Annotated in this window: 51 protein-coding genes and 1 pseudogene (1 of these 52 cut by a window edge); 31 read left to right on the top strand and 21 right to left on the bottom strand. The window is 73.7% G+C overall.

What is annotated here, in order from left to right:
- Together ACWEPX_RS28770 and ACWEPX_RS28765 are read left to right on the top strand one after the other, a co-directional pair.
- Positions 1-1,155 carry the 3' portion of a cystathionine beta-synthase gene (locus ACWEPX_RS28770; protein ID WP_451900384.1) on the top strand. Its footprint begins 219 nt before the window's first position, so only the last 1,155 of its 1,374 coding nucleotides appear in the window; the start codon falls outside the window, past its left edge; it ends in the stop codon at positions 1,153-1,155.
- A gap of 88 nt (positions 1,156-1,243) precedes the next feature.
- Positions 1,244-2,371, top strand: a complete 1,128-nt coding sequence (locus ACWEPX_RS28765) for a hypothetical protein (protein ID WP_451900383.1) — start codon at positions 1,244-1,246, stop codon at positions 2,369-2,371.
- A 60-nt stretch (positions 2,372-2,431) separates the two neighbouring features.
- On the opposite strand, the gene ACWEPX_RS28760 is transcribed toward ACWEPX_RS28765, so the two are convergent.
- Positions 2,432-3,586, bottom strand: coding sequence for a cystathionine gamma-synthase (locus ACWEPX_RS28760; RefSeq protein WP_451900382.1), 1,155 nt, complete (start codon positions 3,584-3,586; stop codon positions 2,432-2,434).
- Positions 3,587-3,671: 85 nt separating this feature from the next.
- Complete coding sequence (locus tag ACWEPX_RS28755; protein ID WP_451900381.1) at positions 3,672-4,481, bottom strand: Bax inhibitor-1/YccA family protein; 810 nt, start codon at positions 4,479-4,481, stop codon at positions 3,672-3,674.
- A 250-nt stretch (positions 4,482-4,731) separates the two neighbouring features.
- Here ACWEPX_RS28755 and ACWEPX_RS28750 point away from each other — a divergent pair, with 250 nt between their 5' ends.
- From ACWEPX_RS28750 to ACWEPX_RS28730, 5 genes are all read left to right on the top strand, one after another.
- Positions 4,732-6,192: an MSCRAMM family protein gene (locus tag ACWEPX_RS28750; protein WP_451900380.1), complete on the top strand. Its 1,461-nt coding sequence runs from the start codon at positions 4,732-4,734 to the stop codon at positions 6,190-6,192.
- A 5-nt stretch (positions 6,193-6,197) separates the two neighbouring features.
- The gene (locus ACWEPX_RS28745) at positions 6,198-6,890 is read left to right on the top strand and encodes a class F sortase (protein WP_451900379.1); all 693 of its coding nucleotides are present in this window, start codon (positions 6,198-6,200) and stop codon (positions 6,888-6,890) included.
- A gap of 143 nt (positions 6,891-7,033) precedes the next feature.
- Positions 7,034-8,167: a polysaccharide deacetylase gene (locus ACWEPX_RS28740; RefSeq protein WP_451900378.1), complete on the top strand. Its 1,134-nt coding sequence runs from the start codon at positions 7,034-7,036 to the stop codon at positions 8,165-8,167.
- Between the two features lie 82 nt (positions 8,168-8,249).
- Positions 8,250-9,206 (top strand): ATP-binding protein, encoded by a 957-nt coding sequence (locus ACWEPX_RS28735; protein ID WP_451900377.1) that lies wholly within the window; start codon positions 8,250-8,252, stop codon positions 9,204-9,206.
- 219 nt (positions 9,207-9,425) lie between these two features.
- The gene (locus ACWEPX_RS28730) at positions 9,426-10,253 is read left to right on the top strand and encodes a hypothetical protein (RefSeq protein WP_451900376.1); all 828 of its coding nucleotides are present in this window, start codon (positions 9,426-9,428) and stop codon (positions 10,251-10,253) included.
- A gap of 488 nt (positions 10,254-10,741) precedes the next feature.
- On the opposite strand, the gene ACWEPX_RS28725 is transcribed toward ACWEPX_RS28730, so the two are convergent.
- Both ACWEPX_RS28725 and hppD read right to left on the bottom strand, forming a co-directional pair.
- On the bottom strand, positions 10,742-11,002 hold the full coding sequence (locus ACWEPX_RS28725; RefSeq protein WP_451900375.1) for a hypothetical protein: 261 nt from the start codon (positions 11,000-11,002) through the stop codon (positions 10,742-10,744).
- An 88-nt stretch (positions 11,003-11,090) separates the two neighbouring features.
- On the bottom strand, positions 11,091-12,284 hold the full coding sequence (gene hppD / locus ACWEPX_RS28720) for a 4-hydroxyphenylpyruvate dioxygenase (RefSeq protein ID WP_451900374.1): 1,194 nt from the start codon (positions 12,282-12,284) through the stop codon (positions 11,091-11,093).
- 154 nt (positions 12,285-12,438) lie between these two features.
- Between hppD and ACWEPX_RS28715 the strand changes: the two genes are divergently transcribed.
- Complete coding sequence (locus tag ACWEPX_RS28715; protein WP_451900373.1) at positions 12,439-12,903, top strand: Lrp/AsnC family transcriptional regulator; 465 nt, start codon at positions 12,439-12,441, stop codon at positions 12,901-12,903.
- 61 nt (positions 12,904-12,964) lie between these two features.
- Here ACWEPX_RS28715 and greA read toward each other — a convergent pair whose 3' ends face one another.
- Entirely contained in the window at positions 12,965-13,462 is a 498-nt protein-coding gene (gene greA / locus ACWEPX_RS28710; RefSeq protein ID WP_451900372.1) for a transcription elongation factor GreA, read from the bottom strand.
- 177 nt (positions 13,463-13,639) lie between these two features.
- Positions 13,640-14,068: a DUF4307 domain-containing protein gene (locus ACWEPX_RS28705; protein WP_451900371.1), complete on the bottom strand. Its 429-nt coding sequence runs from the start codon at positions 14,066-14,068 to the stop codon at positions 13,640-13,642.
- A 128-nt stretch (positions 14,069-14,196) separates the two neighbouring features.
- On the opposite strand from ACWEPX_RS28705, the gene mca reads away from it, so the two are divergent.
- Entirely contained in the window at positions 14,197-15,078 is an 882-nt protein-coding gene (gene mca, locus ACWEPX_RS28700; protein ID WP_451900370.1) for a mycothiol conjugate amidase Mca, read from the top strand.
- Between the two features lie 19 nt (positions 15,079-15,097).
- Positions 15,098-15,367, top strand: coding sequence for a hypothetical protein (locus ACWEPX_RS28695; protein WP_451900394.1), 270 nt, complete (start codon positions 15,098-15,100; stop codon positions 15,365-15,367).
- A gap of 4 nt (positions 15,368-15,371) precedes the next feature.
- Here ACWEPX_RS28695 and ACWEPX_RS28690 read toward each other — a convergent pair whose 3' ends face one another.
- Together ACWEPX_RS28690 and ACWEPX_RS28685 are read right to left on the bottom strand one after the other, a co-directional pair.
- On the bottom strand, positions 15,372-17,840 hold the full coding sequence (locus ACWEPX_RS28690; protein ID WP_451900369.1) for a polynucleotide kinase-phosphatase: 2,469 nt from the start codon (positions 17,838-17,840) through the stop codon (positions 15,372-15,374).
- Complete coding sequence (locus tag ACWEPX_RS28685) at positions 17,840-19,186, bottom strand: 3' terminal RNA ribose 2'-O-methyltransferase Hen1 (RefSeq protein WP_451900393.1); 1,347 nt, start codon at positions 19,184-19,186, stop codon at positions 17,840-17,842. Before ACWEPX_RS28685 ends, ACWEPX_RS28690 begins: the two co-directional genes overlap by 1 nt.
- Positions 19,187-19,243: 57 nt before the next feature.
- Between ACWEPX_RS28685 and ACWEPX_RS28680 the strand changes: the two genes are divergently transcribed.
- From ACWEPX_RS28680 to ACWEPX_RS28660, 5 genes and pseudogenes are all read left to right on the top strand, one after another.
- Positions 19,244-21,220, top strand: coding sequence for a thioredoxin domain-containing protein (locus tag ACWEPX_RS28680; RefSeq protein WP_451900368.1), 1,977 nt, complete (start codon positions 19,244-19,246; stop codon positions 21,218-21,220).
- Between the two features lie 74 nt (positions 21,221-21,294).
- Positions 21,295-21,828 carry a hypothetical protein gene (locus ACWEPX_RS28675; RefSeq protein WP_451900367.1) on the top strand — a complete coding sequence of 178 codons (534 nt, stop codon included), beginning with the start codon at positions 21,295-21,297 and terminating at the stop codon, positions 21,826-21,828.
- A 45-nt stretch (positions 21,829-21,873) separates the two neighbouring features.
- A complete protein-coding gene (locus tag ACWEPX_RS28670; protein ID WP_451900392.1) occupies positions 21,874-22,368 on the top strand; it encodes a GNAT family N-acetyltransferase in 495 nt (164 codons plus the stop codon).
- A gap of 52 nt (positions 22,369-22,420) precedes the next feature.
- Positions 22,421-22,717 (top strand): annotated as a pseudogene (locus tag ACWEPX_RS28665) (methyltransferase domain-containing protein); the annotation flags it as partial.
- Positions 22,718-22,885: 168 nt separating this feature from the next.
- The gene (locus tag ACWEPX_RS28660; RefSeq protein WP_451900366.1) at positions 22,886-23,104 is read left to right on the top strand and encodes a hypothetical protein; all 219 of its coding nucleotides are present in this window, start codon (positions 22,886-22,888) and stop codon (positions 23,102-23,104) included.
- Between the two features lie 7 nt (positions 23,105-23,111).
- Here the strand turns inward: ACWEPX_RS28660 and trhA are convergent, their stop codons facing one another.
- Together trhA and ACWEPX_RS28650 are read right to left on the bottom strand one after the other, a co-directional pair.
- Positions 23,112-23,780 (bottom strand): PAQR family membrane homeostasis protein TrhA, encoded by a 669-nt coding sequence (gene trhA / locus ACWEPX_RS28655; protein WP_451900365.1) that lies wholly within the window; start codon positions 23,778-23,780, stop codon positions 23,112-23,114.
- Positions 23,781-23,826: 46 nt separating this feature from the next.
- Positions 23,827-24,240, bottom strand: coding sequence for a CoA-binding protein (locus ACWEPX_RS28650; protein WP_451900364.1), 414 nt, complete (start codon positions 24,238-24,240; stop codon positions 23,827-23,829).
- 40 nt (positions 24,241-24,280) lie between these two features.
- On the opposite strand from ACWEPX_RS28650, the gene ACWEPX_RS28645 reads away from it, so the two are divergent.
- Both ACWEPX_RS28645 and ACWEPX_RS28640 read left to right on the top strand, forming a co-directional pair.
- A complete protein-coding gene (locus ACWEPX_RS28645) occupies positions 24,281-25,063 on the top strand; it encodes an isoprenyl transferase (RefSeq protein ID WP_451900363.1) in 783 nt (260 codons plus the stop codon).
- A 397-nt stretch (positions 25,064-25,460) separates the two neighbouring features.
- On the top strand, positions 25,461-26,741 hold the full coding sequence (locus tag ACWEPX_RS28640; protein ID WP_451900391.1) for a PhoH family protein: 1,281 nt from the start codon (positions 25,461-25,463) through the stop codon (positions 26,739-26,741).
- An 18-nt stretch (positions 26,742-26,759) separates the two neighbouring features.
- Here ACWEPX_RS28640 and guaB1 read toward each other — a convergent pair whose 3' ends face one another.
- The 4 genes from guaB1 to ACWEPX_RS28620 all read right to left on the bottom strand — a co-directional run bounded on the left by guaB1 (position 26,760) and on the right by ACWEPX_RS28620 (position 33,481).
- Entirely contained in the window at positions 26,760-28,193 is a 1,434-nt protein-coding gene (gene guaB1, locus ACWEPX_RS28635; RefSeq protein ID WP_451900362.1) for a GMP reductase, read from the bottom strand.
- A 16-nt stretch (positions 28,194-28,209) separates the two neighbouring features.
- Complete coding sequence (locus ACWEPX_RS28630) at positions 28,210-29,118, bottom strand: hypothetical protein (RefSeq protein ID WP_451900361.1); 909 nt, start codon at positions 29,116-29,118, stop codon at positions 28,210-28,212.
- A gap of 302 nt (positions 29,119-29,420) precedes the next feature.
- Positions 29,421-32,336, bottom strand: coding sequence for an AAA family ATPase (locus ACWEPX_RS28625; RefSeq protein WP_451900360.1), 2,916 nt, complete (start codon positions 32,334-32,336; stop codon positions 29,421-29,423).
- Positions 32,333-33,481 (bottom strand): exonuclease SbcCD subunit D, encoded by a 1,149-nt coding sequence (locus tag ACWEPX_RS28620; protein ID WP_451900359.1) that lies wholly within the window; start codon positions 33,479-33,481, stop codon positions 32,333-32,335. The genes ACWEPX_RS28625 and ACWEPX_RS28620 overlap by 4 nt, the downstream gene beginning before the upstream one ends.
- A 90-nt stretch (positions 33,482-33,571) precedes the next feature.
- Between ACWEPX_RS28620 and ACWEPX_RS28615 the strand changes: the two genes are divergently transcribed.
- A complete protein-coding gene (locus ACWEPX_RS28615; protein ID WP_451900358.1) occupies positions 33,572-34,537 on the top strand; it encodes a DNA recombination protein RmuC in 966 nt (321 codons plus the stop codon).
- A gap of 86 nt (positions 34,538-34,623) precedes the next feature.
- Positions 34,624-35,379 (top strand): DUF6542 domain-containing protein, encoded by a 756-nt coding sequence (locus ACWEPX_RS28610; RefSeq protein ID WP_451900357.1) that lies wholly within the window; start codon positions 34,624-34,626, stop codon positions 35,377-35,379.
- Here the strand turns inward: ACWEPX_RS28610 and ACWEPX_RS28605 are convergent, their stop codons facing one another.
- The gene (locus ACWEPX_RS28605; protein ID WP_451900356.1) at positions 35,380-36,348 is read right to left on the bottom strand and encodes a 4-hydroxy-3-methylbut-2-enyl diphosphate reductase; all 969 of its coding nucleotides are present in this window, start codon (positions 36,346-36,348) and stop codon (positions 35,380-35,382) included. It lies immediately after the preceding gene.
- A gap of 64 nt (positions 36,349-36,412) precedes the next feature.
- Between ACWEPX_RS28605 and ACWEPX_RS28600 the strand changes: the two genes are divergently transcribed.
- From ACWEPX_RS28600 to ACWEPX_RS28585, 4 genes are read left to right on the top strand one after another with little or no spacing between them, the layout of a single operon-like run.
- Complete coding sequence (locus ACWEPX_RS28600; protein WP_451900355.1) at positions 36,413-36,928, top strand: lipid droplet-associated protein; 516 nt, start codon at positions 36,413-36,415, stop codon at positions 36,926-36,928.
- Entirely contained in the window at positions 36,925-38,169 is a 1,245-nt protein-coding gene (gene xseA / locus ACWEPX_RS28595; RefSeq protein WP_451900354.1) for an exodeoxyribonuclease VII large subunit, read from the top strand. Before ACWEPX_RS28600 ends, xseA begins: the two co-directional genes overlap by 4 nt.
- A 5-nt stretch (positions 38,170-38,174) precedes the next feature.
- Positions 38,175-38,579, top strand: coding sequence for a sugar ABC transporter substrate-binding protein (locus tag ACWEPX_RS28590; RefSeq protein ID WP_451900353.1), 405 nt, complete (start codon positions 38,175-38,177; stop codon positions 38,577-38,579).
- Positions 38,576-38,779: an exodeoxyribonuclease VII small subunit gene (locus ACWEPX_RS28585; protein WP_451900352.1), complete on the top strand. Its 204-nt coding sequence runs from the start codon at positions 38,576-38,578 to the stop codon at positions 38,777-38,779. Before ACWEPX_RS28590 ends, ACWEPX_RS28585 begins: the two co-directional genes overlap by 4 nt.
- Positions 38,780-38,836: 57 nt before the next feature.
- Here the strand turns inward: ACWEPX_RS28585 and ACWEPX_RS28580 are convergent, their stop codons facing one another.
- Positions 38,837-39,919 (bottom strand): DUF4245 family protein, encoded by a 1,083-nt coding sequence (locus tag ACWEPX_RS28580; protein ID WP_451900351.1) that lies wholly within the window; start codon positions 39,917-39,919, stop codon positions 38,837-38,839.
- A gap of 169 nt (positions 39,920-40,088) precedes the next feature.
- On the opposite strand from ACWEPX_RS28580, the gene glpX reads away from it, so the two are divergent.
- Together glpX and ACWEPX_RS28570 are read left to right on the top strand one after the other, a co-directional pair.
- The gene (glpX, locus tag ACWEPX_RS28575) at positions 40,089-41,138 is read left to right on the top strand and encodes a class II fructose-bisphosphatase (protein ID WP_451900350.1); all 1,050 of its coding nucleotides are present in this window, start codon (positions 40,089-40,091) and stop codon (positions 41,136-41,138) included.
- A gap of 83 nt (positions 41,139-41,221) precedes the next feature.
- Positions 41,222-41,857 (top strand): L,D-transpeptidase, encoded by a 636-nt coding sequence (locus ACWEPX_RS28570; protein ID WP_451900349.1) that lies wholly within the window; start codon positions 41,222-41,224, stop codon positions 41,855-41,857.
- Position 41,858: 1 nt separating this feature from the next.
- Here ACWEPX_RS28570 and ACWEPX_RS28565 read toward each other — a convergent pair whose 3' ends face one another.
- Positions 41,859-42,836: an NAD(P)/FAD-dependent oxidoreductase gene (locus ACWEPX_RS28565; RefSeq protein ID WP_451900348.1), complete on the bottom strand. Its 978-nt coding sequence runs from the start codon at positions 42,834-42,836 to the stop codon at positions 41,859-41,861.
- Positions 42,837-42,931: 95 nt separating this feature from the next.
- Between ACWEPX_RS28565 and ACWEPX_RS28560 the strand changes: the two genes are divergently transcribed.
- Positions 42,932-44,323: a class II fumarate hydratase gene (locus ACWEPX_RS28560; protein WP_451900347.1), complete on the top strand. Its 1,392-nt coding sequence runs from the start codon at positions 42,932-42,934 to the stop codon at positions 44,321-44,323.
- Here ACWEPX_RS28560 and ACWEPX_RS28555 read toward each other — a convergent pair.
- Positions 44,262-45,164, bottom strand: a complete 903-nt coding sequence (locus tag ACWEPX_RS28555) for a DMT family transporter (protein WP_451900346.1) — start codon at positions 45,162-45,164, stop codon at positions 44,262-44,264. The two genes, ACWEPX_RS28560 and ACWEPX_RS28555, sit on opposite strands and share 62 nt — an antisense overlap.
- A 47-nt stretch (positions 45,165-45,211) precedes the next feature.
- Between ACWEPX_RS28555 and pdxR the strand changes: the two genes are divergently transcribed.
- Positions 45,212-46,573 carry a MocR-like pyridoxine biosynthesis transcription factor PdxR gene (gene pdxR, locus ACWEPX_RS28550; RefSeq protein WP_451900345.1) on the top strand — a complete coding sequence of 454 codons (1,362 nt, stop codon included), beginning with the start codon at positions 45,212-45,214 and terminating at the stop codon, positions 46,571-46,573.
- A 459-nt stretch (positions 46,574-47,032) separates the two neighbouring features.
- On the top strand, positions 47,033-48,538 hold the full coding sequence (locus ACWEPX_RS28545; RefSeq protein ID WP_451900344.1) for an ATP-dependent DNA ligase: 1,506 nt from the start codon (positions 47,033-47,035) through the stop codon (positions 48,536-48,538).
- Here the strand turns inward: ACWEPX_RS28545 and ACWEPX_RS28540 are convergent.
- Both ACWEPX_RS28540 and ACWEPX_RS28535 read right to left on the bottom strand, forming a co-directional pair.
- Entirely contained in the window at positions 48,521-49,984 is a 1,464-nt protein-coding gene (locus ACWEPX_RS28540) for an AlkA N-terminal domain-containing protein (RefSeq protein ID WP_451900343.1), read from the bottom strand. The genes ACWEPX_RS28545 and ACWEPX_RS28540 overlap by 18 nt on opposite strands.
- Positions 49,985-50,084: 100 nt before the next feature.
- The gene (locus ACWEPX_RS28535; RefSeq protein WP_451900342.1) at positions 50,085-53,216 is read right to left on the bottom strand and encodes a S8 family serine peptidase; all 3,132 of its coding nucleotides are present in this window, start codon (positions 53,214-53,216) and stop codon (positions 50,085-50,087) included.
- A 488-nt stretch (positions 53,217-53,704) separates the two neighbouring features.
- Between ACWEPX_RS28535 and ychF the strand changes: the two genes are divergently transcribed.
- From ychF to ACWEPX_RS28520, 3 genes are all read left to right on the top strand, one after another.
- On the top strand, positions 53,705-54,784 hold the full coding sequence (gene ychF, locus ACWEPX_RS28530) for a redox-regulated ATPase YchF (RefSeq protein WP_451900341.1): 1,080 nt from the start codon (positions 53,705-53,707) through the stop codon (positions 54,782-54,784).
- A gap of 68 nt (positions 54,785-54,852) precedes the next feature.
- Positions 54,853-55,173: a hypothetical protein gene (locus tag ACWEPX_RS28525; protein ID WP_451900340.1), complete on the top strand. Its 321-nt coding sequence runs from the start codon at positions 54,853-54,855 to the stop codon at positions 55,171-55,173.
- Positions 55,174-55,653: 480 nt separating this feature from the next.
- Positions 55,654-56,256 (top strand): hypothetical protein, encoded by a 603-nt coding sequence (locus ACWEPX_RS28520; protein WP_451900339.1) that lies wholly within the window; start codon positions 55,654-55,656, stop codon positions 56,254-56,256.
- Between the two features lie 9 nt (positions 56,257-56,265).
- Here ACWEPX_RS28520 and ACWEPX_RS28515 read toward each other — a convergent pair whose 3' ends face one another.
- Complete coding sequence (locus ACWEPX_RS28515; RefSeq protein ID WP_451900338.1) at positions 56,266-56,826, bottom strand: GNAT family N-acetyltransferase; 561 nt, start codon at positions 56,824-56,826, stop codon at positions 56,266-56,268.
- Between the last annotated feature and the right edge of the window lie 78 nt (positions 56,827-56,904).

Raw genomic sequence — 56,904 nt, 5'->3', positions numbered from 1 at the left:
AACACCGGCGTCGGCCTGGCGATGGTCGCCCAGCGCAAGGGCTACAAGTGCGTCTTCGTCTGCCCGGACAAGGTCAGCGAGGACAAGCGCAACGTGCTGCGCGCCTACGGCGCCGAGGTCGTGGTCTGCCCGACGGCCGTGGCCCCCGAGCACCCGGACTCCTACTACAACGTCTCCGACCGCCTGGTCCGCGAGATCGAGGGCGCCTGGAAGCCCAACCAGTACGCCAACCCGGAGAACCCGGCCAGCCACTACCACTCCACCGGTCCGGAGCTGTGGCGGCAGACCGACGGGCGGATCACCCACTTCGTCGCGGGCGTGGGCACCGGCGGGACCATCTCCGGCACCGGCCGCTACCTCAAGGAGGTCTCCGGCGGCCGGGTCAAGGTCATCGGCGCGGACCCGGAGGGCTCGGTGTACTCCGGCGGCACCGGGCGGCCCTACCTGGTCGAGGGCGTCGGCGAGGACTTCTGGCCCGACACCTACGACCGCGGCGTCGCCGACGAGATCATCGCCGTCTCCGACGCGGAGTCCTTCGAGATCACCCGCAGGCTCGCCCGCGAGGAGGGCCTGCTGGTCGGTGGCTCCTGCGGGATGGCGGCCGCGGCCGCGCTGCGCCTGGCCAAGCGGCTGGGCCCGGACGACGTGGTGGTCGTCCTGCTGCCCGACGGCGGCCGCGGCTACCTGTCCAAGGTGTTCAACGACTCCTGGATGGCCCAGTACGGCTTCCTGCCCGCCGACCACTCCGGCGCCACCGTCGGCGACGTGCTGCGCCGCAAGGCGGGCGGGGCGCTGCCGGAGTTCATCCACGCCCACCCGACCGAGACCGTCGCCGACGCGGTGGCGATCCTGCGCGAGTTCGGCGTCAGCCAGATGCCGGTGGTCAGCGCCGAGCCCCCGGTGATGGCCGCCGAGGTCGTGGGCGCGGTCAACGAGCGCGACCTGCTCGACGCCCTGTTCGCGGGCAAGGCCGCCCTGGCCGACCGGCTCGACCTGCACATGTCGCCCGCGCTGCCGACCATCGGCGCAGGCGAGCAGGTCACGGCCGCGATGGGCGCGCTCGCCTCGGCCGACGCGGCCCTGGTGCTGCTCGACGGCAAGCCCGCGGGCGTGGTGACCCGGCAGGACCTGCTGGGATTCCTGGCCGGGAAATGATCGCCCGAGCCCGGCGCGGATAAACCCGATCCGATAGCGTTGGGCCTCGTTAGGCACAAACCAGGTTCAATAAGGGGTGGGAAACCCGATGAGTGCTCCCCAGCCGCCGAATCAGCCGTGGCAGCCCGGCAGTCAACCAGGCGGCCCGGGGCCGGACGCGGGTTCGCCGCCTGCACCGTCCACCGACACCGGCGCCGACGGCGTCGAGCGCACCCAGGCCATCCAGCCGGGCCAGCCGCTGCCCGGCGCGGGTGACGACGAGAACGCCGACCGCACCCAGGTGGTGCGCGGCGGGGCCGCGCCCGCCGCGCCCGGCGGCGACCACACGCAGATGGTCCCGCCCGGCTCGGTGCCGCAGACCCCGCCGTACGCCCAGCCGGGCGACCACGGCCAGCAGTTCCCCGGCCAGCACGGCCAGCAGCCGCCCGGCCCGTACGGCCAGCCCGGCGGGTTCCCCGGCCAGCCGCCGCAGCCGGGCTACGGCCCGCCGCCGGGCTACCCCCAGCAGCCCGGCTACGGACCGGCCCGGCCGCAGGGCGCGACCAGCGTGGTCCCGATGGTCGTGCAGGGCGCGGTGGCCCTGTTCGGCCTGATCGCGCTGATCCTCACGCTCACGCTGCTCTTCGAGCTGACCGGCGCCGTCGCCGCGTTCGTGCCCGGCCAGATCTGGGCCTACCTCGCCTTGGCCGTGGTCGGCTCGGCCGCAGCGACCGCGGGCGCGGTGCTGCTGTTCCTGCGCAAGAGCAAGCTCGCCCCGCTGGTCGTGGCGGGCGGCGCGCTGCTGCTGCTCGGCGCGATCCTGCTGATGACCGAGGGCCTCGGCGAGGTCACCCGCGTGGTGTTCCTGCTCATCTTCGGCATCCTCATCACGGCTGCGGGCGCGCTGGCGTTCATCCCGGGCGCCAAGCAGTTCCTGCTGTCGGACGCGGGCGCGGGCCAGCAGGCGCACGCCGGGTACGGCGGCCCCGGCCACTTCGGCCAGCCCGGCGGCGGCTACCCGGGCCAGCAGCAGAACCCCTACGGCCACCAGCAGCCCCAGCAGCAGCACTACGGCCAGCAGCCCGGCGGCTACCCCGGCCAGCAGCCGCAGTACGGCCAGCCGCAGCAGCCCTACGGCCAGCCCCAGCCCGGCTACGGCCAGCCGCCGCAGCCCGGCGGCTACCCGGGCCAGCAGCCCAACCCGTACGGCCAGCAGCAGCCGCCGCAGCAGTGGTGACCTGAGACGGCGAACGGGCCCCGGAGCGATCCGGGGCCCGTTCTGCGTTTTGTCCGCGGGTCAGCCGAGGGCGGCCAGCAGGTCGGCCACCAGGTCCGAGGCGGACTCGATGCCCACCGACAGCCGGATCAGGTCCGAGGGCACCTCCAGCAGCGAGCCCGCCGTGCTGGCGTGGGTCATCCGGCCGGGGTGCTCGATCAGCGACTCGATCCCGCCCAGCGACTCCCCGAGGGTGAACAGCTCGGTGCGGGCGGCCACGTCCAGCGCCGCCTGCTCGCCCCCGGCGACCTGGAAGGACACCATCCCGCCCGACCGCAGCATCTGCTTGGCCGCGATGTCGTGGCCCGGGTGGGTCGGCAGGCCCGGGTAGTGCACCTTGGTCACCTTCGGGTGGTCGACCAGCGCGGCGACGATGCGCTCGGCGTTGTCGCAGTGGCGCTCCATCCGCACCGCCAGGGTCTTGGCGCCGCGCAGGACCAGCCAGGAGTCGAACGGGCCGGGCACCGCGCCCGCGGAGTTGCGCAGGAAGGCGAAGCGCTCGTTCAGCTCGGTGTCGTCGGTGATCAGCGCGCCGCCCACCACGTCGGAGTGCCCGCCGAGGTACTTCGTCGTGGAGTGCAGGACGATGTCGGCGCCCAGCGCCAGCGGGGTCTGCAGGTACGGGGTGGCGAAGGTGTTGTCGATGACCAGCCGCGCGCCCGCCTCCGCGGCGATCGCGGCCAGCCCGGCGATGTCCACGATCCCCAGCAGCGGGTTGGACGGCGTCTCCGACCAGATGACCTTGGTCGTCGGCCGGACCGCGGCCCGGGTCGCCGCCGGGTCGCTGAGGTCGACGGCGCTGTACTCCACGCCCCAGTGCGCCAGGACCTTGTCGAGCAGCCGGAACGTGCCGCCGTAGGCGTCGTTGCCGAGGATGACGTGGTCACCGGGTCGGCACAGGGTCCGCAGGGCCACGTCGGTGGCGGCCATGCCGCTGGCGAAGGCCAGGCAGTGCCGCCCGCCCTCCAGCGCGGCCAGCGCCTCCTCCATCGCCGTGCGGGTCGGGTTGGCGGTGCGGGAGTACTCGTAGCCCCCGCGGAGCCCGCCGACGCCGTCCTGGGCGAACGTCGAGGTCTGGTAGATCGGCACGATCACCGCCCCGGTCCGCGGGTCCGGCTCCTGCCCAGCGTGAATCGCCCTGGTCTCGAAACCCCAGCGCGCCGTGTCCTCAGCCATACGGACCAGCGTACGGCGGTCCGAACAGCAAGACGCCCGCCCCCACAATGGGGGACGGGCGTCCTCGGGTGTGTTCAGCGGGGCGTCACTCGCTGCTCTGCAGCATCCAGAGCAGGCGCAGGATCTCCAGGTACAGCCAGACCAGCGTGGTCATCAGGCCGAAGGCGACGTACCAGGCCCACTTCGACGGGGTGCCCGACCGGATCATCGTGTCGGCCATGTCGAAGTCGAGCAGGAAGTTGAACGCCGCGATGCCGATGAACAGCAGGCTGATGCCGATGCCCAGCGGACCGGCGTCGCGGATGCCGAGGTCCACGCCCACCAGCGACAGCAGCAGGTTGACCAGCATCAGGCCGGCGGCGCCGATGGTCGCGCCGATGATCCACTTGGTCAGGCGCGGGGTGACCTTGACCGCACCGGTGCGGTAGACGACCAGCATGGTGATGAACACCAGCGCGGTGCCGAGGATCGCCTGCAGGGCGATGCCCTTGACGAACATCTCGAACACGCCGGTGATGGCGCCGAGGAAGACGCCCTCGGCCGCCGAGTAGGCCAGCACCAGGGCCGGGTTCGGGGTCCGCTTGAAGATGACGACGAGGGACAGCACCAGACCGGCGATGAGGCCGACGATCATCGGCGGCCACGGCGAGATGCTCCCGCTGAGCACCGCGATCGCGGTGATGACGCCGGTGACCAGGGCGGTGCCCAGGGTCGCCGCCGTCTTGGTGACGACGTCGTCCACGGTCATGGGACGGTCGCCGGTGGTGGGCGGCGCCGGGTAGCCGCCATAGCCCGGCTGCCCGGGCTGCTGGTAGCCCTGGGCCTGGGGCTGGAAGCCCGCGTAGCCCCCGCCGACCGGCAGGTTGCGGAACGCGGGGTTGCTGGTAGAACGCACCTGATCCTCCTGGGCCTCAAATGGCGCCTTCACGGGATTCAACGCTCGGGCAAGCCCGGTGGTTCCCGCTGGGTAAAAGCCACTTTACCCATGTGGTGGTGCCAGCCGTCGCCGGGATTACCCCGCGGAGCGTAGCGCTGATCATCCGGGGGCGCCCGAATCGCCCCGCTGGCGGATTGCGCCGAGCACGCGGAGAAACCAGGCTCGCACACGGCGTATTCCCCCCACGGTGATTAGGAGCCGCCCCGCAATGGCCCGAACCCCGCTCGCCGCCCGGATGGCCGCGGGCCTGACCGGCGCCGCCGTCGTCGCCTGCCTGACCACCGTCGCCGCCGCGCCCACCGCGGTGGCCGCCGTGGACGAGGGCCTCGGCCACCGGACCACGCCCGCCCAGCCCTACCGCGGCAACCCCGACTCCTACGACTGGCTCGGCTCCTACATCGTCAACGGCAAGCAGGTGTGGTGCGTGCAGTACGCCCACAAGGCTCCGGACACCAACGAGCAGTACCGCCCCGGTGAGGAGCTGAAGACCAAGTGGGGCACGCGGCTGCCCGACGACGTCGCCGCCGACATCTCCTACCTGCTGCTGCGCTACACCACCACCGACAGCGCCGACGAGGCCGCCGCGCTCGCCCACCTGCTGCACTCGTGGACGGCGGGCCCGCAGAACCCCGGCCAGCTCAACCCGGCCAACGGCTTCCGCGAGATCGCCTACGACGCGCCGTTCCACCTGGCCAAGCTGCCCCAGGGCGCGCGGGCGGCGGTGAACCGGCTCAAGGCCGACGCCTCGGCCAACCGCGGCCCGTGGACGGTGAAGATCACCGCGCCGACGGCCCGGCAGGTCATCGGCACCCCGGACAAGTGGTCGGTCGACGTCCGCAACGCCCGCGACACCGGGGTCGCCGACGTCGCCATCAAGGTGACCCTGACCGACGCCACCGCCGGCGGGAAGACCAGCCTGACGGTCTCCACCGGGGCCAACGGCACGCCCGCGGCCCTGGAGGTCACCCCGACCGGCCCGAACCCGAAGGTGGCCATCTCCCTGCTCAGCCCGGCCGAGCGTCCGGTGGTGCGGCAGGCGGTCGAGGTCGACACGCAGCGGGTGGTCAGCACGGGCGGGGAGAAGGAGCTGACCGCGAACAAGGGCGTCGAGGCGGTGACCGCCCCCGGGTCGGTCGCCATCGCCAAGGTCGACGCCAAGACCAACAAGGCCATCGGCGGCGTCTCGCTGCGGGTGACCGGCGCGGACAAGACCTCGCCCGCGCTGGACCAGGACGGCAAGCCGCTGGTCGGCCCGGACGGCAAGCCGCTGGTCCTGGTGACCGGCGACGACGGCACCGCCGAGGTCGAGAACCTGCGCACCCCGCAGGAGATCTGCCTGGTCGAGGTCGCCGCGCCGCCGGGCTACGACGACGCCTACGACCCGAAGGCCCCGCCCAGCGCGTGCGGCGAGGTGAAACCCGGCGACACCCTCGCGCTGAAGCTGACCAACGTGCCCAACAAGCCGACGGTCCCGCGGACCATCCCCGCGGGCGACGACCCGGCGACCGCCGCGATGACCAGCGGCGGCGACGGCCCCTCCGCCGGGCTGCTGGTGGGCATCGGGGCGCTGGCCGCGCTGGCCGCCGCGGGCATCGGGCTGCTGCTGGCGCAGGCCCGGCGCAGGCGCGAGGTGGTCAGCCGGGCCATGCGCGAGGACTGGGGCTACTGACCGCCGTGTCCGGCAGGCCGCTGGTGGCGGGCGCGGCGGGGATCGCCGCGCTCGCCCTGCTCACCGCGCTCGTCGGCGGTGACGTGACGACGCCGGGCTCCGCCGTGGCCGAGCCCCCGCCGCCCATCCCGGCGGCCGGGGTCCTCGGCGCGGCCCTGCCCGTGCCCGCGCCCCCGCCGAGCCCGACGAAGGCCCCGCAGGCGGCGCCGACCACCACGACCGTCCCGCCCGCCGCGCGCCCGGAGCCCGAGCCCAAGGCGCAGTCGCCGGGCACGGTGCGCCTGCGTGGCGGCGGCGAGGCCCGCCTGGTCCGGGCCGAGCTCGGCCCGGACGCCACCCTGCCGGTCCCCGACGACCTGCGCGAGGCCACCTGGTGGGGCGCCGACCTGGCCGCGGCGGAGGGCGCGACCGTGCTCGCGGGCCACGTCAACTGGCAGGGCCGCACCGGCCCGTTCGCCGAGCTGTGGGACGCGCGGGTGGGTGATCCCGTGTCCGTCGTCGCGCCCGACGGGCAGGTCTGGGACTTCCAGGTCGGCGAGGTCGTCACGCTGCCCAAAGACGATCTCCCGGCCCGCGCCGACGAGCTGTTCGGCCAGGCCGGGCCGCACCGGCTGGTCCTGGTGACCTGCGGCGGGCGCTGGGTCGGCGGGGCCGACGGCTACGAGTCCAACCGGATCGTGGTGGCCTTCCCCCGCTGAACCGCCGTCACCTGATCCGGTGATCCCGGGCGATCGCGATCACTGCCTGAGCGACCCTCTCGTTCTACCGTGGTGGGGCAACGGACGCGGATCGCACACGTCTTCACAGGTGGGCCGGGAGGACGGATCGGGAAGGGGCGCCCATGAGCCGCAGGCGTTGGGACAAGGTCGGGCTGGGGATCGCGCTGGTCCTGTCCGTGGTCGCCCTGGTGGTGCTGGGCAGCGGCAGACCGCAGATCGCGGGCAGCGCCCGCCCGGCCACCCCGGTGCCGCAGGCGGCCGACGAGCCCGAGCCCGTGCAGGCCCCGTGGCTGCGCAAGCTGGAGCCGGGGGAGAAGCCGCCGCAGTTCGTGCTGTTCTCCTTCGACGGCGGCGGCTCGCACGACCACTGGCAGCGGTTCATGGCCATCGCCGCGGAGTCCGGCGGGCACTTCTCCGGCTTCCTGTCCGGCATCTACCTGCTGCCCGACGCCCGGCGCGCGGAGTACACCGGGCCGGGCAACCGGCCGGGCCGGGCCTCCATCGGCTTCGGCGGGTCCGAACAGGACGTCGCCACGCTGATCGCCGACCTGAACCAGGCGGTCGACCGCGGCCACGAGATCGGCACCCACTACAACGGGCACTTCTGCCAGGGCTCCGCGCTCGGCGTGGGCGAGTGGAACACCGCGCAGTGGAACTCCGAGCTGGACCAGTTCTTCGCCTTCGTCGAGCAGGCCCGCGGCGACGGCCTGCGGCTGGACCCGAAGACCATCCAAGGTGGACGGACCCCGTGCCTGGAGGGCGACCGCGCCGTCTACGAGCCGGTGCTGGCCGCGCGCGGGATGAGCTACGACACCAGCGCGGTCTCCGACGGCATCGCCTGGCCCTACCGCTCGCACGGCATCTGGCAGTTCCCCATGCCGAGCGTGCGCGTGCCGGGTGTGCACCACAAGAAGACGATCATGATGGACTACAACCTCTGGTACATCCAGAACCAGGCGCGCAACGAGCCGCACCGCGCCGAGGAGTTCGCCAAGGTCACCCTCGACACCTACGAGGCCGCCTACCGCGCCGCGTTCAAGGGCAACCGCGCGCCGCTGGTGGTGGGCAACCACTTCAACGAGTGGTCCGGCGGCGGGTTCACGAAGGCGACCGAGCAGTTCATGGCGGGCGTCTGCGGTCGCCCGGAGACGGTGTGCGCGACATACTCGGAGGTCATCGCCTGGATGGCCCTGCAGGACCCGGCCGTGCTGGACACCTACCGGGCGATGCCACCCGCTCAGGTGCCGCTCCCGTGACCCGATCGTGGGGCTTGCGTACAGATAATGAAAACCGCTATCACTACGGGTGTCATCCATCCCCGCATGAGAGTTGCCCGTAGTGAAGATCGCGTTCGTCGGCAAGGGGGGCAGCGGGAAGACCACCCTGGCCTCGCTGCTCCTGCGCCACCTGGCCGCGGAGTCCCCCGCACCGGCGCTGCTGGCGCTGGACGCCGACATCAACCAGCACCTGGCCGCCGCGCTCGGCGCGCCGGACGGCCTGGCGCTGCCCACCCTCGGCGCGCACCTGCCGCAGATCAAGGACTACCTGCGCGGCGACAACCCGCGCGTGCTGTCCGCGGCCGACATGGTCAAGACCACCCCGCCGGGGCGCGGCTCGCGCCTGGTCCGCATCGATGAGGAGAACCCGGTCTACGATGCCTGCGTGCGGGTCGTCGAGGGCGTGCGGCTCGCGGTGACCGGCCCCTTCGCCGAGTCCGACCTGGGCGTGTCCTGCTACCACGCCAAGGTCGGCGCGGTCGAGTTGCTGCTCAACCACATGGCCGACGGGCCGGGGGAGTACTGCGTGGTCGACATGACCGCGGGCGCGGACTCCTTCGCCTCGGGCCTGTTCACCCGCTTCGACGTCACGTTCCTGGTGTGCGAGCCGACCGTGCGCAGCGTCGGGGTGTACCGCCAGTACCTCGACTACGCCCGCGACTTCGGTGTGCGCGTGGCGGTGGTGGGCAACAAAGTCAGCGACGATGACGACCTGGCGTTCCTGCGCGAGCACGTCGGCGACGACCTGCTGACCTGGGTCGGCCGCTCGGCCCACGTCCGCGCCGCCGAGCGCGGCGAGGTCCGCCCGATCGGGGAGCTGGAACCGGCGAACCGCGACGCGCTGCGGGCGATGCGGTCCCTGGTGGACGGTGTGGACAAGGACTGGCGGCGCTACCAGCGCCAGGCCGTGGAGTTCCACCTGCGCAACGCCGCCGCGTGGGCCAGCGAGCGCGCGGGCCGCGACCTCGCCGAGCAGGTGGACCCGGACTACGTGCCCGGGCCCGTCCCCGTCGGGTAGCGGGCCGGGCGCCTCGACCGTCCACATGCCACCGGTGCTCGGCCCGTCGCCCGACCGGGTGCCTCCGCCGAACGGCGGTGCGGCGCGGATGTGGCGGCGTACCAGGGTGATCGCGCCGCCGGAGCCGCCGATCGGGGGAACGGCGGGGGCGACCTGATCGCGGGGCGGCGGCGCGTTGGCCCGGCTGACCCCGGGTTTGCCCTGGTAACGTGCGATGGCATGGTCACACAGGGCGATCCGGCGGACTTCTCCGTGGTGCGCCACGGCTACGACCGCAACCAGGTGAAGCAGTACCTGCGCCGCGTCGAGGACGACGCCCTCCGCTGCGCAGCCGACCGCGACGAGGCCCTCGGCCGCGTCGCCGAGCTCTCCGGCGAGCTGGAGCTGGCCCGCCGCGAGATCGCCGCGCTGACGGCCCGCCTCGACCAGCTGACCCAGACGACGGCCCCCGACGCCGAGCGCACCCTCCAGCTGGCCCGCACCCAGGCCGCGGAGATCACCGCCCGCGCGAAGGCCGCCGCCGAGACGGCGTGGGCCGCCGCCGAGGAGGCCAGCACCGCCCTCCGCGACCGCTACCGCCGCATGCTCGCCGACCTCGACCGCCAGCACCAGGAGCTCCACGCGGACCACAAGAGCATCATGGAGGAGGTCCGCCACAAGTCCGTCGCGATGACCGCGGCCGCCGACAAGCGCCAGCAGGACCTCGACGCCGAAGCCGAGCAGGCCCGCCGCGAGCTGCAGGCCGCGTTCCTCAAGGAGATGGAGGAGGAGCGAGCCCGAGCCCGCGACGAGGCCCGCCGCATCGTCACCGAAGCCACCGACGAAGCCGACCGCCGCCTGGCGACGGCCACCAGTCAGGTGGAACGCCTCACCGCCCTCCGCGAGCAGCTCGCCTCCCGCCTCCGCGGCACCACCGACCTCCTGGCCCAGACCGCAGACCTCCTGGAACCCCTCGAAGCCGAATCCGAACTGACCCCCCACTCCCCAGCCGAGCTCACCGCCGAGAAACCGACCAGGCGAGCGAAGGACCCGGAGAAGGCGAAGTAGCCCCGACCGGTGCCCCTCCACCCGTCCGGGTGGAGGGGCACCGGCGTGAACGGGGGAGGGAGAAAGGTTGAGGAGGGGGCGCGGCCAAGGGAACGCGAGGTCGCGGATGGGCAGGGGACCGGGGCGCAGAGCCGAGAGAGCGAGGGACCGGGAGAGCGCCGGACTGGGGAAGCACCAGAGCTCGGGCGCGGCCCAGGGGACGAGCCGGGTCGGGGAAGCACGGGGCCGAGTGAGCGCGGGGCCGGGAGTGCGCCGGTCTGGGGGAAGCACCAGACCTAGGGTGCGGGGTTCAGGGGACGAGCCGGGTCGGGGAAGCGCAGGGCCGAGTGAGTGCGGGGCCGGGAGTGCGCCGGTCTGGGGGGAGCGCCAGACCTAGGGCACGGGTCCCAAGGGACGCGCCGGGGCCGGGGAAGCACAGGGCCGAGGTAGCGCGCGGATCGGACCGTTGGGTCGGGCAGGCGTGGGTCGGGGAGCGCGAGAGCTGAGAGCTACGGGCTCTGCCGCAGCGGGTCCACCCCGGAGCCCGCGTCATCGCCGGGCCGCACCACCGACGTCGGCGCCACCGGCAGGTCCTCCGGGTCCAGGCACCCGCCCACCAGCTGCGTCTGCCCGTCCACCCGCACGTACTGCCCGCTCTCGTCGCAGGTGGCGGCCTGCACGGTGAAGACCGCGACCCCGGTCAGGGCCATCGCGACCAGCGCCGCCCCCGCCAGGGAGGCCGCGCCTGCGAAGCGGGTGCCGACTGCCATGAACGTGAGCCTAACGTGAGGACGACAGAGACCCGCCACCGAGCGTACCGGCCCGGTGGCGGGTCCACCTGATAGTCAGCTGAGCGGCTCAGAGGTTGCCGCGGCGCTCCTGCTCGCGCTCGATGGCCTCGAAGAGGGCCTTGAAGTTGCCCTTGCCGAAGCCGAGGGAGCCGTGGCGCTCGATCATCTCGAAGAACACCGTCGGGCGGTCGCCGACCGGCTTGGTGAAGATCTGCAGCAGGTAGCCGTCCTCGTCGCGGTCGACCAGGATGCGGTGCTCCTTGAGGACCTCGATCGGGACGCGGACCTCGCCGATGCGGGCGCGCAGCTCGGGGTCCTCGTAGTAGGAGTCGGGGGTGTCGAGGAACTCCACGCCCGCCGCGCGCATGCCCTCGACGGTGGCGATGATGTCGTTGGTCGCCAGGGCGATGTGCTGGCAGCCGGGGCCGCCGTAGAACTCCAGGTACTCGTCGATCTGCGACTTCTTCTTGGCGATGGCGGGCTCGTTCAGCGGGAACTTGACCCGGTGGTTGCCGTTGGCGACCACCTTGCTCATCAGCGCCGAGTAGTCGGTGGCGATGTCGTCGCCGACGAACTCCGCCATGTTCACGAAGCCCATCACGCGGTTGTACCACTGGACCCAGTAGTCCATCTTGCCCAGCTCGACGTTGCCGACGCAGTGGTCGACAGCCTGGAACAGCCGCTTCGGCGCGCCCGCGGGCTTGACGTAGGTGCCGGTCTTGGCGACGTACCCGGGCAGGTAGGGGCCGTTGTAGCGGGACCGGTCGATCAGGGTGTGGCGGGTCTGGCCGTACGCGGCGATGGCGGCCATGCGCACGGTGCCGTGCTCGTCGAAGACGTCGTGCGGCTCGTCCAGCACGGTGGCGCCCTGCGAGCGGGCGTGCTCGATGCACTTGTCGACGTCGGTGACCTCCAGGGCGAGGTCGACCACGCCGTCGCCGTGGGCGCGGTGGTGGTCGAGCAGCGGGCTCTCCGGGGTCACGCCGCCCTTGACGACGAAGCGGGCGGAGCCGGACTTGAGGACGAACGCCTTGTGGTCGCGGTTGCCGGTCTCGGGGCCGGAGTAGGCGACCAGCTCCATGCCGAACGCCGACTGGTAGAACAGGGCGGTCTGGGTGGCGTTGCCGCAGACGAACACGACGGCGTCCATCGACTTGACCGGGAACGGGTCCCGCGACTCGTCGTAGTCGACCAGGCCGACGAGCTGGCGCAGCTGGTCGTAGCTGACCTCGTCCATGCCCGTGCCGAGTGTCCCCGTCATCGCAACCTCCTGCATGCTGACTAATCGCGCGGTACTACAGAGCATGGAATTCGCCGGTCATCCTGTGCAACACTTTGCTTCTTAACAGGGCAATATGACCAGTCAACTGGCTAGTCGGCTCGGCAAAGTGGACACTCTGAACAGGAGTAGGGGATTGGACCTCGACGAGCTGGACGCGCGCCTGCTGCTGCTGCTCACCGACGAGCCGCGCCTGGGCGTGCTGGAGTGCTCGCGCCGCCTGGGCGTGGCCAGGGGCACGGTGCAGGCGCGGCTGGACCGCCTGGAGCGGCGGGGCGTGCTGACCGGCTTCCCGCCCGCGATCGACCTGGCCGCGATGGGCTACGGGCTGACCGCCTTCGCCGTGCTGGAGATCGCGCAGGGCAAGCGCGGGGAAGTGGCGTCGCTGCTGATGGCCATCGATGAGGTGTGCGAGGTGCACGCCACGACCGGCCAGGGCGACCTGCTGGTGCGCATGGTCGCCCGCGACAACGACGACCTCCAGCGCGTCATCGACCGGGTGGTCGACGTGGAGTGGGTCCGCCGCACGTCCACGGCCATCGCCCTGTCCACCCCGGTGCCGCTGCGCGTGCGCCCCCTCCTGGAGCGCGTGCTGCGCTGATCCCCTTCAACGCCGACGAGGCGGCACCCCGCCCGGGTGCCGCCTCGCGGAGTCGGTTCGCTCAGCCGCCGTAGGGCACGGCCTTGACCAGCACGACCTTCTGGTTGCGCCCGTTGGGCAGCTCGTACTCGCGGGTCTCGCCCTCCTTGGCGCCCAGCAGGGCCTTGCCCAGCGGGGACTCCGGCGAGTACACCTCCAGCTCGCCCTCGCTGCCGCCCTCCTCGCGGGTGGCCAGCAGGAAGCGCTCCTCCTCGTCGTCGCCGTCGTAGCGGACGGTGAGGACCATGCCCGGGCGCGCGGTGCCGTCGTCGGCGGGCGGCTCGCCCACCTTGGCCCCGCGCAGCAGCTCCTGGAGGTGGCGGATGCGGGCCTCCTGCTGGCCCTGCTCCTCGCGGGCGGCGTGGTAGCCGCCGTTCTCCTTCAGGTCGCCTTCCTCGCGGCTGGTGTTGATCTTCTCGGCGATGACCGCCCGGTTCGCGATGAGCTCGTCGAGCTCGTTCTTGAGCCGGTTGTAGGCCTCCTGGGTCAACCAGGTCACCTTGGTGTCGCTCACGGTCACCAACTCCTCGTCGTACTCCGGGCCCGCGGTCGCGGGCCGGGCAGCTCCGGGTCCGCGGTGCCCACCCGGAATGGAAAAAACACGGCCCTCCTAGGGGCCGTGCGTCGACAGAGCGTAGCACGGACCGACGGGCAAGATCGCCCGTTATGTCCGTTTAGTCGCGTTCCCCGGAGGAGTTCACCCCGATGGCCGCTCCGCGGTGGACAGGTATTCGGGCACCTGGTACGAGCAGCCGAAGACCTCCGCCGTGACCGGTTCGGCCCCGCCGGTGATCACCGTCTCCACGCGCAGCGGCGAGTCTCCCGGCGGCACGAACACCTCGCGGCGGCCGGTTTCCCCGCCGTCGATGGAGCGCACCCGGACCACGCACACCGCGGCCCGCTCGGGCTCGGCGCGGGTGACGTCGAAGGCGAACCGCATCCGGTGCTCCGGCAGGTTCGCGTAGGTGGCCCGCTCCGCGGAGATGGGGGCCGAGCCCAGGTTGCGGTATGCGACGAACGCCACGGCCGCGCCGACCAGCAGCGCCGCCACGACCAGGACCGTCTTGGCCAGCGGGGAGCGACGGGTCGGCTGCTTCCCGTAGCGGCCTTCCGGCAACGTGCCCAAACCAACGCCCTCCCGCACCGATCCGCGCCCCGCCGGGAACAATGGAGCGGCGACGGCGCGTTCGTACTACTCGGGAACGAGTATCCGCTTTGCGGGCGGATGCCTATCAGGAGGGGTCCGAAACAGGCATGGCAGACAAACTGCGGCTGATGGCGGTGCACGCCCACCCGGACGACGAGTCCAGCAAGGGCGCGGCCACGATGGCCAAGTACGTCGCCGAGGGCCACGAGGTCATGGTGGTGACCTGCACCGGCGGTGAGCGCGGCGACATCCTCAACCCGGCGATGGACCGGCCGGAGATCACCGCCGACATCCCGGCCGTGCGCAGGCAGGAGATGGCCAAGGCGGCGGAGATCCTGGGCATCCAGCACCGCTGGCTGGGCTTCGTCGACTCCGGCCTGCCCGAGGGCGACCCGCTGCCGCCGCTGCCGGAGGGCTGCTTCGCGCTGGTGCCGCTGGCCGAGTCGGTGCCGCCGCTGGTCCGGGCGATCCGGGAGTTCAAGCCGCACGTGATCGTCACCTACGACGAGAACGGCGGCTACCCGCACCCCGACCACATCCGCTGCCACGAGGTCTCCGTCGCCGCCTTCGACGCCGCGGGCGACCCCGACCTCTACCCGGACGAGGGCGAGCCGTGGACGCCGCTGAAGCTGTACTACTCGCACGGCTTCTCCCGCGCGCGGCTGGTCGCCATGCACGAGGCGCTGCTGGCCCGCGGCCTGGAGTCGCCGTACGAGGAGTGGCTGGCCAACTGGGACCCCGAGCGCGGTGACATCTCCCACCGGGTGACCACCCGCGTCGAGTGCGCCGAGTACTTCGAGGTCCGCGACGCCGCCCTGCTCGCCCACGCCACCCAGATCGACCCGAACAGCCGCTGGTTCGCGGTGCCGCTGGACGTGCAGCGCGAGGTCTGGCCGTACGAGGAGTACGAGCTGGTGCGCTCCCTGGTGGACAGCACCGTCCCCGAGGACGACCTGTTCTCCGGCATCACCGAGAAGGCGACCGTCTAAACTGCCCGCTGTGACCTCGTTGCACGTCGACCTGCCCGCCGATCCCGCGTCGGCGGGCACGGTCGCCCTGGTCGCCCAGCCCACCGCGACCCCGCCCCCCGGCCCGGCCGACCCCGGCGGCCAGGGCGAGGACTTCGGCAAGTCCTCGCCGCTGGGCTTCCTGATCCTCATCCTGTTCCTGATCGCCGTGGCGTTCCTGGTCCGCTCGATGAGCAAGCACCTCAAGCGCATCCCGGAGAGCTTCGACCAGGCGGAGACCCCCGACAGCCCCCCGCCTGCCAAGGTCTAGCGCGTCACAGCCGCGGGTCCACCGGGTCCGACTCCAGCGCGAGCACCGCGAACACGCACTCGTGCACGCGCCACAGCGGCTCCCCGCGCGCCAGCCGGTCGAGCCCGGCCAGGCCCAGGGCGTACTCCCGCTGCGCCAGCGACCGCTTGTGGCCGAGCCTGCGCTCGCGCAGCCGGGCCAGGTTCGCCGGGTCGCGGTAGTCCGGGCCGTAGACGATCCGCAGGTACTCCGGCCCGCGCACCTTGATGCCGGGCTGCACCGGGCGGTCGCCGCGCAGCACCAGGTTCGCCGCGGGCTTGACGACCATGCCCTCGCCGCCCGCCGCCGTCAGCTCCGCCCACCAGGCCACGCCCGCGGCCACCGATTCGGGGTCGCCGGTGTCCACGGCCAGCCGCCGGGTCGGCGCGAACAGCTCGGGGTCGGCCGCGACCAGCCGGTCGGCGATCCCGAGGTGCCACCGGTGCGGCGCGGTGTGGTGGGTCGCCCCGGCCGTGGCCAGCACCTGGAACGGCGCGATCCGCAGCGGCCCGCGGCAGTACCCCCGGTAGGCCGCGCGGAACGCCGCGGCGTTGGCCGCCCGGCCGCGGGTGCGCCCCAGCAGCGCCGCCACGTCGATCCCGCGCTCGGCGGTCGCGGCCAGCGCCGCCGCCGCCGCGGGCAGGGCCGCCCCCGCGGCCGCGCCGACCGCCGCGTACTGGTCCTTGACCAGCTCGGCGGCCTTGGCGGTCCACGGCATGATCTCGGTGTCCAGCAGCAGCCAGTCGGTGCCCAGCTCGGCCCACAGCCCGGCCGCCGCCACGGCGCCTGCGACCCGGGGCAGCACGTCCTCGCCCGCGGGGAAGAAGGCCCGCCCGGTCCGGGTGTGCACCACGCCGGAGCCGTCCCGGCGCACCAGGACGACCGCGCGCGAGCCCATGTGCTTCTCCTCGCACAGCACCTCCCGCACGCCCTGGCGCAGGTAGTCGGCGAACGCCTCGCGCGGGTGCTCCAGCAGGTCGCCGTCGGGGTGGGTGGGCGCCGGGGCCATCGTCGGCGGCAGGTACCACAGCACGCGCGGGTCCACGGCGAAGCGGCTCATCACCTCCAGCGCGGCCGCGGCCTGCTCGGCGCGCACCGACACCTCGCCGTAGCCGGTCTCCACCACCCGGCGGCCCGCGACGTCGGCCAGGTCGAGGAAGTCCGGGTCGCGGGTGGGGCCTGCCAGCGGGCGGACCGGCTCGTACCAGACCTCGCGGGCGGGCACGGACACCACGGTCCGTTCCGGGTAGCGCAGGGCCGTCAGCTTCCCGCCGAAGACCACGCCGGTGTCCAGGCACATGGTGTTGTTGACCCACTCGGCCTCCGGCGTCGGCGTGTGTCCATACAGGACCATCGCCGTGCCGCGGTACTCGGTCGCCCAGGGGTAGCGCACCGGCAGGCCGTACTCGTCGGTCTCGCCGGTGGTGTCGCCGTAGAGGGCGAAGGAGCGCACCGCGCTCGACGCCCGGCCGTGGTAGCGCTCGGGCAGGCCCGCGTGCGCGACGACCAGCCTGCCGCCGTCGAGGACGTAGTGGGCCAGCAGCTCGTCGCAGAAGTCGCGGACGGCCGCGCGGAACTCCGGCGGCTCGGCCTCCAGCTGCGCCAGCGACTCGGCGAGCCCGTGGGCGACGGTCACCTTGCGCCCGGCCAGCGCCCGCGCGAGCTTCTGCTCGTGGTTGCCGCACACCGCGTAGGCGTTCCCCGCGCCGACCATGCCCATGACCAGCCGCAGCACGCCCGGGGTGTCGGGGCCGCGGTCGACGAGGTCGCCGACGAAGACCGCCCGCCTGCCCGCGGGGTGCGCCGCCCCGACCGCCCGCCCCTCGGCGTCGCGCTCCAGGGCGTACCCCAGCTCGGCGAGCAGGTCCTCCAGCTCGGCCCGGCACCCGTGGACGTCGCCGATCACGTCGAACGGCCCGGTCTCGCCGCGCAGGTCGTTGCGCAGCGGTTCGACCACGATCCTGGCCGCGTCCACTTCGGACTGCCCGCGCAGCACGTGGACCCGGCGGAACCCCTCGCGCGCCAGCCCGCCGAGGGACTTGCGCAGCAGGGCGCGGTGCCGGTGCACGACGTGGGCCCCGAAGTCGCGGTCCGGCCGCGCGGCGTTGCGCGCGACGCACACCGACTCCGGCAGGTCCAGCACGATCGCCACGGGCAGCACGTGGTGCTCCCGCGCCAGCTTCACCAACTGCGCGCGCACCTCGCGCTGCACGTTCGTCGCGTCGACCACCGTGATGCGGCCCGCCTGCAAGCGCTTGCCCGCGACGTAGTGCAGGGTGTCGAAGGCGGCCGCGGAGGCCGTCTGGTCGTTCTCGTCGTCGGCGACCAGGCCGCGGAAGAAGTCGCTGGAGAGCACCTGCGTGGGCAGGAAGTGCTTGCGGGCGAAGGTGGACTTGCCCGAGCCGGAGGCGCCGATCAGCACCACCAGTGCCATGTCGGGGATCACCAGGTCCATCACGCCTCCTCGCGGGTGAGCAGGGCCAGCTGGGTGGGCGGGCCGACCTCGGGGTCGTCCGGGCCGACCGGGCGGAAGACCGCGGTGTAGCCGGGGATGGCCTGCGCCCAGGCGCGGAACTGCGCCCGGGTCCACTCGAAGCGGTGGTCCGGGTGGCGCAGCCCGGTCAGGCCGGGGAACCGCGCGTTGTGCTCGACGTTCGGGGTGGTGACCACGACGTGCGCGGGCCGGGCGACGCCGAACACCGCGCGCTCCAGCGCGGGCAGCCGCTCGGGGTCGACGTGCTCGACCACCTCCATGAGGACCGCGGCGTCGTAGCCCGCCAGCGACGGGTCGCCGTAGGTCAGCGACGACTGCCGCACCTCGACGCGCGCCCTGGTCCGCTCCGGCAGCCGCTCCAGCCACCTGGCCACGCCCGCGAGCGCGCGCGGGGCGACATCGGTGCCGACGACCTCGGTGAACGCCGGGTCGGCGACCAGCTCGCGCAGCAGCGCGCCGCCGCCGCAGCCCAGGTCCAGCACCCGCCGCGCGCCGACCTCGCGCAGCACGTCGAGCACCGCGGCCCGGCGCAGCGCGGCCAGCGGGCGGTGCTCGGACCGCTCCTGCGGCGGCTCGGTCCCGTCCAGCTCGGTGAGCCGCTCCAGCGCCGAGCGCACGTAGGCGCCCCGGTGCTTGAGGTAGCGCGCGCTGATCAGCTCGCGCTCGGGGTGGCCTGCCAGCCAGTCGCCGCCGACGCGCAGCAGCTTGTCCACCTCGTCGTCGCCGACCCAGTAGTGCTTGGCATCGTGCAGGACCGGTAGCAGCACGTACAGCTGGCGCAGCGCGTCGGCCAGCCGGATCTCCCCGCTGAGCCGCAGGTCGACGTAGGGCGCGTCGCCCCACTCCGGGAAGGCCGGGTCCAGCGGGACGCGCCCGGCCTCGACCTGCCAGCCCAGCGGGCCGAACAGCCGCTGCGGCAGGTCGGCGGCGGTGCAGGGGGCGCACGGGACGTGGACGCGCAGCGGGATCGGGGTGGCGGCCAGCTCGGGGCGGGCGTCGCAGCGGCCGTTCATCGCCGTCTTGAACACCTTGCCCAGTGCGACCGCCAGCAGCGAGCCTGCCGCGTACGGGCCGTCGTTGACGTAGTGGCCCAGGCCGGTGTCCTGGTCGCGGTGGGCGCGCGAGAGGGCGACCGGGTCGACCTCCAGCAGCAGCGCCGCCGTGCACTCCTCGGCGTCCGCGCGCGGGTAGAACACGAACGCCGGGCCCGCGGAGGTGTCGAACCGCTGGGCCTTCCCGGGATGCTTGAACAGCAGGTAGCCGAGGTCGGTCGCGGGCGCACGGGTCGTGGTCAGGGTGAGCAGCACCGGGGGAGTGTCGCGCACCCGCAGGCCGCGGGGCACGGCATTTGAGAGGGTGGGGTCATGGCGAACCGGCTCAGCGACTCCACCAGCCCCTACCTGCTCCAGCACGCCGACAACCCCGTGGACTGGTGGGAGTGGTCGCCCGAGGCGTTCGCCGAGGCGCGCAGGCGGGACGTGCCGGTGCTGCTGTCGGTCGGGTACGCCGCCTGCCACTGGTGCCACGTCATGGCCCACGAGTCGTTCGAGGACGAGGCCACCGCGGCGCTGATGAACGGGTGGTTCGTCAACGTCAAGGTCGACCGCGAGGAGCGCCCGGACATCGACGCGGTCTACATGACCGCCACCCAGGCCATGACCGGCCACGGCGGCTGGCCGATGACCTGCTTCCTGACCCCCGATGGCGAGCCGTTCCACTGCGGCACCTACTTCCCGCCGACGCCGCGGCCGGGCATGCCGTCGTTCACCCAGGTGCTGGAGGCCGTGCACGAGGCGTGGACCGCGCGCGGGGCCGAGGTGCGGGCGGCGGGGGCCAAGGTCGTGGCGGCGCTGCGGGAGCAGTCCGCGCCGCTGGCGCCGTCGCCGGTCGACGCCGGGGCGCTGGCCGGGGCGGCCGCGTCGCTGCTGGGCGAGTACGACCGCCGCCACGGCGGCTTCGGCACGGCCCCGAAGTTCCCGCCGTCGATGGTGCTGGAGTTCCTGCTGCGCCACCACGAGCGCACCGGGTCGGTCGAGGCGCTGTCCATCGTGGAGGGCACGGCGCGGGCGATGGCCGACGGCGGGCTCAACGACCAGCTCGCGGGCGGCTTCGCCCGGTACAGCGTGGACGCGGGCTGGGTGGTGCCCCACTTCGAGAAGATGCTCTACGACAACGCCCTGCTGCTGCGGCTCTACGCCCACCTCGCCCGGCGCACCGGGGTCGCGCGCTACCGGGAGGTCGCCGAGGACACCGCGCGGTTCCTGCTGACCGACCTGATGACGGCCCAAGGCGGGTTCGCCTCGTCGCTGGACGCCGACACCGAGGGCGTCGAGGGGCTGACCTACGTGTGGACGCCCGCGCAGCTGGTCGAGGTGCTGGGGGAGGCCGACGGCGCGTGGGCGGCCGCGCTGCTCAAGGTCACCCCGGACGGGACCTTCGAGGACGGGGCGTCGACGTTGCAGCTGGGGGAGGTCGACGACGCCGACCGCTGGGCGCGGGTGCGCGCGGCGCTGCTGGCGGCGCGGCAGGCGCGGCCGCAGCCGGGGCGCGACGACAAGGTCGTCACGGCGTGGAACGGGCTGGCCATCGGCGCGCTCGCCGAGGCCGGTCGGGCGCTCGGGCAGCCGTCGTGGGTCGAGGCCGCCGCCCGGGCCGCCGACCTCCTGCTGGACCTGCACCTGGTGGACGGCAGGCTGCGGCGCACGTCGCGGGACGGCGTGGTCGGCTCGGCATCGGGCGTGCTGGAGGACTACGGCTGCCTGGCCGACGGGCTGCTGGCGCTGCACCAGGCCACGGCCGAGCAGCGGTGGCTGACCGCGGCGTGCTCGCTGCTGGACACCGCGCTGGAGCGCTTCGCCGACCCGGGCGCGCCCGGGGCCTACCACGACACCGCCGACGACGCCGACGCGCTGGTCTGGCGGCCGGGCGACCCGGGGGACAACGCCTCGCCCGCAGGCGCGTCCGCCCTGGCCGGGGCGCTGCTGACGGCCTCGGCGCTGACCGGCTCGCCGCAGCGGTACCGGGCGGCGGCCGAGGCGGCCGTGCACCGGTCCGGCCTGCTGGCCGCCCGCGCGCCGCGCTTCGCGGGCCACTGGCTGACCGTGGCCGAAGCCCTGGTCGCCGGGCCGATCCAGGTCGCCGTCGCCGGATCCGGGGAGCTGGTCGAGGTGGCCGTCCGGCACGCGCCGGGCGGGGCCGTCGTGCTGGCGGGCGAGCCGGACTCCGCGCCGCTGCTGGCCGATCGGCCGCTGGTCGGCGGGGTGCCCGCGGCGTACGTCTGCCGGGGCTATGTGTGCGACCGGCCGGTGACGACCGCGGACGAGCTGCGGTCTCTGCTCTGAGCGAACGCCCTGGTGGCAGCCGGGCATCGGCGTAACCTCGGTAAGGACGTAATCATGTAATCATTGGAGCGGACATGCGTGGACACCGGTGGCAGGGCGACCTGCCCAGCGCCGACGACGCCCCGGCGTGGTTCTCCGGGCGGCTGCCGGACTGGTTCGCGGGCGAGCCGGAGATCGTGATCGACCGCGAGGAGATCACCGTCGTCGGCGAGCTCCCGCCGCTGACCGGCGACTACCGCGACGACGCCGCCCGCGCGGCGGCCGAGTCCGGGCGGATCGGCCGCTGGCGGGAGGAGACGCGGGAGGACCGCATCGAGATCGCCCGCCAGGCCGAGCACCGGTACGGCCGCAAGGTGGCCTGGGGCGCGAAGCTGGGCAGCACGCGCGAGCTGTTCACCGTCATCGCGGTGCCGGTGATGACCCGGCTGCGCCAGCCCGAGCGCCAGGTGCTCGACACCCTGGTGGCCGCGGGCGTGGCCCGCTCCCGCTCCGACGCCCTGGCCTGGGCGGTGCGGCTGGTCGGCCAGCACACCGAGCAGTGGCTAAATGAGCTGCGGGCGGCGATGTCGAAGGTCGATGATCTGCGGGCGAAGGGTCCGGACCTGTAGGAGGGCGTTGTGGCACTGACCGGCAAGCTCGTGCGCCTGCGAGCGATGGAGCCAGAGGACGCCGACGCGGTCTGGCGCTGGCACAACGACCCCGAGGTCACCCGCTGGCTCGACGGCGCGTACCCGGAGCCGCTGGCCGCCATGCGCAAGCGCTGGGCCGACCTGCCCCGCAACTCCTTCAGCCGCACGGTCTTCGGCATCGAGACCATCGCCGACGCCCGGCTCATCGGCATCATCGTCCTGCGCGACGCCAAGCCGGAGACGGCCCGCGCCGAGCTGGACATCTACATCGGCGAGAAGGACTGCTGGAACGGCGGCTACGGCACCGAGGCCCTGCGGCTGATGTGCCGCTACGGCTTCGACTTCATGCGGCTGCACTCCATCGAGCTCGGCGTCGTCGACGACAACGACCGCGCCCGCCACGTCTACCGCAAGGTCGGCTTCGTGGAGGAGGGCAGGCTCCGCCAGGCGTTCCGCCGCGACGGCCAGTGGCACGACGTGTACCTGATGGGTCTGCTGGAAGGCGAGCTCGTCGACTGATGCGGACGTTCGACGAGCTGGTGGCCGAGGGCGCCGCCGTCCCCACCGACGGCTGGGACTTCTCCTGGTTCGACGGCAGGCCACCGAGGAGCGCCCGCCGTGGCGCTACTCGGCCCTGCTCGCCGACCGCCTCTCGACCGCGACCGCCGCCGCCGACCTGCAGACCGGCGGCGGCGAGGTCGTCGCCGAAGCCCCGATCCGCCCGCGCCTGCTGTTCGCCACGGAGGCCTGGCCCCCCAACGCCGCCATCGCCCGCCGCAACCTCCCGGACGCACAGGTCATCAGGGTCGCCGAACGCACCCTCCTGCCGTTCCGCACCGAATCCCTGGACCTGGTCACCAGCCGCCACCCCACCCACACCCCGTGGGCGGAGATCACCCGCGTCCTGCGCCCCGGCGGCCGCGTCCTCACCCAGCAGATCGGCGACGGCACGAACCGCGAACTCTCGGAGTTCTTCCTCGGCCCCCTCCCACCCCCACGCCCCACCGCCGCCGAACTCCGCACCACCCTCGCCCCCTTGGAAATCCTCACCCTCCGCCCCGCCACCCTCCGCGTCGAGTTCTTCGACGTAGCCGCAGTGATCTACTTCCTCCGCAAGGTGATCTGGACCGTCCCCGACTTCACCGTCCCCCGCTACCACGCCCGCCTCCGAGCCATGCACGACCACATCACCACAACCGGCAGCTTCACCTCCCACAGCCGCCGCGTGCTCGTCGAGGCCCGCAAACCGGAATGAACCCCCGCTAGGGGAAGATCGCGAACCAGATCGCGATGTAGTGGCAGAGGGCTGCGAGGACGGTGGCGGCGTGGAAGAACTCGTGGTGGCCGAAGACGGTGGGCCACGGGTTGGGCCACTTCGTGGCGTAGAAGATGGCGCCGATGGTGTAGAAGAGGCCGCCCACCAGGAGGAGGACCAGGGCGGCTACGCCTGCGTTGTGGAGGAGTTCCGGGAGGACGAAGACGGCGACCCAGCCCAGGGCGATGTAGATGGGGGTGCCGAGCCAGCGGGGGGCGTGGGGCCACAGGAGCTTGAGGGCCACGCCGAGGATCGCGCCGCCCCAGACGATGCCCAGGACGATGTAGCCCGTGGGCTGGGACATGGCCAGCAGGGAGAACGGGGTGTACGTCCCGGCGATGAACAGGAAGATCATCGAGTGGTCGAGGCGCTTCATCCACGTGCGGGCGGATTCGGAGACCCACCAGCGGCGGTGGTAGAGCGCGCTCACCCCGAACAGGCCCAGCACCGTCACCGCGTACACCGAGGTGGCCAAGGCGGCGATGGGCGAGACCGTCGCCGCCAGGCTGACCAGCGTCGCGCCGGTTGCCAGGGAGACGAAGAACGACCAGAAGTGGATCACGCCGCGCAGGCGGGGCTTGGTGGGGCGAGGCCGGTCCTGGAGGGCAGCGGTCACGCCGTCGAGGTTACGGCACGGTAGGCAGGGTTGCTTGTAACAGCGATCACGACCAGCCGACGACCTCGCGGTGCTCGACGCCCAGGCAGCGGTCCATCACCACGTCCAACCCGCCCTCGCGGGCGATGCGCGCGGCCTCCTCGCTGATCACGCCCAGCTGCAGCCACAGCGCCCCCGCGCCCACCGCGACGGCCTCGCGGGCGATGCCGGGCGCGTGCTCCGGGCGGCGGAACACGTCCACGATGTCAATCGGGCCGGGCACCTCCGCGAGCGACGGATAGGCGGGCAGCCCCTCCCACGTCGTCAGCGCCGGGTTCACCGGATGCACCGTCAGCCCGGCCGACACCAGGTACCGCGCCACGCCCGCGCTCGGCCTGCGCGGGTCGGCGCTGAGGCCGACGACGGCGATTGTGCGGGACTCGTGGAGAAGTCGTTCCAGTGCTGTGAGGTCCGGTTCCACGCAACCCAGTGTGCACCCGAAAGGGGTACCCTGGCAGGCCGTGAGTCTTCGCAGGCGCGTTGCCGATGTCGTGTACGGCCTCTACGAGAAACGCCTCTTCCAGCAGACCGGCGGCAAGATCCCCCGGCACGTCGGGGTCATGCTCGACGGCAACCGGCGCTGGGCGCGGGAGGCCGGGTTCACCGACGTCAACGACGGCCACCGGGTGGGCGCGCAGCGCATCGCCGACCTGCTGGGCTGGTGCGACGAGGTCGGGGTCGAGGTGGTCACGCTGTGGCTGCTGTCCACCGACAACCTCGCCCGGCCCGCCGCCGAGCTGGCGCCCCTGCTGGAGATCATCGGCGACGTGGTGGACGAGCTCGCCGAGCCCGGCCTGCCCTGGCGGCTGCGGCTCATCGGCGCGCTGGACATCCTGCCTGCCGAGACCGCCGAGCGGCTGGTCAACGCGGCCGGGCGGACCCGGGCCGAGGGGCGCACCGGGATGGAGGTCAACATCGCCGTCGGCTACGGCGGCCGCCGGGAGATCGCCGACGCGGTGCGCAAGCTGCTGCAGCAGCACGCCGAGGCGGGCACCAGCATCGAGGAGCTGGCCGAGGTGCTGACCGTCGACCACATCGCCGAGCACCTCTACACCTCCGGCCAGCCCGACCCCGACCTGGTGATCCGCACCTCGGGGGAGCAGCGCCTCTCCGGATTCCTGCTGTGGCAGTCGGCGCATTCGGAGTTCCACTTCTGCGAGGCGTACTGGCCCGATTTCCGGCGCACGGACTTCCTCCGCGCGCTGCGCGCCTACGGAATTCGCCACCGCCGTTTCGGCTCCTGACCTGGTATAATCCCTGGCCGGATTGCGCGCGGGACGTCATCGACGTGGCGCGCATGTGACTCCCCGGTGACCGATCACCGAATCACCTGTGCGGCGGTCTGCCGATTGTCGGCACGCGCGGGTAGCGTCCGACCTGTCGGGCCGTGTCCATTGCGACCCGACCCGGGAGGCCCTGGTCGTGAGCGAACTGGCGAGGGGGCAGGCACCCGGCCCCCGTGGACCGCGCTGACGGTCCACACCGGGGCAGGTGCCCGGCCCGTCGAGGAGCGGACGCGGTGCCCGCGTCCGCGAGGGAGTTGCCGTGACCGCATCGTCCAGGCGCACTGCCAGCCAGTCCTCAGGCTCGTCCCGCACCGCCCAGGCCGACGAGGAGGGCGGCACAGCCCGCACCTACGTCATCGACACCTCGGTCCTGCTCGCCGACCCGTGGGCGCTGACCCGCTTCGCCGAGCACTCGGTCGTCATCCCGCTCGTGGTGGTCAGCGAGCTGGAGGGCAAGCGGCACCACCCCGAACTCGGCTGGTTCGCCAGGGAGACCCTGCGACTGCTCGACGACCTGCGGCTCAAGCACGGCCGCCTCGACACCCCCGTCCCGGTCGGCGACAGCGGCGGCACGCTGCGCGTCGAGCTGAACCACACCGACCCGGCGGTGCTGCCCGCGGGCTTCCGCACCGACGCCAACGACGCCCGCATCCTGGCCTGCGCGCTCAACCTCGCCGCCGAGACGCCCGAGGTCACGCTGGTGACCAAGGACATCCCGCTGCGGGTCAAGGCCGCCGCGGTCGGCCTGGCCGCCGACGAGTACCGCGCGGGCGAGGTGGTCACCTCCGGCTGGTCGGGCATGGCCGACCTGTCGGTGCCCCAGGGCTTCATCAACGACCTGTTCTCCCAGGACCAGGTGGACCCGCTCGACTACGGCATGGAGGTCGAGCTGCCCTGCAACACCGGCCTGCGGCTGCACGCGGGCGGGCAGAGCGCGCTGGGCCGGGTGACCGCGGACAAGCGCGTGCGGCTGGTCCGCGGCGACCGCGAGGCGTTCGGCCTGCACGGCCGCTCCGCCGAGCAGCGCATAGCGCTGGACCTGCTGCTCGACCAGGAGATCGGCATCGTCTCCCTGGGCGGTCGGGCGGGCACCGGCAAGTCCGCGCTGGCGCTGTGCGCGGGCCTGGAGGCGGTGCTGGAGCGCAACCTGCACCGCAAGGTGGTGGTCTTCCGCCCGATGTACGCCGTGGGCGGGCAGGACCTGGGCTACCTGCCCGGTTCGGAGTCGGAGAAGATGCAGCCCTGGGCGCAGGCGGTCTTCGACACCCTCGGCGCGCTGGTCAGCAAGGCCGTCATCGACGAGGTGCTGGGCCGGGAGATGCTGGAGGTCCTGCCGCTGACCCACATCCGCGGCCGCTCCCTGCACGACTCGTTCGTCATCGTCGACGAGGCGCAGTCGCTGGAGCGCAACGTCCTGCTGACCGTGCTGTCCCGGCTGGGCACCAACTCCCGCGTCGTGCTGACCCACGACGTCGCCCAGCGCGACAACCTGCGCGTCGGCAGGCACGACGGGGTGGCCGCGGTGATCGAGAAGCTCAAGGGCCACCCGCTGTTCGCCCACGTCACGCTCACCCGCAGCGAGCGCTCGCCGATCGCCGCCCTGGTGACCGAGATGCTGGAGGACCACTCGCTGTGACGCCCGCGGGCGGGCCGCTCACCACCCGGCGGGGAGCGGCCTGCCCTCGGCGAAGCCCGCCGCCGACTGCACGCCGACGACGGCGCGCTCGTGGAACTCCGGCACCGTGCGCGCCCCCGCGTAGGTGAAGGCCGACCGCACGCCCGAGCAGATGCCGTCGATCAGGTCCTCCACCCCGGGCGCGGCGGGGTCCAGCCGCATCCGGGAGGAGGAGATGCCCTCCTCGAACAGCGCCTTGCGGGCCCGGTCGTAGCCGCTGTCGGCGCGCGTGCGGGCTGAGACGGCGCGCTTGGACGCCATCCCGAAGGACTCCTTGTAGGCCCGCCCGGCCTCGTCGCGCTGGAGGTCGCCGGGGGACTCGTAGGTGCCCGCGAACCACGACCCGATCATCACGTTGGCCGCGCCCGCGGCCAGCGCGAGCGCGACGTCGCGCGGGTGCCGGACGCCGCCGTCGGCCCACACGTGCTTGCCCAGCGCCCGCGCCGCGGCGGCGCACTCGGCGACGGCGGAGAACTGGGGCCGCCCGACGCCGGTCATCATCCGCGTCGTGCACATCGCGCCCGGGCCGACGCCCACCTTCACCACGTCGGCGCCCGCCTCGACCAGGTCGCGCACGCCCTCGGCGGTCACCACGTTGCCCGCGACGACCGGCACCGACGGGTTGACCGAGCGCACGGCCTTCAGCGCGGTCAGCATCTTCTCCTGGTGCCCGTGCGCGGTGTCGACCACCAGCGTGTCCACACCCGCGCTCAGCAGCGCGGCCGCCTTGGCCGCGACGTCGCCGTTCACCCCGACGGCCGCGGCGATGCGCAGCCTGCCGCCTGCGTCGACGGCGGGCTTGTAGATCTCCGCCCGCAGCGCGCCCTTCTCGGTGAGCACGCCCGCGAGCGCGCCGTCCGGGCCGACCGCGACCGCGATCCGCGCCGCGTGCTCGGCCAGGTGCTCGAACACCGCGCGCGGGGCGGTGCCCAGCGGCAGCGCGTGCACCGGCTCGGCGATCTCCCCCAGCCGGGTGAACCGGTCGACGCCGTGGCAGGCGGCCTCGTCCACCACCCCGACCGGCCGCCCGGCGTCGTCGACCACCACGACCGCGCCGTGGGCGCGCTTGGGCAGCAGGTTGATGGCGTCGGCCACGGCGTCGCCCGCGGTGAGCACCAGCGGGGTGTCCCAGACGGTGTGCCGGGACTTCACCCAGGCCACGATGTCGGCGACGGCCTCGGGGGCCACGTCCTGGGGCAGCACGACCAGCCCGCCGCGGCGGGCGACCGTCTCGGCCATCCGCCTGCCCGCGACGGCGGTCATGTTGGCCACCACGATCGGGATGGTCGCGCCCGTGCCGTCCGATGTGGACAGGTCGACGTCGAAGCGGCTCTCGACCGCGGAGCGGCCGGGCACCAGGAAGACGTCGTCGTAGGTCAGGTCGTGGCCGGGGTCGCCGTGTAGGTAGCGCACCAGGCCAACCTAGCGCTCACTCCCACTCCACGGCGATTCCCGCGATCCCCGGCTCCATGCTCGGGTAGTAGGCGCTGACCACGCAGTTGCGGTCGCAGTACAGCTCGCGGCTCAGGCTCGGCGGCCGGGCGTCGTTGCTGCGGATCTCCTGCACCAGCCGGGCGGGCAGGCGCTCGGGGGGCAGCTCGTACTGCAGCAGGAACGGCCCGGTCGGGGCCCGGAACAGCCGGTAGTAGCCCGGGCACGGCACGCCGGTCTCGTCGTCGACGGCGTAGCTGAGCACCACGACCTCGCCCTTGCCGAGCACCCGGTCGAAGACCAGCTCGAACACCACGACGTGGTCCTTGCGGCGGACCCGGCCGACCCGGCAGCCGTCGCCCGCGCTCACCCGCACCGCGGTCCCGTCGGCGCCCACCTCGCCGTGGTAGACCGCGACGTAGCGGTCGATGCCCTCGGCGTGGGCCTGGGAGACGTTCAGCGTCTCCACCCGGCCCTGGGAGCGGTCGGCGCGCAGGGTCACCCGCTCGGTGATCATCCGCACCTCCAGGTCCGCGTTGACCTGCTCGGGGTGCACGCCCAGCGACCGCAGCAGCTCCCTGGTGGTGGTGCCCGCGTCGACCAGCTCCGCGTAGGAGGTCGACTGCTTGCGGGTGCGGCCGCGCTGCTGGGGGCCGATCAGGACGACCAGCGAGTCGGTCGGCAGGCCCAGCACCGACTCCAGCGCCCGGACCGCGCCGAGGGCGTGCTGCGGGTCGGGGTGGCGCAGGCCGCGCTGCCAGTAGCTCAGGGTGGACTCGGCCACCTGCACGTCGAGCCGGGCCAGGTGGGCGCGCAGCCGGGCCAGCGACAGCCCGCGCGTCTGGATCGCCGTCCGCAGCGCGACGTGGAAGGGGCCGCGGCGCAGGGCGTCGGCCAACGGGTCCACAGGCGTTCCTCCGACTGTGAATGACTGTGAATGTTCACAGTAAGCGGGCACTCGCCGTCCGTAAAGGTGCTTGAACGCTCCGACCCGCCCGCAGGCGCCCTTGTCGGCGCATCCGGTGCGGCAGCACGCTTTGCGCGTCCCATTCCAGGTTGGAGGCCCGATGATCCTGCACCGCCCGTTCGCGGCGCCCGTCGTCGCGTTCGCAGGCGCAGGCCGCGACACGGCACGCGCGGCCGCCGCCATGTGAGCTGGCCCGCGGCCCCGGGACCTGACCGACGCCCTGCCCGGGGCCGCGGGCAGCCTCAGCCCCTGACCAGCTCCAGCGTCGGGCCGGTGCGCGCCTTGCGCACCCGCAGCCGCACCGGGATCCGCTGGCGCAGCTCCTCCACATGCGACACCACGCCGACGACCCGGCCGCCCGCCCGCAGCTCGTCCAAGATGGACATCACGTCGTCGAGGGTGTCGGCGTCGAGCGCGCCGAAGCCCTCGTCGACGAACAGCGTGTCCAGCACCGCGCCGCCGGTCTCAGCGGCCACCACGTCGGCCAGGCCCAGGGCCAGCGCCAGCGAGGCCACGAAGGACTCTCCGCCGGAGAGCGTCTTGGACGAGCGCACCCGGCCGGTGAAGTCGTCGAGCACGTCCAGGCCGAGCCCGCCGCGGGTGCCCCGGGCCCCGGCTTCGTCGGAGTGGACGAAGGCGTAGCGCCCCTGGGTCATCCGGCGCAGCCGGTCGGTGGCCGCGACGACCACCTCCTCCAGCCGGGCGGCCAGCACGAACGAGCGCAGCGACATTCGCGCGGTGTTCTGGCCGCGGCCGTTCACCACATCCGTCAGCGCGTCCAGCTCGGCGTGCTCGGCGGCCAGCGGGGCCAGCCGCCGCCAGGCCCGCTGCACCCGGTCGGTCAGGCCCGCCAGCGCCTCGGCCCGCGCGGCGGCGGCGCGGGCGTCGGCCACCGCCCCCTCGGCGCGCTCGCGGGCGGCGTCCACCGCGGCCACCAGCGGCGGCAGGTCGACCTCGGTCTGCGGGTCGACGCCCCACAGCTCGGGGTCGGCGAGGATCTGCTGGTTGGTCGACTCGCGCAGCCGCGCCTCGGCGAGCTGGTCGTCCAGCTTGGCCATGATCTCGGCCTCCCGGGCCGCGCCCAGCGCCGCGCCGAGGTCGGCGAACCCGGCCACGGCGACGGCGGCGTCCACGGCCGACCGCTGCTCGGCGACCCGCTCGGCGACGGTCGCGGCGAAGGCCCGCGCGTCCGCCACTGCGTCCAGGGCCTCGCCCAGCTCCAGCAGGTGGCTGCGGCGCCCGGCCACCGAGTCGAAGCCGCCGCGCGCCGCGGCCAGCCGCTCGGCGCGCTCGGCGACGCGGGCCTCGACCTCGGCCCGCTCGGCCGCCCACGACGCCACGTCCTGGGCCAGCCGGGTCCGCCGCCTGCCCGCGTCCTCGACCCGGCGCTCCAAGGTCTCCAGCTCGGCGACCCGGGCCGGGTGCAGGTCGGCCAGCTCCCGCGCCGAGTCGTAGGCCGCCTGGGCGCTGCGGTGCGCGGCGATCGGGTCGTCCCAGCCTGCCAGCCGCTCCCGCAGCGCCTCCACCGCGCCGCGCGCCCGCCGCAGCGCCTCCGCGGCGGCGTCGCGCCCGCGCAGCGCCTGCTGCTCGGCGTCCTGGGCCAGCTCCTCGTCGGCGGCCGAGACGGCGTCGGCCGCGGCGGCGGGGGCCGGGTGGTCCTCGGACCCGCAGACCGGGCACGGGCCGTCCAGCATCGCGGCCAGCTCGGCGGCCATCCCGGCCAGCCGCCGCTGCCGCACGTCCAGCAGCCGGTCGCGCGCGTCCTGGTGGGCGTCCACCGCGGCGGCGTGCCGGGTGACCGCCTCGGCCAGCGCGGCCTCGGCGGCGGGCAGCTCCGCGGCGTGGCCGACCGCGGCGGCCGCCGCCTCGGCGGCCGCCAGCAGGCCGTCCAGGGCGGCCGCGGCCCGGGCCGACTCGGCCACGGCCGCGCGCGCCTGCTCCACCGCGACGGTCAGCGCGTCGGCCTCGGCCCCCAGCTCGTCCCAGCGGACCGCGGCCAGCCGCGCGGCGATCTCGGCGGCGCGGGCCTGCTCGGCCTGCTGGCGCTCGGCCTCGGCGACCAGGCCCGCCAGCTCCCCGGCCTCCTCGCGCAGCGCGTTGGCCGCCGCGCGCGGGTCGCCGGTCCCGGCCCAGCCCAGCGCGACGGCCGCGCGCACCCGCTCCCGCTCCGCCGTGGCGGCCGCCTCCGCCTGCCGCTCCACGGCCCGCAGCGCCTCCACCGCGGTGACGACGCCCGCCGCGCGCCGGGCCGCGCCCAGCTCCTCGGCCCACGCCGCCCGGTCGCCCGCCTGCGCGGCCACCTCGGCCAGCTCCTGCTGCGCGCGGCGCACCCGCCGCACCCGGTCGGCCAGCGCCCGGGCGTCGGCCAGCGCGGCCTCGGCCGCCGCCCGCTCCCGCGCCGCCCGCGCCTGCTCCGCCGCGGTGGCCGCCGCCTCGTCGGCCACCCCGGACACGATCGCCGACAGCCACGCCTCGTCCGGCTCCGCGGGCGGCTCGGCGGCCACGACCTGGGCCACCCGGCCCGCCAGCCCGTCGGCCAGCACCCGCGCCCGCTCCACCTCCGCGCCCAGCTCCCGGCGGCGTTCGCGGAACCACAGCTCGACCCGCTTGAAGTGCTCGGTGCCGAACAGCCGCTCCAGCAGCTCCTCGCGCTCCTTGGTCTCCGAGCGCAGGAACCGGGCGAACTCGCCCTGGGGCAGCAGCACGACCTGGAAGAACTGCTCCTTGGTCATGCCCAGCAGGTGCTGCACCGTCCGCCCGACCTCATCGATGCGGGTCAGCGGCTCGCCGGTGCCGTCCAGCCAGGTCAGCGACGCCGTCGCCTGCTGCTTGGTGAAGCCCGTCCCGCGCCGCTTGGGCCGCTGGTACTCCGGGCTGTGCGCGACCCGGAACCGCCGCCCGCGCACGGTCAGCTCCAGCGAGACCTCCGTGTGCACCAGGTCGGGGGCGTTGTCGCAGCGCAGCTGCTTGGCCTCGTCGCGCACCCCGGGCACGCTGCCGAACAGCGCGAAGGACACCGCGTCGAGCAGCGAGGTCTTGCCCGCGCCGGTGTCGCCGTGCAGCAGGAACAGGCCCTCGGCGGCCAGCACGTCGAAGTCGACCACCTCGCGTCCCGGGTAGGGGCCGAACGCGGCCAGCTCCAGCCGGTGCAGCCTCACTCGGGCTCCTTCCCGGCGACCGCGGCCAGCGCGGTGCGCAGCAGCGCCCGCTCCGCGGGGGTGGCCGCCGTGCCCCGCACGGCCTCGACGAAGCAGCACGAGACGGCCTCGTCGTCGCGCCCGCGCACGGCGTCGCTGTACCGGCGCGGGGCCTCGATGCGGCCCACCGGCCGCCACTCCAGGTGCACCGCGTGCGGGAAGCGCTGCTGGAGCCTGCGCATGGCGTCCAGCGGGCGCGCGGGGTCGGTCAGCTCGACCGACAGGAAGTGGTCGGCGACGGCCTCGTGCGCCGGGTCGGCCAGCAGCTCGTCCAGCTCGCCGCGCAGCCGCGCCAGCGGCCGGGGCACCGGCAGCTCGTGCCTGCGCACCTCGGCCAGGCCGCGCCGGTCGAGGTCGACCAGCCACACCGACTTGCGGTGCCGGGCCTCGGAGAAGGAGTACGCCAGCGGGCTGCCGGAGTAGCGCAGGTGCTCGGCGAGCGCCTGCGAGCCGTGCAGGTGCCCGAGCGCGGCGTAGTCCACCCCGTCGAACAGCTTCCCGGGCACGTGCGGCACCCCGCCGACGGCGATCGTGCGCTCGGAGTCGCACGCCTCCCCGCCGACGACGAAGGCGTGCGCCAGCACCACCGACCGGGTGCCCTCCGGCCGCCCGGCCAGGTCCGCCCTGATCCGGCGCATGGCCTCGCCGATCACCCCGGAGTGCCCCTGCAGCTCCGGCATGCCGAACACCGCCCTGGTCGGGTCCGGCTCCAGGTACGGGATGCCGTACAGCGCGACCGGGCCGTGCTCGTCGGCCATGACCACGGGCTTGTGCAGGTCGGCCGTCGAGGTCAGCAGGTGCAGCCCGCCCGCGGTGGTGAAGTCGGCGAAGGCGCCCAACCGGGGCGCGGAGTCGTGGTTGCCGGGGGTGATCACGATGCGGGCGCCCGCGTCGGCGATGCGGCGCAGCACGCGCCCGCACACCGCGACCGCCTCGGCCGAGGGGACCGCGCGGTCGTAGAGGTCGCCCGCGACGACCACGGCGTCCACCCGCTCGTCGGCGACCAGGTCGGCCAGCCCGCCCAGCACGGACTCCTGCTCGGCCAGCAGGTCGCGGCCGTGGAAGGTGCGGCCCACGTGCCAGTCGGAGGTGTGCAGGAGCCGCATGCCGGACACCGTAGGGCGACCACCGCCCCGATCGGGGGAGCCACGCCGTCGAACGCGCGTTCGCCGGGTTCTGCGGCCGGGTCGGGGACAATGATCGCCGTGACCGCAGTCCTGGGCACCCTGACCGCCGTCCTCGCGCTGCTGCTCGTCGCCGCGGTGGCGCTGTTCCTGCGGCTCTACGCCGACAGCAACCGCCGCGTCGACGCCGCCCGGGCCGAGGTGGCCAGCGAGCGCGCCCGCTCCGACGCCAACCAGGCCGCCCTGCGCCGCTACGAGGTCGCCTTCGCCTCGATCAGCGGCCGGGGCGAGCTCGGCGAGCGGGTGCTGGTCGAGACCGCGCGCGCCCTCGGCCTGCGCGAGGGGCTGCACTACGAGGTGCAGACCGACGTCGCGGGCGGCGGCGCGGCCCGGCCCGACCTGCTGCTGCTCGTCGGCGGGGGCAGGCGGGTGCCGGTGGACGCCAAGGCGAGCCTGGCCTGCTGGGCCGAGGCGGTGGAGACCGACGACCCCGAGGAGCGCATCGACGCCCTGCGCGTGCACGTGCGCCACATCCGCGCCCGCGCCGCCGAGCTGGCGGGCAAGAACTACCAGCGCTGGGCCGACGCGATCTACGGCACGGTCATGTTCGTGCCCTCCGACGCCGCCGTCGTCGCCGCGCTGGACACCGACCCCGGGCTGCTGCGCTGGCTGCTCGACCGGCGGGTGTTCCTCTGCGGGCCGACGGGGTTCGGCGTGGTCGCCGCGGCGGCGCTGTTCGCCGCCACCGAGCGGGTGATCGTCGCCGACGTGGCCGCCGTGCGCGCCGGGGCGGCCGCGGCGCACCGGGCCGCGGGCAACGCGATCGACGCGCTCAACCTCTCCAGCACCCACCTGCAGCGGTTCGTCTCCGCGCGCAGGCGCGAGCTGGAGGCGCTGGAGCAGTTCCGCGCGTCGGTGCTCCCGCTGAGCGAGTCCACCGCCACCCCCACCCCGCTGCCCGCGCTGCGCGAGGCCGACGAGATCGCGCTCAACGGCGACGCGCCCGCCCAGGGCACAGGTGTGCACCATGATGGGTGATCGCGCTCACACGCGCGGTGAGGGCGGCTCCCCGGTTTGGCAAACGCCCGCAGGGCGGCTTCCCCGAACGGCTAACGTGTATCGCCGTGACAGCCACTCGCGATCGCCGCGGCGATCTTGATGAGCACCGCGCCGATCCCGCGTGGGACGAACGGCCGATCTTCGGCCGGTCGCGGGGACTGCCGTGGTGGGCCGCCGTGCTGCTGGCCGCGGGCCTCAGCGCCGCCGCAGCGGTGGTCGACATGCTGTCCAAGGACACCCTGGGCCAGGTCTTCCAGGGCGGGTACGTCGGCGGCTGCGTGGCCGCGATCTGCCTGGTCCGCAGGCGCAACGTGTTCGGCCCGATCGTGCAGCCGCCGCTGGTGTTCGCGCTGGTCTGGGTGGGCTCCTACGTCCTGCTCGGCCCCGGCGGCGAGGGCGGGCTCAAGGCCATGCTGGTCAACGTCGCCCTGCCGCTGACCAGCAACTTCCCCACGATGGCCATCACCACCGGCGTCGTGCTGGCCATCGGGCTGGGCAGGCTGTTCCTGCAGCGCGACCCCGACCCCGCCGTCGTGGAGCGCCCGCGGGAGAAGCGCCGCCCGAGCGAGGAGCCGCCCGCCCGGTCGCGCCCGGCGCGTCCGCGCGAAGAGTCCCGCTCCCGGGACGAGTCCCGTCCCCGCGAGGATTCCCGTTCCCGCGACGAGGCCCGCTCCCGGGATGAGGCCCGGCCCGCCCGCGAGGGCTCGCGGCCCCGGCCCCGCGACGGCGGCAAGCCGCGGCCCAAGGACGAGCCGCGCGGCCGCGACGCCCGGCCCAGGGACGCCGAGCGCAAGCCGCGGCGGCCCCGGCCGGAGCGCTGATCAGCCGGTCTTCAGCTTCCGCCGCAGCTCGGGCGGCAGCGCGAAGGCGATCTTCTCGTTGGCCGTGGTCACCTCGTGCACGTCGGCGTAGCCGCGCTCGGCGAGCCAGGCCAGCAGGTCCATGACCAGGTTGTCGGGCACCGACGCGCCGCTGGTGACGCCCACGGTCGACACCCCGTCCAGCCACGACTCCTGCGCCTCGTGCGCGAAGTCGATCAGGTAGGACGCCTTCGCGCCCGCCTGCAGGGCGACCTCGACCAGCCGCTTGGAGTTCGACGAGTTGGTCGAGCCGACCACGAGCACCAGGTCGCACTGCGGGGCCATCGTCTTGACCGCGACCTGGCGGTTCTGGGTGGCGTAGCAGATGTCGTCGCTCGGCGGGGCCAGCAGGTTCGGGAACCGGGCCTTGAGCTGGTCGACCCGCTCCATCGTTTCGTCGACCGACAGCGTGGTCTGCGACAGCCAGACGACCTTGGACGGGTCGCGCACGACGACCTTGTCCACGTCCTCGGCGGTGTCGACCAGCTGCACGTGGTCGGGGGCCTCGCCCGCGGTGCCCTCGACCTCCTCGTGGCCCTCGTGGCCGATGAGGAGGATGTCGTAGTCCTGCTTGGCGTAGCGGCGCGCCTCGTTGTGGACCTTGGTCACCAGCGGGCAGGTCGCATCGATCGTGCGCAGGTTGCGGTCGGCTGCCTCCTGGTGGACCGCAGGGGAGACGCCGTGGGCGGAGAAGACGACCAGCGCGCCCTCGGGCACCTCGTCGGTCTGGTCGACGAAGATCGCGCCGCGCTCGCGCAGCGTCTCCACCACGTGCTTGTTGTGCACGATCTCCTTGCGCACGTAGACCGGCGGTCCGTAGGTCTCCAGCGCCTTCTCGACGGTCTCCACGGCCCGGTCCACACCCGCGCAGTAGCCGCGCGGCTTGGCCAGCAGCACGCGCTTGCCCGGCGTCGGGTTCACAGCAGTCATGGCATCCAGGGTAGAGGCCCGCCCCGGTCTGGGCAGGCGCGCCCGGCTGGGGCAGGCTAGGGCCATGAAGAGCCTCCCCCTGCCCCTGCGCGTCGCGGCCGGGCTGGCCGTGACGGCCGTGGAGCGCGCACGCGAGCTGCCCACCGCGCTGGCCGGGCTGCCGGTCACCGTGGTCAGCCAGGCGCTGCAGGCGTCGATGCGGCTGCAGCAGCAGGTCACCGAGCTGGCGATCAAGGGCGACGAGGTGCTGGCCGCCCTGCGCCCGGCCGAGGAGAACCCCGAGTGGGCCACCTTCGACGAGGACATCGACGAGGAGGAGGCGCCGCAGCGGACCGCGTTCGACCGGGTGGACGACCCGTGGACGGCCGAGGAGCACGCGATCGCCGACACCCCCGCCGGGCCGCCCGCGACGGTGGAGAACTACGACGAGCTGTCCCTGCCCCAGCTGCGCGCCCGGCTGCGGTCGTTCACCGTCGCCGAGCTGGAGGAGCTGCTGGCCTACGAGCGCGGCACCGGGAACCGGCCGTCGTTCGTGGGCATGCTCACCCGTCGCATCGCGACGGTCCGCGACCAGACGTGAGCGGCCCCACCGCGGAGGAGCCGTGGCCGGTCCGCACCGTCGCCCGCAAGATCGCCGAGTGGATCAACCGGCTGGGCACGGTGTGGGTCGAGGGCCAGGTGACCCAGATCTCGGCCCGCCCGGGCACCGGCACGGCGTTCCTGACCCTGCGCGACCCGGCCGCGGACGTGTCGATGACCGTCACCTGCTCGATGGCGCTGATGCGCGCCCAGCCGACGCTGGCCGAGGGTGCGCGGGTGGTGGTCAACGCCAAGCCGACGTTCTTCATGAACCGCGGCACGATCAGCCTGCGCGCCGAGGAGATCCGCGCGGTGGGCATCGGCGAGCTGCTCGCGCGAATCGAGCGGCTGCGCAGGCTGCTGGCCGCCGAGGGGCTGTTCGCGCGCGAGCGCAAGCGCCGCCCGCCGTTCCTGCCCGGCTGCGTCGGGCTGATCACCGGGCGCGCCTCGGCCGCCGAGCGCGATGTGCTGGCCAACGCCAGGGCGCGCTGGCCCGCGGTCCGGTTCCGGATCGAGAACGTGGCGGTGCAGGGGGCGCTTGCGGTGCCGCAGATCGTCGACGCGCTCTCGGCGCTCGACCGCGACCCGGCCGTGGACGTCATCGTCATCGCCCGCGGCGGCGGCAGCGTCGAGGACCTGCTGCCGTTCTCCGACGAGGCGCTGTGCCGGGCGGTCGCCGCCTGCCGCACGCCGGTGCTCAGCGCCATCGGGCACGAGCCGGACACCCCGCTGCTCGACCACGTCGCCGACGTGCGCTGCTCGACGCCGACGGACGCGGGCAAGCGCGTGGTCCCCGACGTCGCCGAGGAGACCGCGCGGGTGCGCCAGCTGCGCGACCGGGCCCGCCGGGCGCTGCACGGCTGGGTCGACCGCGAGCGGCGGCTGCTGGACTCGCTGCGCAGCCGCCCGGTCCTGGCCGACCCGCTGACCCCGCTGGACCGCCGCGCCGAGGCCGTCGAGGCGCTGATCGGCCGGGCCCGCCGGGCGGTGCTCGGCCGGGTGGCCGCCGAGTCGACCGCGCTGTCGGCGACCAGGGCGCGCTTGACGACCTTGGGGCCAGCCGCCACCCTTGACCGGGGGTATGCGGTGGTCCAGTACACCGATGCCGACGGCGCCGCCCGGGTTCTCCGCTCGCTCAAGGACGCTCCGGAGGGCACGGCGCTGCGCATCCGGGTCGCCGACGGCGCCCTCCACGCGGTCGTGACCGGCGACCGGGAACCGGCAGGCGACGAAGGACGGTGACAGCGGTGGCCAGGGCCGACTCGACATTCCTGCCCCTGACCATCTCCACCGCGGCCACCCTCGCCCGCGATCCGCGCGCCGACCCGGCCGTGCGCGCCGTGCACCGCCTCGCCTGCCGCGCCGACGCCGCGGCCACCGAGTGCTGGGCCGCCCTGCTGGCGGGCTGCGACGCCCCCGGGCGGCGGCTGCTGCCGGAGCGGCTGCGCGAGCTGGCGATGACGACCTCGGCCTACGCGCGCGGCCTCGCCCCGGGGGACCGGGGGCGGGTGGACCGCGCGGCCAGCCGTATCGTCGAGGCGGTGGCCGACCGCGACGGCGCGGAGTTCGCCGAGGCGTTCGTCGGCTACGACCAGGCGGTGGCGACCGCCCTGGTCCGCACCTACAGCCAAGCGAGGAGCGCGACGCGGTGACCGAGGAGCTGGGCTACGAGCAGGCCCGCGATGAACTGGCCGACGTGGTGGCCACGCTGGAGGCCGGTGGGCTGTCCCTGGAGGAGTCCCTGGCCCTGTGGGAGCGCGGCGAGGTGCTGGCCAAGATCTGCGACAAGCACCTGGCCGGAGCCCGCGAGCGGGTCGAGAGCGCCCTGGCGGCCGCGGAGTCCGCGGACTGATCACCCGATCGTGTCCTGTCGAACGCGCGTTCGACTGGGCACCCTGGGGGTATGACCTCACTCCTTCGGCAATGGCGCCGCCTGCTGCGCGGCCTGCGCGAGCGCGCGGAACTCCGCCTCCGTGCCCGTCCCCGTGATGAGCAGCCGCACGTCCCCGAGATCGGTGACCCACGCGACCTCCTTGCGGCGTCCCGGGTAGACCGTCCACTGAGTCCCGTCGACGGTGACCGAGCCGCTGGCCCCGGGATCGTCCCTTTCGGTCTCGACCCGCACCAGGTCGACCACACCCGCGCCGGACTGGCTCAGCTGCACGAACCGCTCCGGCGTCAGCCACCCGGCCCGGACCACGACCGACACCGGCGGAACCGCGCTGGTGCTGGACGAATTCGCCCGCCACTGCGCGGGAACCGCGGGCAGCCGCACCGGGAACCCGACGGTCCGCGCGCTCGACTGCAACGACGCGGTGAGGTCCACGGTCGGCACCGACTCGGGCTCGATGCTCGGCCCGCCGGGGCTGAACGAACACCCCCGGTTGAACACCAGCAGCGCGGCGATGATCAGCAGCAGCGCCACCAACGACCACACCATGTCCCGCAACGACTGCGCCAGCCTGCGCTCAGTCGGCCCCGGCCGCCCACCACCCGCGCCAGCCCCGCCCGCTTCGCTCGGGGAGGCACCCGCGGGAGTTCCCGCCGCCGCGGGCGATCCGGGCTGCTCGCCACCCGGGGCAACTCCGCCTTCCTCGCTGGGGGAGGTGCCTGCAGAGGTGCCTGCCTCCGCGGGCGGTCCCGGCTGCTCGCCGCTCGCGGCAGCCCCGCCTGCCTGGCTCGGGGAGGTCCCTGCGGGGGTGTCCGCTTCCGCGGTCGGTCCGGGTCGCTCGCCGCTCGCTGTAGTCCCGCCTGACTCGCTCGGACTGCCGGCGGTGGTGCCTGCCTTCGCGGGGCGTCCGTCCGTGCCCTCGGTGTGCGCGCCGCCCGCGGCGGCTGCCGTGGCGGCGTCGCGCGAATCCCGCGCGGTTGCGTCGCTCCGGGAGGCCTGCCCGCTGTCGCCGCCAGGAGCCGGTGCCGGGGCGCGGTCGGCGCCGTCGGCTGGGGGTGGCGTGGGCTCGTCGGGGGTGCGGGGGGTCGTGTGGTCGGGCACGGACCCATCGTCGCAGGCCGGGGGGTGGGGCGGTGCGGGAGGGTGTTGTCGCAGGTCACGAGGGCATTGGTCGGAATGGGGGTGACGAGCGGCACCGCTGCTCGGTTGGGCACTGGACCGATTGCGTCTGGGAGGATTCCCGGGTCAAGCGTCGATCCGGGAGGCAGCGATGAGCACCGCGACCACGTCCAGCACGGCCCGCCGTCGGGAAGCGCCCGACCGGAACCTGGCACTGGAACTGGTCCGGGTGACCGAGGCGGCGGCGATGGCGGCGGGTCGGTGGGTCGGCCGCGGGGACAAGAACGGCGGCGACGGGGCGGCGGTCGACGCCATGCGGAAGCTGGTGGGCACCGTGTCGATGCGCGGTGTCGTGGTGATCGGGGAGGGCGAGAAGGACGAGGCGCCCATGCTCTACAACGGTGAGGAGGTGGGGAACGGGGACGGGCCCGACTGCGACGTCGCGGTCGACCCGATCGACGGCACGACCCTGATGTCCAAGGGGATGCCGAACGCCATCGCCGTGCTGGCGGTGGCCGAGCGGGGGGCGATGTTCGACCCGTCCGCGGTCTTCTACATGGAGAAGCTCGCGGTGGGGCCGGAAGCCGCCGACGTCATCGACATCACCGCGCCGGTCGCCGAGAACATCCGCCGGGTGGCCAAGGCCAAGCACACCGAGGTCTCCGACGTGACCGTCTGCATCCTCGACCGGCCGCGGCACGAGCACCTGGTGGAGGAGGTGCGGGCCGCGGGGGCGCGCATCCACTTCATCTCCGACGGCGACGTCGCGGGGGCGATCTCGGCGGCGCGGCCGAACACCGGGGTCGACATGCTCATCGGCATCGGCGGCACGCCCGAGGGGATCATCGCCGCGTGCGCGCTCAAGTGCATGGGCGGGGCGATCCAGGGCAGGCTGTGGCCGCAGGACGAGGCCGAGCGGGCCAAGGCGCGCGACGCGGGCCACGACCTCGACCGCGTGCTGATGACCGACGACCTCGTGCGCGGCGACAACGTCTTCTTCTGCGCGACCGGCGTCACCGACGGCGACCTGCTGCGCGGCGTGCACTACCGGTCCGGCGGCTGCACCACGCAGTCCATCGTCATGCGCTCGAAGTCGGGCACCGTGCGGATGATCGACGGCTTCCACCGGCTGACGAAGCTGCGCGAGTACGCCTCGGTGGACTTCGACCGCGACCACGACGAACTCCCCCCGCTGCCATAACGGATTGATCGCGGTCGACAACTCGGCTCGCCGCGGTGCCGTCTTACCCACGAGACCACCGCAGGCGAGCCGAGGGAGCCGACATGCGAATCCGACACGCCGTGCTGGGGGCGGCGACGCTCGCGGCGCTCGCCGCCTGCGGCACGAGCACCGCCGCGACACCCGCCCCCGCCACGACGACGACCACCGTCGCCACCACCCCGACGACCACGGTCGAGCCCACCACCACCCGGCCGACCACCACGACCACCACGACGACGATCCAGCGGACGACCACGAGCACGCCGCGGTCGACCACCACGACACGCCCGCCCGCCACCACCAGGACGACGACCACCTCCAAGGCCCAGCCGGTGGGCCTGGCCAAGGGCACGCCCTGCAAGGCGAGCGCGCGGGCCTGCATCGACTTATCCGCCAACAAGTCGTGGCTGATCAAGGATGGCGTCGCCGTCTACGGCCCGGTGCCGATCACCCACGGCCGGGCGGGCTGGGAGACCCCGCCCGGCACCTTCAAGGTCGGCTGGAAGAACCGCCACCACCGCAGCAGCATCTTCAACAACGCCCCGATGCCGTACTCGGTGTTCTTCAACGGCGGCATCGCCTTCCACCAGGGCAGCCTGCAGGAGAAGTCGCACGGCTGCATCCACCTGTCGCAGACCGCCGCAGCCAAGTACTTCAACACCTTGCAGGTCGGCGACGTCGTGCAGGTCGTGCGCTAGCTCAGCCGCTGGAGTGGCCCGGGAACAGGTGGGCGTCGGGATCGATGGCCACGGCGATGTTGTTCACCGCCGTGGCCGCCTCGCCGAAGCCGGTCGCGATCAGCTTCACCTTCCCCGGGTACGCGGCCACGTCGCCCGCGGCGTACACCCGCTCGCGGGCGGTGCGCATGGTGGAGTCGACCTTGATCGAGCGCTGGTGGATCTCCAGGCCCCAGGACTCGATCGGCCCGAGGTCGGCGGTGAAGCCGAGGGCGGCGACCACGGTGTTGGCGGGCAGGACCGGGTTGACGTCGACGCCCTTGACCGCCAGCTCCACCTCGGCCAGGCCGGACTCGTCGCCGCGCAGGGCGACCACCTCGGCGTCGGTGATGATCCGCACGCCCAGCTCCTCGACCTGCCGCACGGTCGCGGGCATGGCCCGGAACTTGGCGCGGCGGTGCACCAGCGTGACGCTGGCGGCCACCGGGTGCAGGGCCAGCACCCAGTCGAACGCCGAGTCTCCACCGCCGACAACGACCACGTGGTGGCCGCGGTGGGCCTCGAACGACGGCACGAAGTGCACCATCCCCCGGCCCAGCCAGTCCGCGCCCGCGGGCAGCGGCCGCGGGGTGAACTCGCCGATCCCGGCCGTCACCAGCACCGCCTTGGCCCGCACGGTCGTGCCGCCGTCGAGGGCGACCTCGAAGCCGCCGTCCACTTCGGCCAGCGCGGCGGCCCGCCTGCCCAGCAGGTAGGTCGGCTTCCACTGGTCGGCCTGCTCGACCAGCGCGGCGACCAGGTCGCGCCCGCGCACGGCCGGGAACCCGGCGACGTCGTAGATCATCTTCTCCGGGTACATCGCGGTGACCTGGCCGCCGGGCTCGGGCAGGGAGTCGACCACGACGGTGCTCAGCTCGCGGAACCCGGCGTAGTAGGCGGCGAACAGCCCGGTCGGGCCTGCGCCGACGATCAGGAGGTCGGCTTCGATCGGAGCGGTCATCGGTACCTGCTCTCGGGCGTGGTGGGCGTCCTCGCACCACCCTATGTGCGCACGCTGACACTGCCCACCGCCTCGGGAACGGCAACACTGGTGGTATGCCCGAGTTCCGCACCGAACACGACACGATGGGCGAGGTCCAGGTCCCCGCCGCCGCCCTGTGGCGGGCGCAGACCCAGCGCGCCGTCGACAACTTCCCGATCTCCGGCCGCGGCATCGAGCGCGCCCAGATCCGCGCGCTCGGCCTGCTCAAGGCCGCCGCCGCCCGGGTGAACGCCCGGCTCGGCGTGCTGCCGGAGGACCTCGCCGAGGCCATCGCCGCCGCCGCGGACGCCGTGGCCGCGGGCGAGCACGACGAGCACTTCCCGATCGATGTCTTCCAGACCGGCTCGGGCACGTCGTCGAACATGAACGCCAACGAGGTCATCGCAACCCTGGCCAGCCGCGCGCTCGGGCGCGACGTGCACCCGAACGACCACGTCAACGCCTCGCAGTCGTCCAACGACACCTTCCCGACGACGCTGCGGGTGGCCGCCGTCGACGCGGTGGTCGGCGACCTGCTGCCCGCCCTGGACGCGCTGGCGAGCACCATCGAGACCCGCGCCGCCGAGTGGGCCGACCTGGTGAAATCCGGCCGAACGCACCTCATGGACGCCGTGCCGGTCACCCTCGGCCAGGAGGCGGGCGCCTGGGCCACCCAGGTCCGCGCCGCGGCCGCCCGGCTGGCCTCGACCCTGCCGCGGGTCGGCGAGCTGCCCATCGGCGGCACCGCCGTCGGCAGCGGGCTCAACGCCCCCGAGGGCTTCGGCGCCGCCGTCGCCGCCGAGCTGGCCGAGGTCACCGGCCTGCCGCTGACCGAGGCGCCGGACCACTTCGAGGCCCAGGCCAGCCAGGACTCGGTGGTCGAGCTGTCCGGCCAGCTCCGGACCGCGGCCGTGGCCTTCTACAAGATCGCCAACGACCTGCGCTGGCTGGGCTCGGGCCCGCGCGCCGGGCTGGCCGAGCTGGCCCTGCCCGACCTGCAGCCAGGCTCGTCGATCATGCCCGGCAAGGTCAACCCGGTGATCCCCGAGGCGACGATGATGGTCGTCGCGCAGGTCATCGGCAACGACGCGGCGGTGGCGTTCGCGGGCACCCAGGGCAACTTCCAGCTCAACGTGATGCTGCCGGTGATCGCCCGCAACGTCTTGGAATCGACGCGCCTGCTCGCCGCGGTCGCCCGGCTCATGGCCACCAAGGTGATCGCCGGGGCCACCCCCGACGCCGAGCGGATGCGCGAGTACGCCGAGTCGTCGCCGTCGATCGTCACCCCGCTCAACCGCTACCTGGGCTACGAGGAGGCCGCCTCGATCGCCAAGCAGGCCCTCGCCGAGCGCCGCACGATCCGCGAGGTCGTCGTCGAGCGCGGGCACGTCGAGTCCGGGGCGATCACGGAGTCGCAGCTGGATGAAGCCCTCGACGTTCTCCGGATGGCTCGCGGCGGTCGGTAGCCCGGCGCTGGCGCAGGCCGATCACGCAGCCCGCGGCCACCAGCAGGGCCCCGGCGACCCCGGCGGGCCGCAGGGGCTCGGCGCCGAGCAGGACGGAGACGACGAAGCCCGCCACCGGCATCGCGCCGATCAGCACGCCCGCGCGGCCCGCGCCGAGCGTGCGCACGGCGCCGAACCACAGGCAGGCGGCGAACACCGCGAGGACGGCGACGGTGGCCAGCGCGGTGGCCTCGGTGGCGGTGGGCAGTCGGGGCGTCTCCAGGGCGGCCGCGAGCACCGCGCCCGCCACGCCCGCGGCGAAGTGCGTCCAGAACGAGGTGGCGTAGCCGCCGTGGCGGCGGATCAGGCCGACGGCGAAGAGGGTGAAGCCGACCTCGCCCAGCATGGTCAGCACGGCCAGCAGCAGGCCGGGCCCCGACCACGAGCCGCCGCCGGAGAGGACGGCGACCCCGGACACCACGACCGCGGCCCCGGCGATGGCGGCGACGGCCGGGCGCTGGCGGGCCAGCAGCGGGCCGAGCAGGGCCAGCACCAGCGGGCTGCCGCCCAGCACCGCGGCGACCAGCCCGGCGTCGGCGTGGTCCTGGGCGGCGATCAGGGTGGCGTTGAAACCCAGCATCCCGACGCCGACCACGGCGCCGAGCGCGGGCAGGTCGGCTAATCGGGGGCGGCCGAGCGGGATGCCGCGCACCCTCATGAACGCGGCCAGCACGGCTGCGCCGAGCAGGAAGCGTCCGGCCTGACCGGTCAGCAGGGGATAGTCCACCAGCAACCCGGACACCGGGACGGTGCCCCCGACGAGTGCGGCCGCGGCGAGGCCCGCGAGTTGAGGATATTTCACCGAAGCAGCATCCCCGGTGGAGTGGACCAAGGTTAAGCTCCACTTCGATGTCTGCGAACTGGTCCACTTTCCGCACGCTGCTGCTCCCGCACGGCACCCGCGGCCGCGCGGTGGAGGCGGCGCTGCGCGCGGCCATCCGGGACGGGACGCTGCCCGCGCACACCCGCCTGCCGTCCAGCCGCGACCTCGCCGGGCAGCTCGGCGTGGCCAGGGGGACGGTGACCGCCGCCTACGCCCAGCTCGTCGCCGAGGGCTACCTCACGGCCAAGCGCGGCTCGGGGACCACGGTGGCCCCGGTGCCCGCGGCCGCGCCGACCGCGCTGTCCACTGAGGACGACAAGCGGTGGCGGTACGACCTGCGGCCCGGGCTGCCCGCGCTCAGCGCCTTCCCCAGGGCCGAGTGGCAGGCCGCGACCCGGGCCGGGCTGGCCGCGCTCTCCGACGACCAGCTCGGCTACCCCGACCCGCGCGGGCTGCCCGCCCTGCGCGCGGAGCTGGCCGCCTACCTCGGCCGGGTGCGGTCCCTCCCGGCCGCCGACGTGCTGATCACCCACGGCGTCGCGGAGAGCCAGGCCCTGCTGGCCCACGTGCTGCGCGCCGACGGCCACCGGACCATCGCCGTGGAGGACCCGACGCACCCCGGCTCGGCCGAGCTGTTCGCCGCGCACGGCCTGCGGCCGGTGCCCGTCCCGGTCGACGCCGACGGCATCCGGGTCGACCGGCTCGCCCGCACCGGCTGCCGGGCCGTGCTGGTCACCGCCGCCCACCAGTTCCCGCTCGGCGTCGTGCTGGGCCCGGCCCGCCGCCGCGCCCTGGTCGAGTGGGCCCGCGAGCGCGACGGGCTGGTCATCGAGGACGACTACGACGCCGAGCACCGCTACGACCGCCCGGCGGTCGGCCCGGTGCAGACGCTGGACCGCGACCGCGTGGTCTACCTGGGCAGCGTGAGCAAGGTGCTCGCGCCCGCGCTGCGGCTGGGCTGGCTGGTCGCGCCGCCGTCGCTGCACGGGCGCGTCGTCGAGCGCAAGCGCCTGTCCGACCTGGGCTGCTCCCCGCTGCCCCAAGCCGCCCTCGCCCACCTGCTGCGCACCGGCGGCTACGACCGCCACCTCCGCCGCACCCGCCAGCTCTACCGCCACCGCCGCGACGCCCTGCTCGACGCCGTATCCACCCACCTGCCCGACTGGCACCCACACGGCGTCGCAGCCGGCCTGCACGTCGTGCTCCGGATGCCCGCGGGCTCCGATGACGCCGGCCTGGAGGCCGCGCTGGCGAAGCGGGGCATCCACGCCCCCGCACTCTCCGGCTACGCCCTGGCCGCGGCACCGTTCCCCGGCCTGGTCGTGGGGTACGCGGCCACCACCCCGGACCGCCTGCGGGCCGCGGTCGCCGAGATCGCGCGCTGCTAGCGCGCCCGGCAGAGCGGGGCGTGCACGTGCCCGCGCTCTCCAGTTCTGCCTTGGCGGGCGTGCCGCTTCCCGGCCTTGTCGTGGGGTACGCGACCACTCCTGCGGAAAGGCTGCGCCGAGATCGCGCTGCTAGCGCGCCCGGCAGAGCGGGGCGTCCACGTGCCCGTGCTCGCTGGCTACGCCCTGGCGGCGGCACCGTTCAGGCTTCGTCGTGGGGTGCGCGGCCGCCACTTCGGACCGGCTGGGCGCGCGGTTGCCGGGACCGCCTGCTGCTGGCGCACCTCCCTAGGAGGAGTGGGGTGTGCACGCCCGCTCTCCGGTTGCACCTCGGCCGCGGTCGGTGCGGCGGTCGCCGAGATCGCGGGCCTCGGCAGGGGGAGCGGGGGCGTCCACTGTGCACCGGGGATGGCGGGCGGGCGGTGCCGGGCGGGTGTCGGTGGGCGGGGGCAAGATGGCCGCATGCTCAGTTTCGCCGAGGTGGTGGCCGTGTCCGCGGCGGTGGGCGCGACCCGCTCCCGCCTGGCGAAGGTCGACGCGCTGGCTGGGTTGCTTGCCGCGGCCGATGGTGACGAGATGCCTGCGGTCGTGGCGTTCCTGGCTGGGGCGCCGCGGCAGGGGCGGATTGGGGCGGGGTGGCGGACGCTGGCGGCGGTGGTCGGGCCGCCCGCTGCCAGTCCGACGTTGAGCGTGCAGGCGGTGGATGAGGTGTTCGAGCAGGTCGCGGGGGTGTCTGGGGCTGGGTCGTCGGCGCGGCGGGGTGAGTTGCTTGGTGGGCTGTTCGCCGCGGCGACTGGCGACGAGCAGCGCTTCCTCCGTGCGCTGCTGACCGGTGAGCTGCGCCAGGGTGCGCTGGAGGGCGTGATGCTCGACGCCATCGCGCGGGCCGCCGGGCAGCCGGGGCAGGCGGTCCGGCGGGCGTTCATGCTCTCCGGCAGGCTGCCCGAGACCGCGGCCGCCGCCTTCGCGGGCGCCCTCGCCGAGGTCCGGCTCGAACTCGGCCGCCCGGTGCGGCCCATGCTCGCCGCGCCCGGCGCCAGCCTGGCCGAGGCCGTCGCCGACCTGGCGCCCTGCCGGGTCGAGTACAAGATGGACGGTGCGCGCATCCAGGTGCACAAGCGGGGCGACGAGGTGCGCGTCTGGACCCGCACGCTGCGCGAGATCACCGCCAGCGTGCCGGAGCTGGTCGAGCTGGTGCGCGGGCTGCCCTGCGCCGCCGCCGTGCTCGACGGGGAGACCCTGGCCCTGGCCGACGACGGCCGCCCGCGCCCGTTCCAGGAGACCATGAGCCGCTTCGGCAGCACCGCCGAGGAACAGGTCAAGGCCCTGCTGCTGCGGCCCTACTTCTTCGACTGCCTGCACCTCGACGGCGACGACCTCATCGACGAGCCGCTGCGCGCGCGGGTGGCGGCGCTGCGGCGCGCGGTCGGCGAGCACGTCATCCCCGGTGTCGACGAGCCCACGCCGGAGCAGGCCGAGGAGCTGACCGCGGCGGCGCTCGACGCGGGCCACGAGGGTGTGGTGGTCAAGGACCTGGACTCGCCCTACCAGGCGGGCAGGCGCGGCAAGGCGTGGCAGAAGGTCAAGCCGGTGCACACCTTCGACCTCGTCGTCCTCGCCGCCGAGTGGGGGCACGGGCGGCGCACCGGCACGCTGTCGAACCTGCACCTGGGCGCCCGCGACCCCGACGGCGGCCCGCCGATCATGGTCGGCAAGACGTTCAAGGGCCTGACCGACGAGCTGCTGGCCTGGCAGACCGCGACCTTCCCCCGGTACGAGGCGCACCGCGACGACTGGGCGGTCCACCTGCGGCCGCACCTGGTCGTGGAGATCGCCATCGACGGGGTGCAGGTCAGCCCGCGCTACCCCGGCGGCATCGCGCTGCGCTTCGCCAGGGTCCTGCGCTACCGGCCGGACAAGACCCCGGACGAGGCCGACACGATCGACGCCCTACGACGCCTTCTCTAGCGGCCGGGCGCCCGCCCGCCACAGGTGCATGCCCGCGTAGGAGCGCCACGGCTGCCACCGCTGGCTGTGGCGGTCCAGGGCGTCGGGGGTGGACGGCAGGCCCAGCGCGGCCGCGCCCTTGCGCAGGGCGATGTCCTCCAGCAGCAGGACGTCCGAGGCGCCCAGCAGGCGCATCACCACGTACCCCGCCGTCCACGGCCCGATCCCCGGGTAGGCCCGCAGCCGCACGCACAGGTCCGCCGACTCCGCGCCGACGTGCAGGTCCAGCTCGCCGGCGGCGATCGCCGCGCACACCGCCGCGATCGACTCGATGCGCCGCGCGGGCCCGGTCAGCACCGACGCCCCGTGCTCAGCGATCGCGGCGGCGGTCGGGAACAGCGTGGTCAGCCCGCCGTCCGGGGTCGGCAGCCGCTCGCCGAGCGCGGTCGTCAGCCGCCGGGCCGCGGTGCGCGCCGCGGCGACGGTCACCTGCTGGCCCAGCAGCGCCCGCACCAGCGTCTCCGCGCCGTCGACCGAGCCGGGCACGCGGATGCCGGGGGTGGCCGCCACCGACGCGGCCAGCACCGGGTCGGCGGCCAGCGTCTCGTCCACGGCCACCGGGTCGGCGTCGAGGTCGAGCAGCCGCCGCAGCCGGGCGACCGCGGTGCTCATGTCGCGCATGTCGGTCAGCGCCAGCGCGCACTCGACGTGGCCGTCGGCGGGGCGCAGCCGGGCGGTCGCGGTGCCGTGCGGCAGGCGCAGCGTGCGCGCGTACCCCTCGGCCGTGACCTCCTCCACCCCGGGGACGGCGCGCGCGGCGAGGAACGCCAGCACGCCCTCGGCGTCGAACGGCCTGCGGACCGGCAGCCGCAGCACGACCCGGCCCGGGGAGGCCGGGCGGTCCCCGCGACGGGCCGCGCGCAGCGCCGTCGGCGTGGTGGCGAAGACCTCGCGGATGGTGTCGTTGAACTGCCGGACGCTGGCGAAGCCCGCGGCGAAGGCCACGTCGGACACCGACAGCGCGGTCGTCTCGATCAGCACCCGGGCCTGGTGCGCCCGGTGGGCGCGGGCCAGGGCCAGCGGACCGGCGCCGAGCTCGGCGGTCAGCACCCTGGTCAGGTGCCGCACGGAGTAGCCGAGCCGGGCCGCCAGGCCGGGCACGCCCTCGCGCTCGACCAGGCCGTCGGCGATCAGGCGCATCGCGCGCCCGGCCAGGTCCGCGCGCAGGTCCCACTCCGGGGACCCGGGCACGGCGTCGGGCAGGCAGCGCTTGCAGGCGCGGTACCCGGCCTGCTGGGCCGCCGCCGAGGTGGGGAAGAACTCCACGTTGTGCCGCTTGGGCGTGGTGGCCGGGCAGGACGGCCTGCAGTAGATGCCGGTCGTGCGCACGGCGGTGATGAACTGCCCGTCGAAGCGGGCGTCGCGGGCGGTGACGGCGCGGTAGCGCTGGTCGGGGTCGGTCAGCACCCGTCCATGCTCGCAGCCCCCCGGCGCCCCGGCTGGCGGGAATCGGACATGAACGAGGGGGCCGGTCCCGCAGGACCGACCCCCTCGCGTCAACTGCTCGCTACGACACGGCCTTGACGACCACGTCGCCCGAGCCGACCAGCACGTTCTCGTCCGTGCGCACCTGGACCGCGCCCAGGAGCACCCGGCCCGCGCCCGGACCGGCGTTGGCCACCACGGTGGCCTTCGCGGTCCACTGCGCGCCGCCCGCGTGCGGGGCGTCGGTGTCGTTCACCGTGACCGAGCCCAGGGCCGGGTTGGTGAAGACGTCGAGGTAGTCGTAGGTCGTGGTGCCCGCGGGCACCGCGTACGCCTGCACCAGCACGATCCAGGCGCCAGCGGCCGGGTTCGCGATGATGACCTCTTCCTCGGAGTCGCCGTCGGCGGTCTGGCCCGCCAGCACGCAGCTGCCCGACGTGCAGTCGAAGACCGCGAGGTCGAGGTCGGCCGCGACGTCGGCGGTGTTGCCGATCTTGGCGCGCAGCTCGGTCGAGCCCGGGCTGACGTTCACCAGGAACTGCTGGTTCTCCTGGTCGGCGATGGTCTTCTGCTCACGCAGCGCGCTGCCCAGCGGGGTGCCGGTCGCGCGGCCGGTGAACTGGCCGAACAGGTTCTTCAGCGTGTAGGTCCGCTCGACCGCCACGCCCGTCTGCACCGACTCGATGACGTCGGGGTTCGGGGAGACGGACGCGCCCAGCACCGACGCGGTGATCGAGTAGTTCGCGCGCTGCACGTCGGAGGTCCGACGCGCCTCGACCACGACCTCCCAGACGCCCGGCTGCGGGTTGCTCACCGTGCGGCTGGTCGGGCTGCCCGGGCAGGACCCACCGGCGACCGGCGGGTAGTAGCAGGTCAGCGAGTTGTTGCTCTCCACGCCGACGCCGTAGGGGTGGAACCGCAGGAAGCGGATCTGCCCGGCGCCCGGGGCGCTGCCGCCGCCGACCATGTCCACCTTGAACGCCGGAGCGCCCGCGGGGACCCGGAAGAAGTGCTGGTCGACCTCGTTGCGGCCGATCTGGCCGCCCTTGCGGACGGTGAAGCCGTTGGCCGCGGTGAACTCGTCGGCCGCCACGACGGTGTTCATCGTGTGCAGCTCGACACCCGCGGTCGTCGGGGTGTCCAGCGCCAGCACGGCCGAGTGCGCGCCCGCCGAGCGCGGGTTGATCGTCACCGTGAACTTGGTGGCGTGGTTCTTGCGCAGCAGGACCGTCTTCGGCGAGCTGAAGGTGCCGTCGTTGCCGATCCACTTCACCTGGTAGGTGACCGGGTGGTCCGGGCCGGTGGTCCGGGTGAAGGTGTACTGGCGGGTGTAGCGGTCGCCCGCCTTCACGCCCTCGCGGTCGTGGATGCCCACGCCGACGCCCGGGGTGGCCAGGAACTGCGCCAGGACGGTGTTCACCGGCACCGACGCGGTGATCACGGTCTCGCTCGGGTTGGACTTGAGGACGTTCCACGCCTTGCGGACGTCGACCAGGCCGGTGCCCTGCTCGTAGGCCTGCAGGCCCTGGACGAACCGGGTGGAGGACATGAACGCCTTGCGCAGCTGGTGCGGCTCGGCGGAGATGCCCTTGGCCTTGGCCGCGCTCAGCAGCAGCGCGGCGGCGCCAGCGGCCTGCGGGGAGGCCATCGAGGTGCCGTTGAGCATCGCGTAGCCCGGCGGCAGCGCGTAGGTGCCCGGGACCGGGCCGCCCAGCTGCCAGGTGGGGACGGTGGAGATGGCCGAACCCGGGGCGATGATCTGCGGCTTGAAGCCGCCGTCCTCACGCGGGCCGCGCGAGGAGAAGCCGTGCAGCGACTCGCTGACGGCCATGTCGGAGCCGTAGTTGCGCCGCCAGGTGTCGCGGGTGATGTAGGAGCCCACCGACAGCACCTTGGTGGCGACGGACGGGTCGCCGACGGTGTTCATGCCCGCGCCGGAGTTGCCCGCGGAGATGAACATCTGCACGCCGTACTCGTCGATCAGCCGGTCGTACAGCTCGGCGCGCGCGTTGTTCGCGTCGTTGAGCGCGGGCAGGCCGCCGATCGACATGTTGATCACGTCGGAGTTCTGCGCCGCGTAGATCATGCCCTCGAGCAGGGCGTAGGAGGTGCAGCCGGTGACGAACAGGCAGACCCGCACCGAGACCAGCTTGGCGCCGGGCGCCGCGCCGGTCATGGTGCCGCCGAACATCCGGTTCGCCGCGGTGATGCCCGCGACGTGGCTGCCGTGCGCGCCGGAGACGATGCCGACGTTGACCGAGTTGGTCGACGGCGAGCTCTGCATGACGAAGGTCATCAGCTCGCGGACGGGGGTCGCCGGGTTGTCCTTGCCGACGGTGCCGACGTCGTAGCGCACCTTGTAGTTCTGCATGGCCTTCTCGTCGGCCATGCTGCCGTCCTGGTCGGTGTCCAGCCACATGGTGTCGGTGGACTTGTTCCAGGCGACGCCGAAGATCCCGCTGCTGCCCGCCGGGTTGCCGTCGCGGTTGAGGTCGTTGCCCAGCTCACCGCCCAGGCGCGGGTCGCGCTCGTCGAACTCGGCGTAGGCGAGGTCGCCCTCGCCGGGCAGGCCCAGCTGGGCGCCGGGGACCGTGCGGTCCATCAGCAGCCAGGTCGGGTCGTCGTCGTTGTTGACGCCGTTGGTGAAGCCCGGGTCGGTGGAGGTCACCCAGTCGGTGATCTTCCGCTCGCCGGTGGTGGTCGTCTTCAGCGACGGGTGGTCCAGGTCGACGCCGGAGTCGACGATGGCGATCGTCGTGCCGCGGCCGTCCCAGGTCGGGTGCTCGTTGACGAACTGGGCCGAGCCGATGTCGCCGGTCGGCATGTACGGGTTGACCCGCGGGGTCGACGGCCCGGGCGCGGGCTGCGGCGACGGGTCCTGCACGCCCTCCGGCCGCGGGTCGGGCAGGGCGATCGTCTCGCTGATGTCCAGGGCGTCGACCCCGGGCAGGCTGGCGATCTTCTTGACCTTGCCGACGGGCACCTCGGCGCGCACGTAGCCGATCTCGTCGGCGCGGTACTCGATCTCGGCGCCGTTGCGGACCAGCTCGGCGACGGCCGCGTCCCCCGCGCCCTTGTCCGTCGCGATCAGGACCTTGACGGTCTTCTCGCCTGCCTGCTCGGCCTTGGCGAGCAGCTCCTGGTCGTGCTTGCCGAGTCCAGGTCCTTCATCCGCGGCGCCCTGGGCGGGCGCGGCGGCGGCGGCGTTCGGCATCGACAGCATGGCACTGGCGATAGCCGTGGTGAACGCCAAGCCGATGGCGAGACGGCCACGCCGTCGCCGTTCGGGTTGAGTCATCCCACGTCCTTCTTCCTCAGCGGGTGAGCTGAATGCATGCCTGGTCGGTCCGGTAGGGCGGATGACAGCAGGGCGCTCACGGAGTGTTGTTTGCAGGTGACCTGGTGACTAGCGTCCATCCGGGCTAATCCTGTCCACCGAATATGGGCTGATCAGCACAGAGGGTGCTCGTATCGCCGAATGTGAACCTCGTGTTACCTAGCAGATGGTCGCTCTTCTGCATGCCTACGCTCTACGACACGTGGCAGAGCGTGACGAAAACTGGCAATAGTGTTGGTAACTATTCGGACACCCGCAGGCCTTGACAGTGCCGGTTCTCTGCCGGTTTCCCCCGGGCGTCCGCACCCGGCGTGCCAGGTCATGCCTGCGTGGGGGCGGTCGGGGGGCTCCGTAGACTGCCGGGCGTGAGTTTGACCCTCGGGATCGTCGGCCTGCCGAACGTCGGCAAGTCCACCCTCTTCAACGCCCTGACGAACAACGACGTGCTCGCCGCGAACTACCCGTTCGCCACCATCGAGCCCAACGTCGGCGTCGTCCCGCTGCCCGACCCGAGGCTGGACAAGCTCGCCCAGGTGTTCGGCAGCGCCCGGACCGTGCCCGCGACGGTGTCCTTCGTCGACATCGCCGGCATCGTGCGCGGCGCGTCCGAGGGGGCGGGCCTGGGCAACCAGTTCCTCGCCAACATCCGCGAGGCCAACGCGATCTGCCAGGTCATCCGCGTCTTCGACGACCCGGACGTGATCCACGTCGACGGCGCGGTCGACCCGCTGGCCGACATCGAGACCATCAACACCGAGCTGATCCTGGCCGACCTGCAGACCGTCGACCGGGCCATCACGCGCCTGGAGAAGGAGGCGCGCACCCGCAAGGACGCCCGCCCCGCCTTCGAGGCCGCCACCCGCGCCAAGGAGGTCCTCGACGGCGGCCGGACCCTGTTCGCCGCCTCCGGCGAGGTCGACCTGCCGCTGCTGCGCGAGCTGCACCTGCTCACGGCCAAGCCGTTCCTCTACGTCTTCAACGCCGACGAGGCCGTCCTGACCTCCCCGGAGCGCCGCGCCGAGCTGACCATGCTCGTCGCCCCGGCCGACGCGGTCTTCCTCGACGCCAAGGTCGAGGCCGAGCTGCTGGAGCTGGACGAGGAATCCCGCCGCGAACTCCTCGAATCCGTCGGCCAGGCCGAACCCGGCCTGCACGCCCTGGCCCGCGCCGGCTTCCACACCCTCGGCCTGCAGACCTACCTCACCGCAGGCCCCAAGGAAGCCCGCGCCTGGACCATCCCCCAGGGCGCCACCGCCCCCCAAGCCGCAGGCGTCATCCACACCGACTTCGAACGCGGCTTCATCAAAGCCGAAGTCGTCTCCTTCGACGACCTGGTCGAAGCAGGCTCCATGGCCGCAGCCCGCTCCGCGGGCAAGGTCCGCATGGAGGGCAAGGACTACATCATGGCCGACGGCGACGTGGTGGAGTTCCGCTTCAACGTCTGAGCGTCGGAGGCACGATGTGATGGTGCGCCGCGGCACGTCGGCACGCCGCCCACGGTGTCCAGGACCAGGTGCGGCAGGGCTACAAGTCGGCTGACAGCAAGCGCCAGAACGGCGACCTCGCCAATGCGGCCCAAGCCCTCGGCCACGGGTTCCTCCCCGTGCTGGCCATCATGTCCACGCAGATCAACGAGGTCGTCCACGCCCGCTACACGACCGGGAACTGGTCGGTGCTCATGGGCACCGTGGGGCGGGGCGACCCGCTGCGCAGCACGTTCGACTTCCTCGACCAGATCATCGGGTACGACCTCGCCGCGTTCTTCGAGCGCAGCACGCCCGCGCTGCGCGCAGGCACGGAGGACATCCTCCGGGCTCTCCTGGAGGCGCGGTGACGACCGTCGCCAGGACGGCAGGCATGCGGAACGAGCACCTGACCTTCCGCGCGAACATGGGTGCGGGCAGGCACGGCTGGTTGCGCTTGACGCCTGCGTACGGGGTGCGCCTGGTGCGCGAGCGGCTCGCCGACCTCCCCGCGGGGTCGGTGGTCACCGACCCGTTCTCCGGCACCGGCACGACGCCGCTGGCCGCCGCCGAGCTGGGGCTCGTCGGCCAGAGCGTCGACATCAACCCGTTCCTCATCTGGCTCGGCACGGTGAAGACGAGGAACTACCCGGAGGCCGTGCTGCGGGCCACGGCGGAAGCCGCGCGCGCGGTGGTGGCCGAAGCCCGGCGCCACGATGCGGACGCCGACCTCTGGCAGCCCGGCCTGTTCAAGATCGAGAAGTGGTGGTCGCCCGGGGCGCTGCACGCGCTGAAGGCGCTGCGGCTGGCCGTGGACGGCCACGACGGGCCGGTCCGAGGTCGCAACGCTCATGGAATCGGCGCGCTACGACCTGGCCGGTTCGGCGACGGTGCTCCGCGGCGACTCGCGGAGTGGGGTGAAGGACCTCGCCCCGGCCGACTTCGTGCTGACGTCCCCGCCGTACGTCAACCGGATGTCGTACATCCGCGAGCTGCGCCCGTACATGTACTGGCTGCGGTACCTCGACCAGGCCAGCGACGCGGGCGACCTCGACTGGCTGGCGATCGGGGGCACGTGGGGGACCGCGACGAGCAAGCTCAACTCGTGGACCCCGGTGACCGCGACGCCGGTCGACGACGCCATGTCCGCCGTCTGCGACCGCATCCGCCAGGACGGCGGCAAGAACGGTCCCCTGCTGGCCACCTACGTGCACAAGTACCACCACGACATGTGGCTGCACTTCCAGGCGATCACCCCTCAGGTGAAGCCGGGAGGGCGGGTGTCGTACATCATCGGCAATTCGACGTTCTACAAGCACGAGGTCCCGGCCCACGAGTGGTACGCGGCCATGTTGCGGGAACTCGGCTACGCCGGCGTCGAGGTCGAGGTGATCCGCAAACGGAACAGCAACAAGGCGCTGTTCGAGTACGACGTGACGGCGCGACGCCCCTGATCGGGGTGTTCAGCCGGTGGGCTCGGATTCCCAGTCCCGCCTGAGCAAGCCGAATACCCAGGTGTCGGAGATCTCGTCGTTGACGATGCATTCCTCCCGCAGGGTGCCTTCGCGGATGAAGCCGATCTTTTGCAGGACTCGGGCGGAGGCCAGGTTGCGGGTGTCGGTTTCGGCTTGGACGCGGTTGAGGGGGAGGGTGTCGAAGGCCCAGCCGAGCAGGGCGCGGGCGGCTTCGGTGGCGTAGCCGTTGCCCCAGGTGGACTCGTCGAAGCAGTAGCCGAGGGTGGCGCGGCGGTTGGTGGGGTCCCAGCCGGCGAAGACGCACCAGCCGATGAAGGTGTCGTCGGCGGTGCGGTCGATGGCGAGGCGGATGCCGGTGCCCTCGTCCGCCATCGTCTGGCAGGTCTTCAGGAAGCGCTGCGCGTGGGCCGGGTCCGCCCACGGTGGGGAGTCCCAGTAGCGCATCACGGTGGTGTTGCTGTGCAAGGTGTAGAGGGCAGGTGCGTCGGTCTCGGCGAAGGGGCGCAGGCGCAGGCGGGCGGTGTGGAGCGTCGGGGTGGCCAGGCTCATGCGGCCATCTTGCGTGGTCCGGGAGGGCTGGTACACCGAATTAGCGTCAACCCAAGGTTGACGAACGAGGAGCGTCAA

This window comes from Actinokineospora sp. NPDC004072 (genome assembly GCF_053604195.1).
This window is presented reverse-complemented; position numbering and strand designations above follow the sequence as displayed.

Excerpts from the sequence above, each read along its gene's own strand:
- ACWEPX_RS28545 (WP_451900344.1), top strand. The coding sequence starts at position 47,033 with ATGCTCAGTTTCGCCGAGGTGGTGGCCGTGTCCGCGGCGGTGGGCGCG.
- ACWEPX_RS28675 (WP_451900367.1), top strand. The coding sequence starts at position 21,295 with ATGCGTGGACACCGGTGGCAGGGCGACCTGCCCAGCGCCGACGACGCC.
- ACWEPX_RS28560 (WP_451900347.1), top strand. The coding sequence starts at position 42,932 with ATGCCCGAGTTCCGCACCGAACACGACACGATGGGCGAGGTCCAGGTC.
- ACWEPX_RS28725 (WP_451900375.1), bottom strand. The coding sequence starts at position 11,002 with ATGGCAGTCGGCACCCGCTTCGCAGGCGCGGCCTCCCTGGCGGGGGCG.
- ACWEPX_RS28730 (WP_451900376.1), top strand. The coding sequence starts at position 9,426 with ATGGTCACACAGGGCGATCCGGCGGACTTCTCCGTGGTGCGCCACGGC.
- hppD (WP_451900374.1), bottom strand. The coding sequence starts at position 12,284 with ATGACGGGGACACTCGGCACGGGCATGGACGAGGTCAGCTACGACCAG.
- ACWEPX_RS28570 (WP_451900349.1), top strand. The coding sequence starts at position 41,222 with ATGCGAATCCGACACGCCGTGCTGGGGGCGGCGACGCTCGCGGCGCTC.
- ACWEPX_RS28765 (WP_451900383.1), top strand. The coding sequence starts at position 1,244 with ATGAGTGCTCCCCAGCCGCCGAATCAGCCGTGGCAGCCCGGCAGTCAA.
- mca (WP_451900370.1), top strand. The coding sequence starts at position 14,197 with ATGGCAGACAAACTGCGGCTGATGGCGGTGCACGCCCACCCGGACGAC.
- pdxR (WP_451900345.1), top strand. The coding sequence starts at position 45,212 with ATGTCTGCGAACTGGTCCACTTTCCGCACGCTGCTGCTCCCGCACGGC.
- ACWEPX_RS28760 (WP_451900382.1), bottom strand. The coding sequence starts at position 3,586 with ATGGCTGAGGACACGGCGCGCTGGGGTTTCGAGACCAGGGCGATTCAC.
- ACWEPX_RS28680 (WP_451900368.1), top strand. The coding sequence starts at position 19,244 with ATGGCGAACCGGCTCAGCGACTCCACCAGCCCCTACCTGCTCCAGCAC.
- ACWEPX_RS28620 (WP_451900359.1), bottom strand. The coding sequence starts at position 33,481 with ATGCGGCTCCTGCACACCTCCGACTGGCACGTGGGCCGCACCTTCCAC.
- glpX (WP_451900350.1), top strand. The coding sequence starts at position 40,089 with ATGAGCACCGCGACCACGTCCAGCACGGCCCGCCGTCGGGAAGCGCCC.
- ACWEPX_RS28690 (WP_451900369.1), bottom strand. The coding sequence starts at position 17,840 with ATGGACCTGGTGATCCCCGACATGGCACTGGTGGTGCTGATCGGCGCC.
- ACWEPX_RS28750 (WP_451900380.1), top strand. The coding sequence starts at position 4,732 with ATGGCCCGAACCCCGCTCGCCGCCCGGATGGCCGCGGGCCTGACCGGC.
- ACWEPX_RS28520 (WP_451900339.1), top strand. The coding sequence starts at position 55,654 with ATGGAATCGGCGCGCTACGACCTGGCCGGTTCGGCGACGGTGCTCCGC.
- ACWEPX_RS28670 (WP_451900392.1), top strand. The coding sequence starts at position 21,874 with ATGGAGCCAGAGGACGCCGACGCGGTCTGGCGCTGGCACAACGACCCC.
- ACWEPX_RS28515 (WP_451900338.1), bottom strand. The coding sequence starts at position 56,826 with ATGAGCCTGGCCACCCCGACGCTCCACACCGCCCGCCTGCGCCTGCGC.
- ACWEPX_RS28615 (WP_451900358.1), top strand. The coding sequence starts at position 33,572 with ATGATCGCCGTGACCGCAGTCCTGGGCACCCTGACCGCCGTCCTCGCG.
- ACWEPX_RS28740 (WP_451900378.1), top strand. The coding sequence starts at position 7,034 with ATGAGCCGCAGGCGTTGGGACAAGGTCGGGCTGGGGATCGCGCTGGTC.
- ACWEPX_RS28535 (WP_451900342.1), bottom strand. The coding sequence starts at position 53,216 with ATGCCGAACGCCGCCGCCGCCGCGCCCGCCCAGGGCGCCGCGGATGAA.
- ACWEPX_RS28605 (WP_451900356.1), bottom strand. The coding sequence starts at position 36,348 with ATGACTGCTGTGAACCCGACGCCGGGCAAGCGCGTGCTGCTGGCCAAG.
- ACWEPX_RS28565 (WP_451900348.1), bottom strand. The coding sequence starts at position 42,836 with ATGACCGCTCCGATCGAAGCCGACCTCCTGATCGTCGGCGCAGGCCCG.
- ACWEPX_RS28600 (WP_451900355.1), top strand. The coding sequence starts at position 36,413 with ATGAAGAGCCTCCCCCTGCCCCTGCGCGTCGCGGCCGGGCTGGCCGTG.